55 protein-coding genes and 1 other annotated feature are annotated in these 57,671 nt (G+C 46.9%); of the genes, 28 read left to right on the plus strand and 27 right to left on the minus strand.

Going from position 1 to position 57,671, the window contains the following annotated elements; translation table 11 throughout:
- Positions 1–345 precede the first annotated feature (345 nt).
- Positions 346–1,074: a class I SAM-dependent methyltransferase gene (locus EKM92_RS10285; protein ID WP_125710485.1), complete on the plus strand. Its 729-nt coding sequence runs from the start codon at positions 346–348 to the stop codon at positions 1,072–1,074.
- A gap of 41 nt (positions 1,075–1,115) precedes the next feature.
- On the opposite strand, the gene EKM92_RS10290 is transcribed toward EKM92_RS10285, so the two are convergent.
- Positions 1,116–2,660, minus strand: coding sequence for an ABC-F family ATP-binding cassette domain-containing protein (locus tag EKM92_RS10290; RefSeq protein ID WP_125710487.1), 1,545 nt, complete (start codon positions 2,658–2,660; stop codon positions 1,116–1,118).
- Positions 2,661–2,846: 186 nt separating this feature from the next.
- Here EKM92_RS10290 and lepB point away from each other — a divergent pair, with 186 nt between their 5' ends.
- Positions 2,847–3,446: a signal peptidase I gene (gene lepB, locus EKM92_RS10295; protein ID WP_225420785.1), complete on the plus strand. Its 600-nt coding sequence runs from the start codon at positions 2,847–2,849 to the stop codon at positions 3,444–3,446.
- A 519-nt stretch (positions 3,447–3,965) separates the two neighbouring features.
- Here the strand turns inward: lepB and EKM92_RS10300 are convergent.
- The 5 genes from EKM92_RS10300 to EKM92_RS10320 all read right to left on the minus strand — a co-directional run bounded on the left by EKM92_RS10300 (position 3,966) and on the right by EKM92_RS10320 (position 8,292).
- Positions 3,966–4,556, minus strand: a complete 591-nt coding sequence (locus tag EKM92_RS10300) for a hypothetical protein (RefSeq protein WP_125710489.1) — start codon at positions 4,554–4,556, stop codon at positions 3,966–3,968.
- A gap of 165 nt (positions 4,557–4,721) precedes the next feature.
- Positions 4,722–5,465 (minus strand): DUF975 family protein, encoded by a 744-nt coding sequence (locus EKM92_RS10305; protein WP_125710491.1) that lies wholly within the window; start codon positions 5,463–5,465, stop codon positions 4,722–4,724.
- The gene (locus EKM92_RS10310; protein WP_125710493.1) at positions 5,465–6,256 is read right to left on the minus strand and encodes a glycosyltransferase family 2 protein; all 792 of its coding nucleotides are present in this window, start codon (positions 6,254–6,256) and stop codon (positions 5,465–5,467) included. Before EKM92_RS10310 ends, EKM92_RS10305 begins: the two co-directional genes overlap by 1 nt.
- A 113-nt stretch (positions 6,257–6,369) precedes the next feature.
- Positions 6,370–7,131 (minus strand): DeoR family transcriptional regulator, encoded by a 762-nt coding sequence (locus tag EKM92_RS10315; protein WP_125710495.1) that lies wholly within the window; start codon positions 7,129–7,131, stop codon positions 6,370–6,372.
- 465 nt (positions 7,132–7,596) lie between these two features.
- Positions 7,597–8,292 (minus strand): hydrolase, encoded by a 696-nt coding sequence (locus tag EKM92_RS10320; protein WP_338035121.1) that lies wholly within the window; start codon positions 8,290–8,292, stop codon positions 7,597–7,599.
- Positions 8,293–8,586: 294 nt separating this feature from the next.
- Positions 8,587–8,827: a binding site (T-box leader), on the plus strand.
- Positions 8,828–8,879: 52 nt separating this feature from the next.
- On the opposite strand from EKM92_RS10320, the gene EKM92_RS10325 reads away from it, so the two are divergent.
- From EKM92_RS10325 to brnQ, 5 genes are all read left to right on the plus strand, one after another.
- Positions 8,880–9,677 (plus strand): homoserine O-acetyltransferase/O-succinyltransferase family protein, encoded by a 798-nt coding sequence (locus EKM92_RS10325; RefSeq protein ID WP_125710496.1) that lies wholly within the window; start codon positions 8,880–8,882, stop codon positions 9,675–9,677.
- Positions 9,670–10,785, plus strand: a complete 1,116-nt coding sequence (locus EKM92_RS10330) for a trans-sulfuration enzyme family protein (protein WP_125710498.1) — start codon at positions 9,670–9,672, stop codon at positions 10,783–10,785. The genes EKM92_RS10325 and EKM92_RS10330 overlap by 8 nt, the downstream gene beginning before the upstream one ends.
- A 5-nt stretch (positions 10,786–10,790) precedes the next feature.
- Positions 10,791–11,933, plus strand: coding sequence for a trans-sulfuration enzyme family protein (locus tag EKM92_RS10335; RefSeq protein ID WP_125710500.1), 1,143 nt, complete (start codon positions 10,791–10,793; stop codon positions 11,931–11,933).
- Between the two features lie 312 nt (positions 11,934–12,245).
- The gene (locus tag EKM92_RS10340; protein WP_164509973.1) at positions 12,246–13,538 is read left to right on the plus strand and encodes a homoserine dehydrogenase; all 1,293 of its coding nucleotides are present in this window, start codon (positions 12,246–12,248) and stop codon (positions 13,536–13,538) included.
- A gap of 391 nt (positions 13,539–13,929) precedes the next feature.
- A complete protein-coding gene (gene brnQ / locus EKM92_RS10345; protein ID WP_420812582.1) occupies positions 13,930–15,318 on the plus strand; it encodes a branched-chain amino acid transport system II carrier protein in 1,389 nt (462 codons plus the stop codon).
- A 144-nt stretch (positions 15,319–15,462) separates the two neighbouring features.
- Here brnQ and EKM92_RS10350 read toward each other — a convergent pair whose 3' ends face one another.
- Entirely contained in the window at positions 15,463–15,780 is a 318-nt protein-coding gene (locus EKM92_RS10350) for a transposase (protein WP_125710506.1), read from the minus strand.
- 213 nt (positions 15,781–15,993) lie between these two features.
- On the opposite strand from EKM92_RS10350, the gene EKM92_RS10355 reads away from it, so the two are divergent.
- Complete coding sequence (locus tag EKM92_RS10355) at positions 15,994–18,699, plus strand: cation-translocating P-type ATPase (protein WP_125710508.1); 2,706 nt, start codon at positions 15,994–15,996, stop codon at positions 18,697–18,699.
- A 57-nt stretch (positions 18,700–18,756) separates the two neighbouring features.
- On the opposite strand, the gene EKM92_RS10360 is transcribed toward EKM92_RS10355, so the two are convergent.
- The 5 genes from EKM92_RS10360 to EKM92_RS10380 are packed head-to-tail and all read right to left on the minus strand — an operon-like array spanning position 18,757 to position 21,794.
- Positions 18,757–19,083: a DUF202 domain-containing protein gene (locus EKM92_RS10360; protein ID WP_125710510.1), complete on the minus strand. Its 327-nt coding sequence runs from the start codon at positions 19,081–19,083 to the stop codon at positions 18,757–18,759.
- Positions 19,084–19,107: 24 nt separating this feature from the next.
- Entirely contained in the window at positions 19,108–19,953 is an 846-nt protein-coding gene (locus EKM92_RS10365; protein ID WP_125710512.1) for a PTS system mannose/fructose/sorbose family transporter subunit IID, read from the minus strand.
- 2 nt (positions 19,954–19,955) lie between these two features.
- Entirely contained in the window at positions 19,956–20,825 is an 870-nt protein-coding gene (locus EKM92_RS10370; protein ID WP_125710514.1) for a PTS mannose/fructose/sorbose/N-acetylgalactosamine transporter subunit IIC, read from the minus strand.
- A gap of 25 nt (positions 20,826–20,850) precedes the next feature.
- Positions 20,851–21,348 carry a PTS sugar transporter subunit IIB gene (locus tag EKM92_RS10375; RefSeq protein ID WP_125710515.1) on the minus strand — a complete coding sequence of 166 codons (498 nt, stop codon included), beginning with the start codon at positions 21,346–21,348 and terminating at the stop codon, positions 20,851–20,853.
- Positions 21,349–21,362: 14 nt separating this feature from the next.
- A complete protein-coding gene (locus tag EKM92_RS10380; protein ID WP_125710517.1) occupies positions 21,363–21,794 on the minus strand; it encodes a PTS sugar transporter subunit IIA in 432 nt (143 codons plus the stop codon).
- Positions 21,795–22,053: 259 nt separating this feature from the next.
- Between EKM92_RS10380 and EKM92_RS10385 the strand changes: the two genes are divergently transcribed.
- Complete coding sequence (locus tag EKM92_RS10385; protein ID WP_125710519.1) at positions 22,054–24,795, plus strand: sigma 54-interacting transcriptional regulator; 2,742 nt, start codon at positions 22,054–22,056, stop codon at positions 24,793–24,795.
- Between the two features lie 40 nt (positions 24,796–24,835).
- On the opposite strand, the gene hxlB is transcribed toward EKM92_RS10385, so the two are convergent.
- Both hxlB and hxlA read right to left on the minus strand, forming a co-directional pair.
- Positions 24,836–25,402, minus strand: coding sequence for a 6-phospho-3-hexuloisomerase (gene hxlB / locus EKM92_RS10390; protein WP_125710521.1), 567 nt, complete (start codon positions 25,400–25,402; stop codon positions 24,836–24,838).
- Between the two features lie 15 nt (positions 25,403–25,417).
- The gene (gene hxlA, locus EKM92_RS10395; RefSeq protein WP_125710523.1) at positions 25,418–26,053 is read right to left on the minus strand and encodes a 3-hexulose-6-phosphate synthase; all 636 of its coding nucleotides are present in this window, start codon (positions 26,051–26,053) and stop codon (positions 25,418–25,420) included.
- Positions 26,054–26,193: 140 nt separating this feature from the next.
- Here hxlA and EKM92_RS10400 point away from each other — a divergent pair, with 140 nt between their 5' ends.
- Entirely contained in the window at positions 26,194–26,967 is a 774-nt protein-coding gene (locus EKM92_RS10400; protein ID WP_125710525.1) for a DeoR/GlpR family DNA-binding transcription regulator, read from the plus strand.
- 150 nt (positions 26,968–27,117) lie between these two features.
- On the plus strand, positions 27,118–28,401 hold the full coding sequence (rpoN, locus tag EKM92_RS10405; RefSeq protein WP_164509974.1) for an RNA polymerase factor sigma-54: 1,284 nt from the start codon (positions 27,118–27,120) through the stop codon (positions 28,399–28,401).
- Positions 28,402–28,485: 84 nt separating this feature from the next.
- On the opposite strand, the gene EKM92_RS10410 is transcribed toward rpoN, so the two are convergent.
- Entirely contained in the window at positions 28,486–28,986 is a 501-nt protein-coding gene (locus tag EKM92_RS10410) for an NAD(+) diphosphatase (RefSeq protein ID WP_225420786.1), read from the minus strand.
- A 56-nt stretch (positions 28,987–29,042) separates the two neighbouring features.
- Complete coding sequence (locus EKM92_RS10415) at positions 29,043–29,774, minus strand: MIP/aquaporin family protein (RefSeq protein ID WP_056962452.1); 732 nt, start codon at positions 29,772–29,774, stop codon at positions 29,043–29,045.
- 187 nt (positions 29,775–29,961) lie between these two features.
- Here EKM92_RS10415 and EKM92_RS10420 point away from each other — a divergent pair, with 187 nt between their 5' ends.
- The 10 genes from EKM92_RS10420 to EKM92_RS10465 all read left to right on the plus strand — a co-directional run bounded on the left by EKM92_RS10420 (position 29,962) and on the right by EKM92_RS10465 (position 39,383).
- Positions 29,962–31,299 carry an MFS transporter gene (locus EKM92_RS10420; protein WP_125710530.1) on the plus strand — a complete coding sequence of 446 codons (1,338 nt, stop codon included), beginning with the start codon at positions 29,962–29,964 and terminating at the stop codon, positions 31,297–31,299.
- Positions 31,300–31,364: 65 nt separating this feature from the next.
- Complete coding sequence (locus tag EKM92_RS10425; protein ID WP_125710532.1) at positions 31,365–31,688, plus strand: hypothetical protein; 324 nt, start codon at positions 31,365–31,367, stop codon at positions 31,686–31,688.
- 123 nt (positions 31,689–31,811) lie between these two features.
- Complete coding sequence (locus tag EKM92_RS10430; RefSeq protein ID WP_125710534.1) at positions 31,812–32,276, plus strand: PH domain-containing protein; 465 nt, start codon at positions 31,812–31,814, stop codon at positions 32,274–32,276.
- The gene (locus EKM92_RS10435; protein WP_164509975.1) at positions 32,266–33,732 is read left to right on the plus strand and encodes a PH domain-containing protein; all 1,467 of its coding nucleotides are present in this window, start codon (positions 32,266–32,268) and stop codon (positions 33,730–33,732) included. The genes EKM92_RS10430 and EKM92_RS10435 overlap by 11 nt, the downstream gene beginning before the upstream one ends.
- 158 nt (positions 33,733–33,890) lie before the next feature.
- Complete coding sequence (locus EKM92_RS10440) at positions 33,891–34,376, plus strand: DUF2798 domain-containing protein (protein ID WP_056962446.1); 486 nt, start codon at positions 33,891–33,893, stop codon at positions 34,374–34,376.
- Between the two features lie 371 nt (positions 34,377–34,747).
- Positions 34,748–36,151 (plus strand): DHA2 family efflux MFS transporter permease subunit, encoded by a 1,404-nt coding sequence (locus tag EKM92_RS10445; RefSeq protein ID WP_125710538.1) that lies wholly within the window; start codon positions 34,748–34,750, stop codon positions 36,149–36,151.
- Between the two features lie 368 nt (positions 36,152–36,519).
- Positions 36,520–37,233, plus strand: a complete 714-nt coding sequence (locus tag EKM92_RS10450; protein WP_125710540.1) for an amino acid ABC transporter permease — start codon at positions 36,520–36,522, stop codon at positions 37,231–37,233.
- A complete protein-coding gene (locus EKM92_RS10455) occupies positions 37,230–37,970 on the plus strand; it encodes an amino acid ABC transporter ATP-binding protein (RefSeq protein ID WP_125710542.1) in 741 nt (246 codons plus the stop codon). The genes EKM92_RS10450 and EKM92_RS10455 overlap by 4 nt, the downstream gene beginning before the upstream one ends.
- Before the next feature lie 10 nt (positions 37,971–37,980).
- Positions 37,981–38,787, plus strand: coding sequence for a transporter substrate-binding domain-containing protein (locus EKM92_RS10460; RefSeq protein ID WP_125710544.1), 807 nt, complete (start codon positions 37,981–37,983; stop codon positions 38,785–38,787).
- 80 nt (positions 38,788–38,867) lie between these two features.
- Positions 38,868–39,383 carry a GNAT family N-acetyltransferase gene (locus EKM92_RS10465; protein WP_125710546.1) on the plus strand — a complete coding sequence of 172 codons (516 nt, stop codon included), beginning with the start codon at positions 38,868–38,870 and terminating at the stop codon, positions 39,381–39,383.
- Between the two features lie 38 nt (positions 39,384–39,421).
- On the opposite strand, the gene EKM92_RS10470 is transcribed toward EKM92_RS10465, so the two are convergent.
- From EKM92_RS10470 to EKM92_RS10500, 7 genes are all read right to left on the minus strand, one after another.
- Positions 39,422–40,072, minus strand: a complete 651-nt coding sequence (locus EKM92_RS10470) for a TetR/AcrR family transcriptional regulator (protein ID WP_125710548.1) — start codon at positions 40,070–40,072, stop codon at positions 39,422–39,424.
- A 3-nt stretch (positions 40,073–40,075) separates the two neighbouring features.
- Positions 40,076–41,227, minus strand: coding sequence for an ABC transporter permease (locus EKM92_RS10475; RefSeq protein ID WP_125710550.1), 1,152 nt, complete (start codon positions 41,225–41,227; stop codon positions 40,076–40,078).
- A gap of 1 nt (position 41,228) precedes the next feature.
- On the minus strand, positions 41,229–41,951 hold the full coding sequence (locus EKM92_RS10480) for an ABC transporter ATP-binding protein (RefSeq protein WP_125710552.1): 723 nt from the start codon (positions 41,949–41,951) through the stop codon (positions 41,229–41,231).
- A 122-nt stretch (positions 41,952–42,073) separates the two neighbouring features.
- Positions 42,074–42,745, minus strand: coding sequence for a hypothetical protein (locus EKM92_RS10485; RefSeq protein ID WP_125710554.1), 672 nt, complete (start codon positions 42,743–42,745; stop codon positions 42,074–42,076).
- Positions 42,745–43,443 (minus strand): hypothetical protein, encoded by a 699-nt coding sequence (locus tag EKM92_RS10490; protein ID WP_125710556.1) that lies wholly within the window; start codon positions 43,441–43,443, stop codon positions 42,745–42,747. The genes EKM92_RS10485 and EKM92_RS10490 overlap by 1 nt, the downstream gene beginning before the upstream one ends.
- Entirely contained in the window at positions 43,433–44,305 is an 873-nt protein-coding gene (locus tag EKM92_RS10495) for an ATP-binding cassette domain-containing protein (protein WP_125710557.1), read from the minus strand. The genes EKM92_RS10490 and EKM92_RS10495 overlap by 11 nt, the downstream gene beginning before the upstream one ends.
- Entirely contained in the window at positions 44,302–44,667 is a 366-nt protein-coding gene (locus EKM92_RS10500; protein WP_125710559.1) for a GntR family transcriptional regulator, read from the minus strand. The genes EKM92_RS10495 and EKM92_RS10500 overlap by 4 nt, the downstream gene beginning before the upstream one ends.
- Positions 44,668–44,812: 145 nt before the next feature.
- On the opposite strand from EKM92_RS10500, the gene deoC reads away from it, so the two are divergent.
- The 3 genes from deoC (at position 44,813) to EKM92_RS10515 (ending at position 47,202) form a co-directional block, all read left to right on the plus strand.
- Positions 44,813–45,529 (plus strand): deoxyribose-phosphate aldolase, encoded by a 717-nt coding sequence (deoC, locus tag EKM92_RS10505; RefSeq protein ID WP_125710561.1) that lies wholly within the window; start codon positions 44,813–44,815, stop codon positions 45,527–45,529.
- Positions 45,530–45,542: 13 nt separating this feature from the next.
- Positions 45,543–46,403 carry an aldo/keto reductase gene (locus EKM92_RS10510; protein WP_125710562.1) on the plus strand — a complete coding sequence of 287 codons (861 nt, stop codon included), beginning with the start codon at positions 45,543–45,545 and terminating at the stop codon, positions 46,401–46,403.
- An 88-nt stretch (positions 46,404–46,491) separates the two neighbouring features.
- The gene (locus tag EKM92_RS10515; RefSeq protein ID WP_125710564.1) at positions 46,492–47,202 is read left to right on the plus strand and encodes a GntR family transcriptional regulator; all 711 of its coding nucleotides are present in this window, start codon (positions 46,492–46,494) and stop codon (positions 47,200–47,202) included.
- On the opposite strand, the gene EKM92_RS10520 is transcribed toward EKM92_RS10515, so the two are convergent.
- Positions 47,180–47,686, minus strand: coding sequence for a methylated-DNA--[protein]-cysteine S-methyltransferase (locus EKM92_RS10520; RefSeq protein ID WP_125710566.1), 507 nt, complete (start codon positions 47,684–47,686; stop codon positions 47,180–47,182). The two genes, EKM92_RS10515 and EKM92_RS10520, sit on opposite strands and share 23 nt — an antisense overlap.
- 62 nt (positions 47,687–47,748) lie before the next feature.
- Between EKM92_RS10520 and EKM92_RS10525 the strand changes: the two genes are divergently transcribed.
- Both EKM92_RS10525 and EKM92_RS10530 read left to right on the plus strand, forming a co-directional pair.
- Entirely contained in the window at positions 47,749–48,609 is an 861-nt protein-coding gene (locus tag EKM92_RS10525) for a fructosamine kinase family protein (protein WP_125710568.1), read from the plus strand.
- A gap of 227 nt (positions 48,610–48,836) precedes the next feature.
- The gene (locus EKM92_RS10530) at positions 48,837–50,483 is read left to right on the plus strand and encodes a peptide ABC transporter substrate-binding protein (RefSeq protein ID WP_125710570.1); all 1,647 of its coding nucleotides are present in this window, start codon (positions 48,837–48,839) and stop codon (positions 50,481–50,483) included.
- Positions 50,484–51,536: 1,053 nt separating this feature from the next.
- Here the strand turns inward: EKM92_RS10530 and EKM92_RS10540 are convergent.
- On the minus strand, positions 51,537–52,895 hold the full coding sequence (locus tag EKM92_RS10540; protein ID WP_125710574.1) for an RNA-guided endonuclease TnpB family protein: 1,359 nt from the start codon (positions 52,893–52,895) through the stop codon (positions 51,537–51,539).
- 373 nt (positions 52,896–53,268) lie between these two features.
- Here EKM92_RS10540 and EKM92_RS10545 point away from each other — a divergent pair, with 373 nt between their 5' ends.
- Both EKM92_RS10545 and EKM92_RS10550 read left to right on the plus strand, forming a co-directional pair.
- Complete coding sequence (locus tag EKM92_RS10545; protein ID WP_125710576.1) at positions 53,269–53,910, plus strand: DNA alkylation repair protein; 642 nt, start codon at positions 53,269–53,271, stop codon at positions 53,908–53,910.
- Between the two features lie 144 nt (positions 53,911–54,054).
- On the plus strand, positions 54,055–55,341 hold the full coding sequence (locus EKM92_RS10550; RefSeq protein WP_125710603.1) for a metallophosphoesterase: 1,287 nt from the start codon (positions 54,055–54,057) through the stop codon (positions 55,339–55,341).
- 508 nt (positions 55,342–55,849) lie between these two features.
- Here EKM92_RS10550 and EKM92_RS10555 read toward each other — a convergent pair.
- Positions 55,850–56,239, minus strand: a complete 390-nt coding sequence (locus EKM92_RS10555) for a DUF1093 domain-containing protein (RefSeq protein WP_125710578.1) — start codon at positions 56,237–56,239, stop codon at positions 55,850–55,852.
- A gap of 90 nt (positions 56,240–56,329) precedes the next feature.
- Positions 56,330–57,493, minus strand: a complete 1,164-nt coding sequence (locus EKM92_RS10560; protein ID WP_125710580.1) for a GGDEF domain-containing protein — start codon at positions 57,491–57,493, stop codon at positions 56,330–56,332.
- Between the last annotated feature and the right edge of the window lie 178 nt (positions 57,494–57,671).

Genomic DNA, 57,671 nt, shown 5'->3' on the forward strand with positions numbered 1-57,671 from the left:
TCATGTTTAATTCTTTTCAATTAAGAAAAGCCCTATCACATTTACGAAACTTTGTTCAGTTTTCAAAGGACTACCTTGTTGATAGTTGCAATCAACTTCATAAGTTTATCATAACCATCAGTTTGTTGTCAAGAAGAAGTTTTAAAAGTTTTTTTGGTTGATTGCTCATTCGCAATCGCGACAACTTTTATATCTTACCAGCTTTTTCAGAAAGTGTCAACAACTATTTTTGATGACCTTTTGGAAATGCCGGTGTTATCAAAAAGACAACTTTGATATCATACCAAGTAGAGATGCTTGCGTCAAGGACTTTTCACTAAAACTTTTTTAGGAGGTTGAACCTCAATGGATGAATCACAATGGGATGAATTTGCTGAAACCTACGCTGCGATCCAACGCGAATCGACATTGCCGATTGAACAAGATGTGATCAATGCATTAGCAAAACGTTATTCACTTGCTAATCTTACAGTGGCAGACGTCGCCGCAGGTTCTGGGCGCTATGCGCTACCTTTAAGCCAACATGGCGCTCAAGTGACCTTATACGATTGGTCAGCGGCAATGCTCATTCAAGCTCAGCAGTGGCTGCTAGAACACCACCAACAAGCGCATTACCAACAGGCAAATTGGAAGACGCTACAAGGACCACTTGCTGATGTCGTATTTGTCAGTCAATTGCCCACCCTCAAGCCCACACAACTGCTTCAATTAGAAGGTCTTGCTCGAAAAGCCGTGGTGATCAACACGCAAAGCCAACAAAGTGACAGTGTCCAACAACAACTCGCGGAACAATTGGATTGGCCGATCCCACCGGTTTATCAAGCTGACCCACGACACGCGAAAAGCTACTTCACCCAACTGGCACAACTTCATCGAAAGGTCTATCACCAAAGCTTCACGTATCAGCGACAAGTGACCACCACGATCAATGACGAACTTCAAAGCTTTGAACGGCCATTTTCGCTTAAACTAGCGACACAAATGGCGACGCAATTTCACGTCGCGCATCCCCAAGCACCACTCACCACCACGATCACTTATCAATTTGAATTGATCGATTGGCGCAAACCTTAATCACCAACAAAACCCACCAGCCGCAGCTGATGGGTTTTGTGTTAGTGATGACGTAAGTTTTCGATATTGATACGGGTATCCACCCATGAATCATCGTAAAAACCAGCTTCATGTGATACCAGCAATACAGCACCTGGGTAATTGATCAACGCGGTGCGCAACGCATTTTTAGTATCGTCATCTAAATGGTTGGTCGGTTCATCCATTACTAAGATATTGGTGTCTTGCAACATCAAATCGGCAATTTTCACTTTGCTTTGTTCCCCACCAGATAATAACTGCAGTGGTTTGTCCGCTTCTTCACGCGTTAACGCCGTCCGTGACAACACTTGTCGCAACGGCCGCTGCGACAACGCCGGGTATTCGCCTAACAGAAACTGCAAGGGGCTTTGCTTTGGGATCGCCCAACGCAATTCTTGTTCGAAGTAGCCAAACACGACGTTTTCAGCGATCGATACGGAACCGTCAAGAGCTGGGATCTGACCGAGGATCGTTTTCAACAAGGTCGATTTCCCGATCCCGTTGAACCCTTCTAAGGCGATCACTTCATTTTTCCCGACAGAAAAGTTGATCGGTGCTAGCAGCGGCTTTTCATACCCCACCACCAAGTTGTTCACATCCACTAAGATCTGACGTTGAACCGGCGTATATGGAAATTCAATATGTGCCTTAGCGCGGTTGCCAGGTGGCGTGAGGCGATCAATATGGGCGAGTTGCTTTTCACGGGAGCGCGCCATGGTCGATCGGGTGCCGGCTTTAAACTTGGCAATAAAGGCTTCAGACTTTTTGATTTGGGCTTGTTGTTTGTTATAAGCCTTCAAATAAGTCTCGTGGTCTTTTTCTTTTTGCTTCATCGCTTGGTTCAAAGAGCCAGTGTATTTGGTGATTTGGGCAAATTCAATGTCCAATACCGCATTGGTGACGTTTTGCAAAAAGTCGAAATCATGGGAAATGACGATAAAGGCGCCTTCGAAGTTTTGCAGCCACTCAGTCAACCATTCAATATGGCCAACGTCTAAGTAGTTGGTCGGTTCATCCAGCAACAACATGTCTGGCTTTTCTAATAGAAGCTTTGCTAAAATGATCTTTGACCGTTGGCCACCAGATAATGCATCAACTGGGTGATCAAAGCCAATGGCATCAAGGCCTAAGCCAGTGCCGACGGTTTCAATTTCGGTTTCTAGATCATAGAAGTTGCCAGCTTCTAAAGCTTGTTGCAATTCCCCAGCTTTAGCTAACAACTCGTCGTCTGGGTTTTCAGCATAATCGGCATAGATCTGGTTCATTTTCGCTTCTTTGGCATACAAGTCCGCAAAAGCGGTTTTTAAAAAGTCCATGATCGATTGGCCAGGCTGTAAGTTGGCATACTGATCCAAATAGCCGACGCGAACATGTTTTTGCCAAATAATCGTGCCTTCGTCTGGTTCCAAAGTCCCAGTCAGGATCTTAATGAGGGTCGATTTTCCGACCCCATTTTGACCCACGATGCCTAAGTGGTCTTCCTTATTGACTTGAAAGCTGGCATCTTGGTAGAGCTGCTTATCGATAAAACGTTGTGACAGATGCGTGACGGTCAAGACACTCATGGGTCGGATCCTCCTCTGATGGGTTTTCTGAAAATTCTTCTATAATAGGCTAGCACAACTTGAAAGCCGTGGCAAACACACCAGGCACTTATGAAACTAAAATTCTCCCATTGTCTCGGGACATTTCTTTGTATTGATGCTTGCCTGTGTTAAACTTAACGCAAATAATCCTTCGAGGTGGCTTCGTTGAAAAAACAAAAATCCAGTGCCTTCCGCTCGGCAGTCGAGTTGATCGTGTTGTTCCTGGTCGTGATCTTAGGCACACAGCTTTTGATGCATTACGTCTTAAGCAAAGATATCGTCCAAGGCACTTCGATGCAGCCGACTCTTGAAGATGGCGACCGCTTGTACAGCGTCCGCAACAAGGCGGTACGCCGCAACAATATCGTGGTGATCGACGCCCCTGACAAACCGGGGCAGCTATACATCAAGCGAGTCATCGGTATGCCAGGAGACACTGTCGCGGTGAAAAGCGGCACCCTTTACATCAATGGTAAAAAGCAAAACCAACCTTATCTCAAAACCAAGTTCATGCAATCCGAACTCAACGCTTACGCCGCCCAACAAGGCGTCGCAGTTGGCAGCTTACAATTCACCACTGATTTCAATATTGCCACGTTAGCGTCCACCCAATCCAAAACTGTGCCTAAAGGCGAGTACTTTGTGATGGGGGATAACCGCTTAGTTTCTCACGATGGCCGCGACTTCGGTTTCATCGCCAAAGATAAAATTCAATCTGTTGTGGTTTGGCGCTACTGGCCATTGAACAAAATGAAAATCTATTGATCTGGTTAGCCTCGGCCTCGTGCCGAGGCTTTTTTGATGCGTTGCCTCAGGCATGAAAAGTTGTGGGCTGCGACGATTTGGTTTTGCTACGGTGAATGGGACAAGTTGCCAGTGCGGCCGGTTTCAGAAATCGGCAAAATGCGCCGATGTTCTTGCACCTAGATTTTGAGCCAAAGAAAATCACTTTGTCTCAAAATCTGCCGGTGAAATCTGCGCGAACCGCCACAAACCGGCGTTTCACTTGATTTCACTCCCACAGGCAATTGTCCCATTCACCTCCGCTTCACCAAATCATCTCCGCCCACAGCTTTTCTTCATTGGTGTCATAAGATCACAAATCAAATACACGGCATTCATCAAACTAAATGCGGTAACGCAGTTCGTAGCCTTCAAGCGGCACTCTGCTTGAGCAACGGCAGTGATTTGAAATTGGGACGGAAGCTGGCCAGCTGGAGTCCCAATTTCAAATCACCGCCATTCAAAAAACAGGCAAGCCGTGTGGCCTTGCCTGTTTAAACGTTAATGTGGTGTGACTGACGCTAAATGATAACCTTCAGCGATATTGTCTTGGCCCAGAAATTCAACTTCAGTGCCTGCCACTAGTTTTTCATAACCATAGTGATCGATGGCTTGGGCGAGATCCATTTCAGTTTCGCCAGTGTCGATTGCCTTAAGCCCTAACACATCATGCACTGGTAGCTGTTGCGGCTGTTCGATCAGTTGCTTAGCGGCGCGTCCGCCTGACACCCGCACGTAAAAGTCGAAGTCGGCACCGACCAAATGCAAAAAGGTCAAATAAATCGGCGCGATTTGCATCAGGCTGTATTCATTGGCTTTGATCTCTGCAACGAACACATCCACTGTCGTCGGGGTCAACGTTAATTCGCGGTTGGCCCGCCCTTTCAACGTGATGTGATCGCCATCAACCGTCAACGTCACCCCAGTTGATACGGCTCCGATCACATGGGTGAAGCTACCACGCGATGGTAACTTCGACTTGCCATTGATCAATTGCACCACAAACAATGTCCGGTCATTCAACAACGCCAACCCATCTTCTGGAATCGCGCGGATTGCCGGCTTCTTCAGTGCCTCTAATACATTTTCCATCAACCCATCTCCTCCAAGAATGTTGATCGATAAAACATTCTTTGCCTTAAATATACCCCTCTTGAAATCGATTTCAAGGTTTTGATTGACAAATCGCCATCGACTGCCATTTAGGTAATAGGCCCAAACAAAAAGTCGAATCCTTTCAGGATTCGACTACATCGTTTATTGTAAATCAGCTAATTTTTGGGCGTATTGGGTTTGGACATTTTGATAAAAGCCGGCATCCACCAACTGCAAGTAAGGATCGATCATAAAGTCAAACAAATGCCAAGTGATTGCTTTAAGGATCGTCCAGCCTAACAAACTCAACTTCAACACGAAGTAATCAAGCTTGTTGCCACGCATCATTTGCCACGAGTGACCGACTGCTTGCATCGCACTGAAGCGACCATTTTCTGAGTGAGTCTTGCCATCGTAGTAAATGTAAAAGCTCATCGACGTTCCAAAAACGATCGGGATCGCCGGAATGATAAACGCCATCATCCCGATCAAATACAAGACGACGGTGAACACCCACACAAACAAGATCCCAAAGAAAAATTGGCCGTTGAACAACCGCATCACCGCATGACCTGGTCGCACGCGATCAGCGCCACGATAAACATCTAACGCCGTAAAGGCAACGCCTTGAGTGAACCACAACAACACCAGCGGCTTCAACAACGGCATAGAGGTGTCTGAATGTTGTTGGTAATAAGTGGCAAATTGTTCCGGCTGCACGGCCAGGCGCGCCACGCCAAATTTGGTCATCACTGCCACCATGCCGAGTACCGTCACCAACGTGAAAAATACAGTGATCAGCCAAGGCAACAGGTTCGCGATCATCATTTGCCCCCAAACACCGTGTTGTCGCAGTTGGGCTTTGGCGCGTTGTTTGATCTGTTGTCGCGTTAAGTTAGGTTGCATTAGTGGTTGGACTCCTCCTTAGGTAAGTTCGGTGCCGCAACACCAACGGCGCGTTTTTCATTCATGGCAATTTGGCTGATGCGCCACAATGCCCACAATTGTTGTGGGATCGCGCCGATCACCCCAAGCGATTGCGTCGCAGAATCTGAGCGCACCACATGGTGATAACCAGGGGTCCCATAATAATAAAAGCGACTCGTCGCCATGATATAAGCGGTGTTGAATAATTCATCTTCCATGATCGCAACGTTTTCGTCAAAGGTCAAATTCAACGCTTCGATCACTGAACGGCGGTAAAACTTGTTCCATAAATAACCGCGCACTTGCCCGACTGGTGCAAGCATCCCGCGCATCAACTGCGCTTTGGTCAACTCGCGATCACCGAGTAATTTCTCAGGTACCGGTTGCGGTTCAGGATTATCGGTATAAAAGGGACTGATGAGCAAATCGTAAGGCCCAGCTTCTAACGTCGACACAAAGTTCTGGATGTACGTTGGTGACACCCAGTCGTCACCATCCATAAACGCGATATATAACCCGCGCGCTTTGGCTAAGCCAGCATTGCGCGCCGCAGACACCCCGCGATTCTCCGCCAAATAAATTGGCTCGACGCGGCGGTCGAGTTTGGCCGCTTGGGCGATCACTGCAGCCGAATCATCAGTCGAGCAATCGTCGATCAAAATGATCTGCAAATTCAAATAAGTCTGCGCCATCAGACTTTGCACACTACGTTTGAGATACTGTTCCACGTTATAAACCGGAACGATCACCGACACTAACGGTTCTGCCACACACTCACCTACTTTTTAATATGCCTTTCAGTATAACCGTCAGGCAGGATTCAAACAAATTCTAACAACTTCTGGGTCGCAATAACATGAAAGCTGAGAAGCTTAAGCACAGATTAAGGAATCGCCACGATCAAATCAGTGTTTTCGTCAAACCAATTTTTTTGTTCGGGTAAAATCGCCGTATCTGAGATCAAGGTATCAATGGCATTGAGTTCAAAGCCGCGATAAGTGGCATCAGTCCCGAATTTCTGGGCTTCAGCGACAACCACCACTTTTTTGGCGGTTTTGGCGACAGTGCCTTTGATCTGCGCATCATTTTCATAAGCAAAGAACAACCCGTCAGCATTGACTGCAGTGGCACCAATAAACGCCGCGTCAAAATGGACCTGACTCAACGCTTGCAGTCCCGCCACTGAATAAAAGAACCGCGCATGATGGTTCAAGTTGCCACCAAGTAGCCGCAACGTCACCTCAGGCCGCACCGCCAAAGCGATCGCATTATCTAGCGAATGGGTGTAGATCGTCACTGGCACGGTGATACTTTGCGATAACTTCAACAAGGTCGTGGAGTCATCGATAAAATACACCCCACCTGGTTGGATCAACTTCAAAGCTTCTCGGGCCATGGCCGCTTTTTCCGCTGAGAACAGCTTTTGACGTTCGGAGTAACTCGGGATCGTGTGGCCAAAGGTCAAACTCACGATCCCACCGCGGGTGCGGCGCCCGGCACCCGCTGCATCTAAGGCCACAATGTCGCGGCGGGCAGTATCCCGCGATACCCCAACGGCTTGCATGATATCTTCGATGCTCAATTCTTGTTTTTCATCTAACAGTTTTTTGATTTGTTCAAACCGTTTTTCCCGATACATGGCCATAGCAAAACCTCCGCCGACATAATTACTTCTATTATAACCGAAACCCTAGACTTCTGCCTAACGGTTCAGTGGTGGTGATTTGAAATGGGGACTCCAGCTGGCTCTTCGGTGCATAGTGAGGGTCCTCGGCCGAGCTAGCCGAGCTGTGTCGCTGCGCTCCCCACTCGCCGGATCTCGACCTGCGGAACGGATTGAGCGAAATTACCGAACGTGGCAGAAATATTGGCTGAGACAGCGGGTTTTACTGGCTCAACCAATATTTCAGGTAAATTTGAATACAAGTGATCTTCTTGGCTTCAAATTTAGGCAAAAGAGCATTGGCCTGGGTTTTGGCCAATCTCTGACGCCGGCCGGCCACGAGAGGTAATTTCGCTCAAGCCGCGGAACCAGTCCTCTGGCGCCAGATGACGGCATCGAAGCGCAAAAAAATCACCAAGACGGTGAGGTCTTGGTGATTAAAAGCGTTTAGCCGACCACTTCAACAGTGGCATATAAAATACCGGCAGATGGAATTTGTGAACTTGGCATTGCCACGTCAAGTTGGTTAGGATTGCCCGCGGCAAAAGAGCCGGTATCATTGACAGTACGGTACCATACTGTGCCATCAGATAACGTGATCTTTAACTTAGTCCCACGTGGGAAGGTGGACAAGTTGGCAGCCACACCACTGTAGCCCATGTTAGAGCCCATGACAGCAGGATCATAGAAACTTAATTTGAAAGTTCCTTTGTTGGTCGTGGTGGTTGCAGCGGCTGTGCTTTGGCTAGCAGCCGCTTGTTGTTGGGCTGCGGCTTGTTGTTGCGCGGCAGCTTGCTGAGCAGCAGCTTCTTGGGCCGCTTTTTCTTGAGCAGCCTTTTGAGCAGCGGCTTCTTGGGCGGCTTTTAACGCAGCAGCCTTGGCTTCAGCAGCTTTTTGGGCCGCGATGCGTTCGTTTTCTTCGGCGATCAAGTTGCGGCCTGGTTTGATGACGATTTTTTTCACTGGGTGTAAGACGCGGTTGGTCTTCACCACAGTTTTAGCAGAATCTTCTGCTGTGGCTTGGTTATCGTTTGATTGTGCCTGATGTTGGGCACTCGTGTTGGTGTCGATCGCTTCGACCGACTTGGTGGCGGTATTGATGGCAAACATGCTACCTAAAACTGTAACGGCAGCTGCTGCCATAACGTGTAGTCGTTGACTTAAAATAAGCTTCACTCCTAATAATTTGTGTTCCGTTCCCCTTAACACCATGCAGTATAGGCAATGGGTATGTCACCTTAATACCAGAGAGATGTCAAATTCCATCAAAATCGTCATATTGTTACCTTCCTGTTACACAAGGAACCTGAAATATTTTTGTTACAAAATGACTTATCCGCTTACAAATTCCAACTAAGCCTGTTCTCATCGGATTCTGTGGGAAAAATGGCAAAAAGCCTTGACGGCCATGAGAATTTGCCGTAAGCTGACAATAATCAAAACACGTTGACGAGATAAGTAAAAGTTACAGTTTCCAAAGAGAGCCGGTGGTTGGTGTAAATCGGTGAAACCAGACTTCGAAAATGGTCTCTGAGTATTGTGGTCGTGAGCTCTTGCAAGCGACTACCGGGTACGCCCGTTATTGCGTTACCGTATCGCGCCTAGGCGCCGTACGCATAAGTGTTTATTGGTAACAATAAACAAAATTCGGGTGGTACCACGCAAACGCGTCCCGTGATCAAATTTGATCACGAGGCGCGTTTTTTTATTTCAAAAAGGAGGATCTGCATATGGCAACTGTTTCGATTTTAACCGGCTTAACCCAAAATACCATTGTTCCAAACGCTGATGCACTGCGTTTGTTGGTGTTGAACTTAATGCCGAACCGCGCGGTCACTGAACGCCAGCTCGCTGCAGTGTTTGCCCAAGGTCAACAAGACGTTGCGTTGACCTTTTGCTTGCCGAATACTCATCACATCAACAAACATGCCGCGCAGATCCGCCAAGCTTATGCGACATTTGATCAAGTTGAAGCCCAATACTTTGATGGGTTGATCATCACTGGGGCGCCGCTTGATCAACTCGAATTTTCGCAAATCGACTTTTGGCCAGAGTTTCGGCGGATCTTGACTTGGCGCAAAGCCCATACCAAAGGCGCGTTATTCATTTGCTGGGGCGCATATGCCGCTGGTGAACTCGATGGGGTGTTTCATGGGAAACAATTAAGCGAGAAGATCTCTGGGATTTACACCACTGATGGGTTGACGATGCCACATTCGCGTTACTTCACCATTCCGCTAGATGCTGTGTTACGCGGCAACGTCTTAGCTGGCTCGCAAGCGTTAGGCGCCACGTTGATCGAAGATGCGCGCAGCAACTCTTGGTATCTCGCGGGACATTTGGAATATCAAACTGGGACCTTACGCGCAGAATATTATCGCGATTTACACAAAGATCCCCAAACGCCGCTGCCAGCACATTATTTCGACCGCGACTTACAACCACAAAACACATGGCATGATCAAGCCACTCAAGTTTACACATCTTGGTTACACACATTAAATGCACGGAGGCAAGCACATGGTTAAACTCGCAACGCAATTAGTTCAAGGCACTAACGGCACAGATGATCAAAATACAGGCGCAGTAGTGCCGCCGTTATATTTATCGACTGCCTTTCGTCATCCCGGCCTCGGCCAATCAACTGGCTATGACTATTCGCGGTTGACCACGCCGACGCGAGCACTCCTTGAAAAGCAACTGGCTGCCATTGAACACGGGAGTCATGCATTTGCCGTCAGCTCTGGGATGGCCGCCATTGATTTAGTTTTCTCCACCTTCACCAAAACTGGTGATCACTTCATCGCTTCCGATGATTTATACGGCGGCAGTTTCCGCTACTTCGACGAACGCGCAGAACGCTATCAAATTCCATATGAAACTTGGGACGGTATTGATGTTGACGCGTTGTTGCTCGCCATCAAACCAAACACGCGGTTGATTTGGTTAGAAACGCCTTCTAATCCGACGATGAAAGTGATCGATATTGAAGCTGTCACAACCGCTGTGCATGCGGTGCGGCCAGATATTTTGATCGCAGTGGACAACACCTTCTTAACGCCAGTGTATCAACAACCGTTAACCCTAGGCGCAGACATTGTCGTTCACTCCGCCACCAAATACCTCGGCGGCCATAATGATATTTTAGCAGGCGCCGTGATCACCGCTGATGACGACTTAGGCGAACAGTTGAGTCAACAGCTCACCACCACCGGCCAAAACCTTGATCCTTTCGACGCTTGGTTGTTGATCCGCTCGCTGAAAACTTTAACCATTCGCATGCATGCCCACACCGACAACGCCCGCATTCTCGCCAAACACCTCGAAAGCTTGACCGGCGTGGATCGCGTCTTGTACGCTGGGGTCGGTGGGATGATCAGCTTCTATTTAAACGACCAATATTCTGTTGATCAATTCTTGCAAAACTTAAAAGTCGGCTCGTTTGCTGAAAGCCTTGGCTCAGTTGAAACTTTGATCACCATTCCTGCCATTCAAACTCACCATGATATGCCTCAAGCACAACGCGAAGCGCTTGGCATTTTCAACAATTTGATCCGCGTTTCCGTTGGCTTAGAAGACGCCCAAGACATTACCGACGACTTCGATCAAGCCATCGCCAACGCCAAAAAGGAGTAATTCACATGCATGACAACACTAAAATCATCAAAGCCACCACGGTTAAAGATCCCCTCAGCGGTGCCGTCAACACCCCCATCGCATTAAGCTCGACGTTTTATCAAAATGATTTCGATCACTTCGGGGAGTTCGACTACTCACGCTCTGGCAATCCCACCCGCAAAGCTGGCGAACAAGCTGTCGCTGCGCTTGAAGGCGGTCAATTCGGTTACTTATATAGTACTGGGATGGCGGCGATCTCCAGTGTGTTAAGCATTTTCTCTCAAGGCGACCACTTATTAGTCACGAAATTTGTTTACGGCGGAACTTTCCGAATCTTAGAAGAAGTGTTGTCACGCTTTGGCATCACCCACACTTTCGTCGATCCCACGAATTTAGCCGAAGTTGAAGCTGCGATCCAACCGAACACCAAAGCCATTTACATCGAATCGCCTTCAAATCCTGTGTTGAAAGTCACCGACATCCCCGCGATCGTTAAAGTCGCTAAAGCGCATGACCTCATCACCATCGCCGACAACACCTTCATGTCCCCAGTACTGCAAAAGCCATTAAGCTTAGGCGTCGACATCGTGGTGCATTCCGCAACGAAATTCTTATCTGGCCATTCTGATATTTTAGCTGGCGCTGCCGTTACCAACGATCCCGGTTTAGCCAGTCGCATTTACTTCATTCAAAATGCTTTCGGCGCGACACTCGGCGTCACTGATACTTTCTTGTTAGTTCGCGGGATCAAAACCTTAGGCGTGCGGATGGCCCAATCTAGCAAATCCGCGCAACAAATCGCGGAATGGTTGGACGCTCAACCACAAGTCACTCGTGTCTGTTACCCCGGTTTAAAATCTGACCCAGGCTACGCGATCCAACAAAAACAAGCTGTCAACGGCGGTGCCGTGTTGAGTTTTGATGTCGGTAGCGCTGAAAACGCAAAGATTTTAGCAGAAAGCTTAAGCATTCCAGAATTTTCCGTCAGCTTAGGTGGCGTGGAAACGATCCTTTCTTATCCACCAAAAATGAGTCACGCAGAAATGAGTCCAGAAGAACAATTAGCATGCGGCATCACGCCAGGCCTATTGCGCTTCTCTGTCGGCTTGGAAGATCCTGAAGATTTGATCGCGGACTTGCAACAAGGCTTAGCGAAGTGCAAGTAACTGCAGGTAGCTTGCTTCACTGCGAAGCATTGGACAAGTTATCGTGCGGCCGACTACAGAAATCGGCACAAACCGCCGATGTTCTTTCGTCTAAAAATCAAGCCAAGAAAACCACTTGTCTTGATTTTTGCCGGTGAAATCTGCACGAGCCACCAAAGTTCGGTGTCTCATTTGATTTCACTTTCACGATAATTGTCAAATACTTCTCCGTTTCGCTTCTTGGCCACCGGCGACACACAAGCCGTCACGCGACTTTGCATGAGAGATAAACAAACGTCATTTGAAACACGGCACACAGAAAGGAAGACTCAGATGAGCACACTGAACGTTGGGCTGTTAGGCCTAGGTACAGTCGGTCGTGGCGTCGCCAATATTATCGCGCGACAAACGCCGCAACTGGCGCCATTAAATCTTAAAATCACCCGCGCAGCAGTGCGCAATCTAACGCCTGAGCGCCAGGCAAGCTTCCCTGATATTGCTTTGACCACTGACGCCTTGAGCATCGTCAACGATCCTGACATTGACATCATCATCGAAGTCCTCGGCGGCATCGATTTGCCTTTTGCATTGCTACAACAAGCGTTGAAAAACGGCAAACAAGTGATCACTGCCAACAAAGACTTGATCGCAACTCATGGCGCTGAACTCACAGCCTTAGCGCAACAACATCATGTGGCGTTGAATTACGAAGCTGCCGTGATGGGCAGTATTCCGATCCTGCGGACACTGAACACGAACTTTGCTGGCGACGACATCACGGCGTTAGCAGGTATTGCCAATGGGACGTCGAATTTCATTTTGTCTGCGATGCAAGCAGGTTCTAGCTATACTGAAGCGTTGCAGCTTGCACAACAAAAAGGCTTTGCCGAAGCTGACCCCACCAATGACGTTGAAGGCTTAGACGCAAGTTACAAATTGTTGATTTTAAGTCGCTTGGCCTTCAATCTCGATCCCAAGCTTTCGAGCATTCATCGCTTAGGGATCACCACTTTGCGTCGCGCAGATTTTGCGGCAGCAGATTTCTTCGGCTACACCATTAAGCCTTTGGTCCAAGCCATTCGCCATAATGAACAATTACATTTATCAGTAGCGCCGACGTTAGTCCCAAAAAGTCACGCTTTAGCTGGTGTCGCCAATGAATTCAACGCCATTCAACTCGTCTCCAACAACACCAACTCCCTCACTTTATCAGGCCCTGGTGCTGGTTCATTGCCAACAGCCAACGCTGTGGTCGCAGATTTACAAGCCGTCGCACTGAACTTGCAAGCACATTTGACCCCAGTCAACGCAGCAACGCATTTGCAAGCGGCCACTGCCTTAGACCTCCCAACACAACAAGCCATCAGCTTAACCACCAATGGTGTCGTCACCGGCTTAGACGTGGCCACACAGCTCGGGATCCATGGCCAGATCTATGCGGCAGGTGATCAGTTGCACTTATTGACGCAAGCCGTCGATCGTCGCACGGTGGCACAATGGCAAGATGCCTTGAGTCATTTTGTCGGGATCCAATTGCACCATATTTTACCGGTGTACGACCCGTCAATTCGCGGTTCCGTCGAAAAATTTCAAAGTGATGAGAAAAAAATGAACATTACTGCTTGACTTTGGGAAAACTTTAATCTATTCTAGTCACAACATCAATTAAGAAGACGTTGAGTAGCGAAGTAAACTAGAGTCTTGCTTGTCAGTGAGCCGCGTAAAGTGCGAAGCGGCCTTGCATTTCTAGTTGAAAGTAGGCTACGAGTCGTGACTGCGACTGAAACACTCTGGAAGTGGTCACTGGGATTGCGCCCATTACAGCAATGACGTATCGTCGGTTTTCGGCCGTACGTTTGGAGGTTTAGTCGGTGACGGCTAAACGAAACAAGGTGGTAACGCGCATTGGCGCCCTTGACAAATTCAATATTTGTCAAGGGCGTTTTTGTTTGGGTTAGGCCGACTCAAACAAACCCCTTCTTAAGGACATACACTTTTGGAGGTCATCACAATGGAAATCAAATCAGATCACAAACTCACTAAGAAGCAGTACTTGATTTTAGGTTCAATGTTATTCGGGTTATTCTTCGGGGCTGGGAATTTAATTTTCCCGATTCACTTAGGGCAGATCTCTGGGGGCAACTGGTTACCTGCAACATTAGGCTTTTTACTTTCCGCCGTGTTATTGCCATTGATGGCGATCTTAGCCATTGCGATGACCGAATCTGACAGTATGTATCACTTGGCTCGTCCCGTCGGCCACGGCTTTGCCTTATTCTTTCTGATCTGCACCCACGCTAGTTTGGGGCTGTTGATCGCAACGCCACGTACCGCAACCGTTACTTTTGAAATGGCGATCCAACCGTTTATTTCTAAAGGCAACACCCAAATGGCTTTATTGATTTTCTCCGCCATTTACTTCTTGATCACTTACTTGCTTTCTCGTCACCCACAAAAAATCACCGATTATGTTGGGAAGTTGCTTAACCCAGCTTTACTGTTATTATTAGCCGCTGCTTTCTTCGCAGCTTTCTTGATCAAAGGTGATGGCAGCACCTTAATGGCCAGCACCCATGCCACTAAAGCCATTTCCAACTTATCCAACGGCTTCTTACAAGGTTACAACACCATGGATGCGTTAGCTGGCTTAGGCTTTGGGGTCACCATTGTTTCTGCGTTGAAGTTCTTCGGCGTTACTACCGCCAAACATCGTTCTCAAGACGTTGCCAAAGTTGGTGCGATGTCGATGGGGCTTGAAGCTTTCGTTTATATTTTCTTGATCGCATTAGGTGTTTTATCTTTACACTTCACTAAAACCACTGCAAACGGCGGCCCAGCTTTCAACGCCATCATGACGCACTACACTGGCATGATCGGGACATCATTGCTTGGGGCCATGACCTTCTTAGCTTGCTTAACCAGTTGTATCGGCTTAGTTTCTAGCTTATCTCAAGACCTCGGCACGCGTTTTCCAAAAATCGGCTTCGGGAAATTTTTGATCGCCACTTGCACAGGTAGTTTCTTAATTTCAAACTTCGGGTTAAACCAAATCATCGCTTTATCTAGCCCGATCCTGATGTTGCTTTACCCATTAGCCATCGCGTTAATCTTATTAGGTTTGTTGCACCCATTCATCGGCAAGCAACAAACGATTTATCGCACGACCATTATCTTAACCATGATCCCTGCGATCTTAGATGCGATCCACTCTTTGCCACCTTACTTGGCGAACAACGCCTTCATCCAAGCCATTGATAACTTCGGTATGAAGTACATCCCAATGTTCTCGATTTCCATGGACTTCTTACCATTCATGCTTGTTGGTTTGATCGGCGGGACCTTGTTGGCAAAAATCACCGGCCAATCTTTCAATACGGAAGCCACAGGTGAATTATCTGAAAACTGATCGTCACCCAAAAGCATGTGATCACAGTCAGTCACATGGACGATCTTTCCTCCTTTAAGTCATACAGCAAAAGCCTCACGCAAAATGCGTGGGGCTTTTGTGATGATTTAATCATTTACCTGCTTAACGTCACAACAGTTCAACTCACTGCACCGCTTTGACCCATTTGGCACACAGGCCAGGATTAGAAATATTATATTTGACGCAAAGTTTGCGCAATGAGGTCCCGCCAGTTTGATACTCAGCGACAACTTGAGCCTTCAATTCTGCAGGATAACGGCGATTGCGACGATAAGGCACCAAAGCTTGCTCACCGTCTTGTTTAAACGCCCGCACCCAACCGGCTAATAAATGATGGTCGATACCAGTGGCTTTCTCCACGGCGCGCGCGGTTTGACCGTTGATGATCGCCATCACGGCTGAACGCTTTTCTTCTATTGTATAGTGGGACCATTGACGCATGTTTATCACCTCATGATTAAGTGTCGCATCTGTAACGCGTTACAGGTCAAGAATAATTCGTCGACCCTTGAAACTTGACAAGCATAGCGGCAATTCGTTACGCTTAAAGTAATCAAAAAACATTCGGTTGGGCGCAAGCTTCAAGTTCGTTTTCCTGGGGAGGAAGACACTTGTTGCTTGCGCTTTTTGCCGTTGTTTAAAGGAGGCCCCACCATGAAAGACCCCTACTTACATCCCAAAGCTGATGTTCTCAGCACTTTGAAAACTGATCGCCAACATGGCTTGACGCAAGCTGAAGCTGATCAACGCCTGGTAGCAAACGGCTTGAATCAATTGGAAAAAGCCAAAACCATCCCTGCTTGGCAACAATTACTTCACAGCCTCAAAGAACCGCTGATGATCATTTTATTTATCGCCGTCGGTTTAGGTGCTTTGAGCGCGTGGTACGACTTTGCCGTCACCAAAGACCACGCCCATGCCATGGCGTCAGTGTATGAAGCCATCGCCATTTTATTGTTGATCATGGTCAATGCTGGGTTATCGTTTTGGCAAGCGCGCGCCGCGCAGAAATCAATGGCCGCACTGCAGTCGATGGCCGCCCACCACGCTTTAGTGTTGCGCGATGACGAGTGGCAAGAAATTCCTGCCAAAGATCTTGTCGCCGGTGATATTTTGAAAGTCCACACTGGCGACTTCATCGAGGCAGACGTGCGGTGGCTGCATGTCGCGGAACTCACCACCAACGAATCACATCTCACTGGCGAAAGTGAACCCGTGACGAAACAAACGCACTCTTTAATAGAAGAAACAGGACTCGGTGATCGCTCAAACATGGGGTATTCTGGTGCCACCGTCACCCATGGCAACGGCATCGGTGTGGTGGTGGCGACTGGTATGGATACCGAATTAGGGCAAATCGCGCAACTGCTTGCCGCCGAAAAGCCTGGTAAAACCCCACTTGCTAAAAGCGTTGAACGTTTATCCAAACGCCTCATGATCGTCGCGTTGTTTGTGGTGATCCTCACACTTGGGTTAGAGCTGGTCAAATCAGTCACCGCCACTGGCTGGTCGTTTGCTGCAATTGCCGAAGCACTATCGACAGCAATTGCTTTAGCCGTCGCCGCGATCCCTGACGCGATGCCGGCAGTGCTTGCGATCGTGTTGACGATCGGTGCCAATCAGCTCGCGCAACACCAAGGGTTGATCAAATCGTTGAATGCCGTGGAAACCTTGGGTGCCACCAGCTTTATCGCCAGTGATAAAACTGGGACCTTAACGCAAAATCAAATGACGGTCACCGACTTTTGGGTTGCTGGAAAATACTATCATGTTGAAGGTAGCGGCTTAGAAGCTAGCGGGGAAATTTTCCCTGAAGGTGATTACCACGACTTCATTCAAGCCGCAGTGTTGAACAACGAAGCAGAAGTCCGCGTCGACGCTGACAACGAGTTGCAAGCATACGGCAATCCCACTGATGTCGCCTTAGTGGTTCTCGGTCAAAAAGCCGGGATCTTGCGCGGTGATCAACCTGTCGACATTTTGCGGGTGTTACCTTTTGATTCCACTCGTAAAATGATGTCAGTGGTGATCAAAGCAAATGATCACTATTATGTGCTGACCAAAGGCGCCCCAGATGTGATCCAACAACACCTCGCGCAAGCTTCTGAAGACTTGCCTGACGTGGTGATACATTTTGCCACCCAAGCTTTGCGTACCATCGCCGTGACCAGCCGCTTAATCGATGAAAATCTAGCGCGCCATGGTAGTGTTGCAGAGCTTGAGCAACAACTCAAGTTACTCGGCATTGCTGGTATCATCGACCCACCGCGTCCAGAAGTGAAGAAATCGGTCGCCACTTTGCATCAAGCTGGCGTGGCAGTGGTGATGATCACTGGCGATCACGCCGCAACCGCCCGCGCGATCGCGTTAAAACTCGGCATTGTGTCGGATCCTGATGCTTCAGTGATCGAAGGGGCTGCGTTAGATAGCATGGATGATCAAGCATTGTTTGACTTAGTGCCAAGTATTCGCATTTACGCGCGGGTGACGCCTGCGCATAAACAACGCATCATCAAAGCCTTGCAACAACATGATCAAATCGTCGCCATGACTGGTGACGGCATCAATGATGCCCCAGCGTTGAAAGCCGCAGACATCGGCATCGCCATGGGTATCAACGGGACGGAAGTCACCAAAGATGCCGCAGACTTAATTTTGCTTGATGACCGCTTCACCACCATTGAACATTCTGTGGAAGCTGGGCGGACGATTTTTGCCAATATCAAAAATTTCATGCGCCATGAACTCACCACTAACGTTGCCGAAGTGTTAGCCCTACTGCTCGGTGTCGCTTTGATGACGCAGCCAGTCGGACACGTCCCTGCCACCACTCCAGTGTTATCCGCCTTGATGGTGTTGTGGGTGAACATGGTGTCTGACGCGCTACCGAGTTTTGCCTTAGGCTACGACGTCCCAGAAGCCGACTTAATGAAACAACCCCCGCGCAATGTGCATCAATCGATTTTGCACGGGATGCTCGGCCGCATCGCGTTGCGCGGTATCGTCATGGGCGGTGTCGTTTATCTGGCGTTCTTATGGGCAGCGCATGCTGGCATGCGCCCCGCTGAAGCGCAAACGGTTGCCTTTTTAACCTTAGTCTTCGGCCAGCTGTGGCATGTCTTTGATGCCCGTAGCACGCGCACCCTGTTTCACCGCAACCCTTTTGAAAATGGTAAGTTGTTGATCGCCGTCGCCTTTGCCGCCGTCGCGTCATTATTAGTGACGGTGATGCCATTTTTCAACCTGGTGATGGGCACGGCACCGTTATCCAATGGGCTGTACTTGGCCGTGGTAGTGTTGCCGGCGATTCCGACGCTTTTGATTTCTGGGATCAAGGCGTTGTGGCTGAAAGGCAAATAAATCAAAAGAACCTGATCGCGCAAACGCGATCAGGTTCTTTTTCAGTATGGCGTCACCTTAACGCGTCGGTACTTTAAACCGATTGGTATGATGGGTATGCAGATAATTCACTTTGGCTTCATAGTCGTTGACGAGTTTCTTGAGATTCTGTTGTCCACGCCAACCTGTATAACCGAATAAGAACATCCCTAAAGCACCGATCCCAAAGATCACGCCACCAATGATGGCAACAACTGGATGCGTACTGTGATATAGTGCGAGCAATACAATCCCCACACCACTTAAGACAACACATAATTGGAACCAGTACCCAAGATTCTTCATCATGTGTTTTTGATACGCAACTTCTTGTTCATAGCCTTTACGCATTTCTGTAATGGTCATGGCTTCGTACTGCTCCTTTCTGAGTTAGTAAGTCAAACCAGGGTTGAAGAAACCAAGCAATACCCCGACTAATGAAACGACAACTAAGATCAACATCGTCCAAATTGCAGAGACATGCTTTTTAGACATTAACCACCAGCAGAACAAGGTCACAGCAACCGTTAAGATACCAGGGAAGATGCTGTCGAGTTTGTCTTGCAAATTCAAGAAGACTTTGCCATTGCTACCAACTAATTTCAAGGAAGTGGTGACGTTGACCCAAGAAGCCAAAACCCCACCAACAACCATACTACCGATAACACCGATCGCGTGACGAATCGCAGCGCCTTGCTTCCCAACTAAGAAGCTGACCGCTTTATCACCGAATTGATAACCGCGGAAGTATAAGAACCGTTGACCAAAGTAAGCGATCAAAACCCAAGCAATAATGTAGAAGATCGCCCCAACTGGTGAGCCACCGGAAGACATCCCCAAAGAGATCCCTAACAGAATTGGAATTAAGGTCCCATCGATCAATGAATCCCCGATCCCAGCAATTGGGCCCATTAAGCCGGCACGCATATCGTTGATAGTTTCACCGTCGATATCTTGGCCGTTAGCACGGGCTTCTTCCATACTTGCTGTGACCCCAACAATCACCGTCCCAAGCATTGGGTTGGTGTTGAAGAACGCAGTGTAAGCTTTGATGGCTTTGACTTGGTCATCATGATCAGGATACAGTTTTTTGATGATCGGCAACATGGAAGCCATGTAACCGAAAGTCTGCATATGTTCCTGTGAAAAGCAGGTCAACGCGCCCCAAAACCACAGATGAAATGAATGACTCAGGGTTTTATGGTCAATTTTTTTAACTTCTTGTGCTTTTTGCATGATCAAATATCCTCCTCTTCATCATCGTCTGCTCCTGCACTCGCAGTTGCGGTTTGGGAACCATCAGATGGCCCATGAGTTGAGCCAATGGCCATTTCGATTTCGTAGAAAATCACAGCGAACAGCAAGGAAACAACTGTGACAGAAACCAAGTTCAAGTGCAGAGAAGCAGCCAACGTAAACCCAACGAAGAATGGCACGAAATCAATTGGCTTGGAAACGATTTGACGCAGTAAGATCGCGATCCCGACACATGGTAACATGCCACCAACCGTAAATAGGGTCTTCATGGCGATCCCGTCCATTGGCAAAGCATCACGCAAAGCAGTAACGGCAGTAGAACCGTAGTAAGTCAACAACATGGTTGGGATGAATGAGAATAATGCATGTGAGAGCCAAGGCCAGCCAAAGTTGACCCCGTATAAACGATCCAATTTACCTTGATGAACATCTTTCCAACCGAATGATTGCCAAACCAGGTTCAACGTTGCAACGGCATAGTATAAAACCGTCCCAACAGTCCCGACTAAAGTCCCAACAGATTTTGCTAAGTCAGCAGCAGATGTGCCTAATGGGTTCATCCCTTTAGAGGCAATAGCAACCATTGCCAGTGGGATCCCAATATAAGAAATGGCACGAACATCCGCTGAAACTGTACCGCCTGGCGTAACTAACGCGATGTAAACCAACTGCATCGCGACCCCACAGGCGATCCCGAGCTTTAAGTCACCTAAAACCAAACCACATACCAAACCACCAACTAATGGACGGCCGATCGTGTAATTACCCACGGCTTGACCAGCCATACACGAATTAGAGCACAAGCAGGCAAATAATCCTAAAATCGCAGCTTGTAGCCAACTGATTGTCATAGTATTACCTCCTATTGATTAATCCCTAGTAACCAAACTTGGACTTAAACTTATCCCAACTGCCGATACGTTGATCTGGAAGTAAGGCGAAGTCCACTTTGTAGCCTGCCTTTTGCAGTGCTTCAAACGCATCCCCTTCAGCTTGGGTGAAGGATTGGTTATCCCCGAGCTTCACAGTGTTTTCACGGTCATTACCCGGGCCGACATTTACCGTTTTAATGTCGCTTGGGACAAAGCCCCAATCCACTAAAATCGTCTTCATGTCTAATGGACTCTTGGTGATCAAGAAGTACTTGGTATCAGAGTTGATCACTTTATCTTTGACATCATTGAAATGTTTCATGGTCCAAACAAAGACCTTCTTATCCGGAACCGCGGCTTTATAAGCTTCTTTCAAAATGGGATTCGTTGCCGCTTTATCATTTACGGCAATAATGCCATCACAAGGTAATTCTTTACCCCAACGGGTAGTGATCAAGCCATGGATCATCCGATCATCGATCCGCACAAATGATACTGACATTGTCATTCACTCCTTTAAATTTCGTCATCATCGGCGTCATCAGTTGGTACTTTAAAAACTTTGACGGCATTGCTGGCTTCTGAAAGCACTTTGACTTCCAACTCTGAATTATCACTGCTATCCTTAGCCATCAACGCGGTCAAGGCCATCGGGAAATTCATCCCTCCAAAAATCAAGGTATCGGCGAGTTTGCCTCGCTCCCCTAAGATATTGCTGATCGTTGTCAGTGGACTGCCGCCAATAATGTCGGCTAACACCACAAACTGACTATCATTAGGCAATTGATCGAGGGTTTGTTCGAATCGCTTGCCTAAAGTGCCGGCCGCTTCCCCTGGTAATAAACCAACTGCGATCACACTATCCATATTATCTGCGGCAAACATCGACAACGATTGCTTTAATCCTTGGGAGAATTCCCCGTGACTCACAAGAATCAGATATTTCACTGCCAAGCCTCCTTTCATGATTTGATGTGCTACTAAGATGGTACTTTGACGGAAATACTCATCGCTTAGTAGCCTACACTTGGGTATAAGCAATTTGCATGCCAGTTTTTGTCGAAAAATAAAAAACGCTAGTGAGCCGCGTCACAATAGCGTTTTCTTGGTGTAGACCAATTCATTCACTTGTAGATTCAAGGGAACATGTTATCATTTAGTCGACGGAAATACGACAGTCCCATATTGTGTCGAAAGGATTCCTGAGATGAGAATAGAAGACGTCAAATCTGTGGTTCAAAGTGCCACTACCACTGCATCAACCTTACCTGATTTAAAAAACATCACCACCGAGGCGATTGCCTCAGCCTTAGAGTTAAGTCGCAACACGACCAGCCAATATCTCAACGAGCTATTGAAACAACACAGCGTCATTCAAGTGAAATCACGTCCCACTTATTTTGCCGATCGCGAAGCCTTTAGCAATCAGTTCTTCACGCCGCGATTAGATGTTTACGCCTCATTAGATGAATTAATGGCTGAGCAAGCCAGCAAAGATAATGTGTTTCGTTCCTTTATTGGTAGCGATCAAAGTATGAAAGAAGACATTGATCATATTAAAACTGCGCTTGCCTACCCACCAGCGGGTTTGCCGTTTATTTTATCTGGGAGCACCGGTGTTGGGAAAAGTTATTTAGCAGAATTATCCTACAAGTACTGTGTTCAATCTGGAATTTTAAAACCGAATGCACCGTTTTTGACATTGAATTGTGCCCAGTACTACCATAACCCAGAGCTGCTTTCGAGTAATTTGTTTGGCTATACCAAAGGGGCTTTTACTGGCGCAACCACTGATATGCCAGGGTTGCTGGAATCTGCAGATGGTGGGATCTTGTTTCTCGACGAATGTCATCGTCTCGACCCTGAAAGCCAAGAAAAGCTGTTTGCTTTCATGGATACCGGCACCTTCATGCGCATGGGCGATACCCAAAAACCGCGCAAAGCAACGGTACGCCTAGTCTTTGCCACCACTGAGAATCTGCAAGAAACTTTTTTGCAAACCTTCATGCGGCGGATCCCGATTGCGGTTAAAATTCCTGATTTAAACGATCGCTCAAAGATCGAATTGCGCTGCCATATTTATATGGCCTTTCTCAACGAAGCGCAGCGTTTGAATCGCACTTTATCAGTCAGCCCTTGGATCATCAATCGATTGTACAATCTGCGCTACAAAGCTAACATCGGGGAACTGCGTACCAGTGTCCGGATCATCTGCGCCCATGTTTTCAGTGAAGATCGCCAAGATCAAACATTGACGGTTTCGACAGAAAATATCGGCAATGGCTTATTGACTAATTTGCTCGCAGTCAACGAACAAGAAACCATCGTCCAAGAAGATGTCGTCTTTACGCCGACGAGTCAACTCAGCGATTATTTGCGGACTTGGCATGACGATAATTCGCAAATCAACACTTTGATCCAAAAGTTCATTCAGCTTGATCTCGACCTCGAACGCAATCGCCTCAGTGCCGATTTGGTCCAACAAAAATTAGCCCGCGAAACTGCTGCGTTGATGGATCAAATGGTACATCAAGACCAACGTTACGAAAACGAATCGCTGAAATATATGACCGCCGTGATTCAACGACTATTCGACTATCTGAACTCTAGCTTTTTTGTCAAAATCAAAGGCAACGCAGTGGTTGCCATCGCCAATTTCATGTATCGCAAACACGACTTTGACGTCACTTTGACCCCGGCTAACGAAGAAAAAATCAACCACTTATTGAAGTTCATGCAAGAACATGCCACGGTTGAAAACCAAGTTCTCAAAGCATTCTTAGACCTCGTTCGTACCAAGCTTGATTTTCGCTTAGATGCAATGAACCGCTTATTGCTGCTGGGCTATTTATTCAGTTTGCAATTAAACGCTGAAGAACTCGGCCAACACGCTTTGATCTTAGCCCATGGTTTTTCAACTGCAAGCTCCATTGCAGATGTTGCCAATCAATTGCTCAACCGGAAAATCTTTGATGCTTATGATATGCCGCTGACGGTATCTGTCGATCAAGTCAAAGAATTTTTGATTTCTTATGTCACCAAATATGATTGCAGCAAAGGGTTGGTCGTCTTGGTCGACATGGGTTCATTGATGATCTTGCCTGAAACATTAGGCGAATTACAAACTGGTCCTTTGTTGTTAATGAGTAATGTGTCCACACAAGAAGCGTTGTTTGTCGGCGATATGATTCAAAACGGCGCCAGCTTAGATGAAATTGGTCAACGGACGCAAAAGGAACTGTTGCCACAGTTTAAGTTGACTTATCCGGTGATCGAAAAGAAACCGATGATCATTACCACTTGTCATACTGGTGTGGGTTCAGCCCGTCAAATTCAAGCCTTCTTGGAACAAAGTATCCCTGAATCACTGGATTACAAAGTTGAATCTGTCGACTTCGCCTTTTTACGTGACCATGGTGAAGAAGCGCAAATGTTTAAGCAATATAACGTGATTGCTGTGGTTGGGACCAATGATCCGAAACTCAAGCATGTGCCTTATATTTCATTAGAGACTTTGGTTTCTTCAGAAGGTATGGATGTGCTTAACACGTTGTTCCCTGATGTCAAAGACCCAGATGTCTTATCCACCATCAATGACAAGCTGATTCAAAACTTATCATTGGAGCGCCTATTGTCTGCTGTCACGATTCTTGATGCCCATAAAGTGATCATCACCGTCGGCAAAATGATCGAAAATTTGGAAGATCGTGCGCAAATTCATCTTTCCAACAGCCAACGTTCAACACTTTATGTGCATATCTCTGCATTGATCGAGCGTTTGATCCGCAACGATGAACCTTTGATGTATGTGCCTGAAGATCTCAACTCGCGTTCACGCGGTTTGGCTCAAATCAAACGTTCACTCAGCGATATCGAACAAACTTACTCAGTCGTTGTCCCTGATGGCGAAATTAATTATCTGTATGATATCGTCTTTGGCGATGACTAATCGCTGAATCAACCAATCACCTCACTGGTGGTTGGCTTTTTTATTCGAGATCGGCATGACGTTCGAACATTTGCGCTGAGGTTTCGTTCATTTGTTTCATCAACATCAGCACCAACGCATCATAAGTCAAAAAACTCAGTTGCTCAAAAGAGCTCCCCATCGGCTGAATCGATGTCATGCGTTGGTTATCATGTTGGACTTTAGGCGAGTCGCCAGGTAACACCAAGGTGATATCTGCTAATTGTGCAATCGTTGACTCAGAATCAATGGTGATCAAACCAATTTGTACGGCACTACGTTTTGCTTTTTGGGCTAACGCGACCAAACTCGCAGTTTCACCGGACCCAGAACCGATGATCAACAAGTCGTTGGGATGGGTATGTGGCGTGGTGACATCGCCGATCACATAAACATGTTTACCAAGATGCATCAACCGACTGGCAAAGGCTCTGATTGCAACTCCAGATCGTCCGGCTCCTGCTAAGTAAACCGTCGGTGCGGTCACGATGGCATCAACTAATACTCCAGCATTTGCAACTTTAATCATAGGAATCGAAGCTTGAAGTTCACGTAAAATGGCCATGAGATTTTGTTGTAATTCATTCATCGCGATCCCCTCCGATCATGCCTCTTGATGAACTGCACGACCTAAAGCCAGTGCCGTTGCAACAGGGTCTGTTGCATGTAAAATACCACCGCCAACAATGATGACATCGGCATCAGCCTTTTGATAAGCAGTCACCGTATTCAACTTGATACCACCAGCAACGGAAATTACAGCAAGATCACTTGCTGCTTTTACTGTTTTTAACGCCGTGATCGGGGTTTGACCTAATGCTTGTTGATCGACGCCGACATGAACACTGATATGATCGACACCTAACGCTTCAAGTTGTGGGACTTGGTGCGTTAGATCTGGCATGCAGATGGTATCCACATACAATTTTTTGTGGTAGTCCTTTGCCGCACGCAGGCACTCTTTGATGGTTTGTTGATCAGTGATCCCACACACCGTACAGTCATCCGCCCCTGCCTCAAAGGCGATTTGCGCTTCATAATATCCAGCATCCATGATCTTGGTATCTGCTAATATTTCATGATTCGGAAATCGTTCTTTAAAAATCCGCACCACTTCCATCCCTGATCGTAGGATAAATGGCGTCCCGATTTCAAAAATATCGATCGCATCTTGAACTTGTTGTGCCAGTGTCAGTGCTTCTTGTAACGACAAATCATCCAAAGCTAACTGTAGTTTCATCAGCAACCTCCTGTGAAATTCGTTTCATCACGTTCAAATTAGCACACCATGTGTAATCCAGCAACAATAAATGTGTACACTTGCACATTTATTGAGTTTAATGGCACTTTCTGTTAGAGTCAAAATGATAGGAGTTGATCATGTTGAAAAAAAGTGCCGGAAGTACCCGTCAGCAACAGATCTTAGACTTATTGGCCCAGCAAGGCGCTGTCAAAACCAGCGTACTGGCCACACACTTCGGAGTTTCCCGTGAAACAATTCGGCGTGACTTGATTGATTTGAACGCCCAAGGTCGCATTAAAAAATCCTTCGGGACCATTTTACCGACTAATGATTTTGCAATTCCGCCTGTGGCTAATCGACTAAATGCGCATCAAGTGACCAAAAACGCAATTTGTTCAACTGCCTTCAACCAGTTCAAAGAGCGACGTGTCATCTATATCGATGCAGGCAGTACCGCTTTAACTTATGCCCGCCTTTATCGCACATTATCTGACTACACGATCATCACCAATTCCATTCCTGTGGTTCAAGAACTCGCTACTAGTCAAAATCGAATCATCAGTGTCGGTGGAGTGATCGACGGGATGACGCTAGCCACAACTGGCGATCAAGCAGAACACTTTCTTCAAAAAATTAAAGTCGATGTCGCCATTCTCGGTAGTTCAGGTTTTGCTGGACACGTCGGCCCAACCAGCAACAGTTTAGAAGACGAACAAATCAAAAAAACAGTGATTGCTAATGCTCAAGTCTCTGTTGTATTAGCTGACAGTAGCAAAGCCACCACTGCAGCGCTGATTGCATACACTAATTGGCAAGATATTGATTATCTGATTACCGATAATGGCATTGCGGATGCCGACTTAAATAAGTTGAGCCCCTTAACTGACGTGATTGCTGCGCCAACAAATTAATCTCAAAATCAAGCCAAGCAACCTCAACTTCAATGGGCGCTCGGCTTTTTCATTATCGTGTCTTGATATTCGACACATTTTGGCATCTTTCTTGCTTGTATCTAATTGAAGGAAGTTTTGGTTTAATCATTAAATGAAAGGATGAATGGCATGAGTGAATCTCAAGGTTTCCAACTGAATCAAGCACAAAGTCAAAGCTTAAGTCTTTCACAAGGCATGCGCCAATCAATCCTGATCCTTCAACTCGATGCGATCGATTTAACCACTTATCTTGAAGATATCAGTATGACCAACCCGTTGATCACGGTGCACACCACTTTGGATCGTCGATTGCCGGACAGTCAAGATGCCCAACTCGAATCAGAACATCAATCGCTATTTACTTACTTGTTAGAACAAGTGCAGTTGACGATGCGTGATACGCATTTACGCAAAATCGTGATTTATTTGATTCAACAACTCGATCCACGCGGCTACCTCAGCTTATCCAACGAGGACATTGCAACTGAATTGAATTTATCAACCACTGAAGCGCTTGATGCCATCACTTTGTTGCAACGCCTTGACCCACCTGGTGTGGGCGCCAGAGACCTACAAGAATGTCTTTATTTGCAAGCAGAACAAGATCCAGATCAAATTCCTGAAGGGATCTTAGCGCTACTACAAGATTGCTTTGAAGATCTCGTCAAACACCGCTGGCATGATATCGAAGTTAAGTTAAAGCTTTCACGCAAACAAATCGACGCTTGTGTGGCGTATATTCAAACCTTAACGGCTAATCCCGGTATCGCATACGGGCGACCACAAGTCGAATACATTGTTCCAGAATTAAAGTTATCTATGCAGAACAACGAGGCTTCTTTATCTTTGAATCGTCACAGTCAGCCTGAATTGATTTTTGCCCAAGCGACCTACGATCAGCTCAATGCCACTGATGATGCTGAGGTTCGCCGCTATCTCCGCGAGAAAAAAGATCAATATCAATCGCTTGAATATGCTATGCAACGCCGTCAAGAAACATTGGTCATGATCGGCCGCGAAATTATTCGTGCTCAATTCGATTATTTCAAAGATCCAAGTTTGCCTTTGGCCCCACTTTTATTGCGTGACATTGCCCAACGACTTCAGTTATCAGAATCCACGGTTTCACGTACTATCAACAACAAGTATCTGCAAACTGAATCTGGCGTCTACCCTTTGAAAATGTTCTTTTCTCGCTACAGTCCTGCCGCTGGCGGTGAATCACGTTCAACGGCACAACTTATCGCCACGCTTAAGCAAATCGTCGCAAAAGAAGATCCTACAAAACCTTTTAGTGATTCAGCATTGGCCAAGTTACTTTCTGATCAAGGCTTTGTAGTCGCACGGCGCACCGTTGCCAAGTATCGACAAGTTGCTGGGATCGCCTCTGCTAGAGATCGGAAAATCCGTTAATAGCTAGCCAAATAAAAATAACACACTGATCAGAACTCGTGATCAGTGTGTTATTTTTATTCATCGGCATGTTCTTGTTCAACGTTATTGAATTTGTTCTGAATACTGCGCCAGCACTTTCAGCGCCGCATTCTCCGGACTCGCTGGCCACATTTTCTCCGGTGCATCTGCGACTGCCACCCATTCAGCACTAGCTAATTCATCAGACAGCGTCAATTGCTCATCATTAACTGCTACGATGAACCCATGCATCATCATTTGGTGTTTGGGCAACCAATACGTTCCGGAATAGGCAATGCTTTCCCCCGAGAGTCCGAGTTCTTCTTTCACTTCACGCAAAGCTGCTGTTTCAGCATTTTCACCCGGTTTAATATATCCCGAGATCAACGATTCATATTGTGTCGACAAATACGGCATTTTTGCTAAAACCACTTGATGATCGGCATTCGCCACTAACACGATCACGCAGTCAGCAAACATCGGAAACCAAAATTTTTCACAATGCAGACAATAAGGCACGTCGCCGTCATCGCCTGCTGGTTTGAGTAAAAGCTTCGTCCCACAAGTCGGGCAATACTGAAACATCACGGCACTTCCTTTTTTTAAATAAAAAACTGCCTATCGCTAGGCAGTCAGTGATTTTACATGAAGACGTTCTTGTATAACGCGATGGCACAGATCCCGGCGAGGATCGGCGCAACCACTGGCACCCAAGCATAACCCCAATCGGAGCTACCTTTGTGCTTCAATGGCAACAATGCGTGCAAGATCCGAGGGCCTAAGTCACGCGCTGGGTTCAACGCAGGTCCTGTTGGGCCACCGAAAGATGCGACCAACGTCCCAACTAAGAAACCTAATGCCATGTGGGCAGTCCCTAAGTTATTCGCGAAGAACGGCGCTTTGGTGATCCCTAACGCCCCAAAGAATAAAATAAATGAACCGATGAATTCGTTGATAAACCCATTCAATTGACTCTTAGTGGCATTGATGGTGCTGAACGTCCCTAAGATATGTTGTGGGTTGGTAGTCAAATCGTAATGAGGTTCATAAGCGGCATAAACCATCAATTGACCAAACATTGCCCCAGCCATTTGCACCAGGATATAAGGTAAGACTTCTTTCCATGGGAACAACCCAGATACTGCTAAGCCGATCGTGAAGGCTGGGTTGATATGGTTACCAGAGATCCCCCCGATGATCATCGCAGGGATCATGACCCCTGCGCCATACCCGCAAGCGATCAACATCCAGTCAGAGCCGTTACCTTTAGTCCCTTTTAAGTCTACGTTGGCAACTGAGCCGTTACCAAGCGCAACCATAATTGCTGTGCCAATGAATTCAGCGGCCAGGCGCACGCCAAGATCATACGTCATTATTCTTTGTTTTCCTCCGGTTTAGTTTTCTGAAATAAGCATATGATGACATACTATCAATTTATGGAAGCATAGTAAATAACTTATGAACGGCTGGAAAAATTTTATTTGAAAATTTTCAAAAGGCACCGCTTACACCAACCCAAAATCCGAACATTACGGCTATACTGGAACTGGAGGTAGCCAAATGTTATCTGAAAAATCAAGACGTGCCTTTGTCGCAACGTTGTTGACAGGAACCTTTTCCATGTCGATTTCCCAATCAGCGTTAAGCACCGCATACCCTGCTTTCATGCAGGCGTTTCATTTAGGGGCTAGCACAGTCGCATGGTTGACCACTGGTTTCATGTTAGTGATGAGTTTGATGATCCCAGTATCCCCTTGGCTGTTGAACAATGTCGGTTTTAAACATTTGTTTCAAGCCGTGGTCGCCACCTTTGCGATCGGCACTGCTTTATGTATTTGGGCGCCGAGCTTTGCGGTGTTGATGATCGGCAGATTGTTAGAAGCTTTAGCCGTCGGGATCATTTTTCCCAGTTTTCAAACCGTCTTGTTAACGATCACCCCACCAGCTAAGCGCGGCGCGGTGATGGGGATCGCTGGCCTCGTCATGGGTTCAGCGTTAGCCGTTGGGCCGATCATCTCTGGGGTGTTATTGACTTGGTTTTCTTGGCGGGCATTATTTGGGTTATTTTTGATCGTCAGTTTATTGGTGTTACTTGCCTCAACGCGCACGATCCAAGATGTGATGCCCCAAAACTTCAGTCGCTTAGATTGGTTAAGCGTGGTGCTGGCGGCAAGCTTCCCAGCATTACTTTATGTGGTATCTCAAGCTAGCAACCAAGGCTTCAATGCCACGTTATTGATTATTTTGATCATTGCAGGACTTTCGGCAGTTTGGTTTGTCACGCGATTATGGCATCAACCCAAGCCTTTACTGCAATTGCGTGTGTTACAAACGCCGCAGTTTCGCTTGGCTTGTTTATTAACTGGGATCTCATATATTGCCTTGATCGTCACCACTGTGGTCATGCCGTTGTATTTTCAAACAGTCCTTAAAGTCACGCCTTTGATCTCTGGTTTGTCGTTAGTCCCTGCTGCAGTTTGCTTAGCGCTGCTCAATCCGCGGACTGGCCGCTTGCTTGATGCCGTGGGTCCTAAGCGCGTGGTGTTGATCGGCATGAGCTTGATCACTGGCGGCTTTCTTCTATTAACATTACTGGCAGGACATTTGCCATTGATCGTCGCGATTCTGCTCGCTTGTGTCACTGAATCTGGCAACGCGTTTGTGATGATGCCAGCAGTGACCACTGGTGCCAACGCCTTACCGAAAAAATGGCTCGCTGACGGCACCGCAGTCACTACCACTGCGCGGCAATTGCTCGGAGCTTTAGGTGTTGCGTTAGCGACTGCGATTTTAACGCAAGTCGGTGGGATCGCAGGATTTCGCGCAACGTTTCTCACTTTTGCGGTGATCGGTATCATCGGCTTGGGCCTGGGTTTACGGTTGCGACAGAACCAGTAAAATTTTACAACGCGATCAACGCATTGTGCTAAAATTGAGGCAACAAAACCACAAGGAGAATCGCTATGAATGTCTTCAACGCCTTGAAACTGATCCAATTCGACCACCAGCCGCTGAATCATCAACAAGTTGTGATCACCGATGCCAGCGGGAAGCCTGACGCCCAGTTGTCTGAATTGCTGGCGGATTGCCTCAGCAAAGTGGACATTTTCATCGATTTTAACACGACTAACTCAGTCGCTGACGTGATCGACGACTTACATTTATTGACGCCGCTGCCTTATGACGTCTTAGAAGAATATCAAAAAGTCCTTGAACAACGCATCGTCAGCGTCAACTTCGCGAGTCACAAAGAACTGGTTGAGTTAGTATACGAACCTCTCGTTTAAGCATTTGCAATCGACAGTCTTCAATTATGAAGCCTGTCGATTTTTTATATTCTGATTTATTTGTTTACAATTGCACATGCCCTTAACAGTTGGTACACTGAAAGCAAATTGGAGGGGTACAACATGCAAACACAACTTCCGGCTCAAATCAAAACCGTTTGGCGCCTGCGTGCTTTGATCGATGGGCTATTATGGGTGATTTTAGCTGTCGGATTCTTCGTCGCACACATACTGTGGTCTTGGCCTTGGTGGTTGATCGCCATTGCCTTAGGGCTTGGTGTCCTACACGTCGGCAGCCACTTGATTTTGATCCCTTATCGCTATGCCTTTTGGCGTTATCAAATTTCTTCAGACGATGTCGTCTTGCAAAGTGGCTTCATTTTCCGTAAAACTGAAGCCATCCCCATCGCTCGCATTCAAAATGTGACGCTAGAACAAGGCCCACTATTGCGCGGTCAACACCTCCAAAGCGTCAAAGTGCAAACGGCTGCCACGACCCATGAAATTGCCGGGGTCGAAGAAGCTGTCGCTGACGCTTTGCGGGAACAGATCATGCAACTGGCCAAGGAGGCACGCGATGACGCCTAAACGCCTGCCGTTGCTGGCGCTGCCGGTGATGATCGGCCAAGAATTTAAATCTTGGTGGTATTTGCTGATCGTCGCAGGCTCCAGCATTTTCAAACAAGGGTTTAATTGGTGGGCAGTGCTTGGGATCGCCGCCGCCTTGTTATTTATTATCGGGTTGGCTGCAGTGCGCTATTGGCGTTTTTCTTATTTAATCGACGATCAAGCAGTCACCATTAATTCCGGCTTATTCGTCAAAAAAGTGCGCCACATCCCTTATCCCAACATTCAAACCCTCAGCCATCAACAGTGGTTTTTCTTACAGCCATTCGGTTTGGAAACCTTAAATATTGAAACCTCGAGTAAAGACGGCAAAGAAGGCGCTGGGACGCTGTTTGCCGTATCCACTTCAGTCGGGCAAGAAATCGAAGCTCATCGCCATCATCAACCAGTGCTGACAACAGAAGCTTCAGAAACTGAGCCTCAAGAACCGACGACGCCGACTTTTGATGCGAAATATCAAATCTCTGCACGGGACCTTAATTTATACGCCGCGACAAGTATGGGATTTTTAGCGATTTTAGCGGCATTAGGGTGGTTGTGGAACAAGCTTGATGACGTGATCCCGAAGACTTGGCAAGAGAATGCCTTTGATCAACTCGCCCATCTCGCAGTGTTCGTTTTAGTTTTCTTCATCATTTTATTTTTAGCAGTTGCGGTGTTGATCTCTTATTTAAACTTGTTGCAACGCTACTATCACTTCACCTTGACCAAACAAGCCCATACGTTGACGGCGACTCGCGGCTTTTTCAAGCGATTGGAAGTGTCGGTGCGGATCAGTCGCATTCAAGCGGTGCGCATGCGGCAAAGCTTACTGCGGCATTGGCTGCACCTCACTACGATTCAAGCGTTGCTCGCCAGCAATGCCGCTGATGAAGAAAAAGATAACGACTTGGTGTTGTTGCCAGTGATCAAAGCAGACCTTGCGTTGTCGATGATGCACAATTTCATCGATTGGGTGCCAACGACAACGCCTGAATTCACCCCTGTTTCCAAAGCTAATCATTGGTACTTTGTGCGCAACTGGGCGTTATGGAATCTGGGACTGGTTGCGATCATTGCGTTAGTGGTCGGTCACTTTTGGCGACAATGGTTATTGTGGACGCTCATCGTCGGGGTATTATGGGTGTTGATCCAAAGTTTTCAAGGGTTATCTGCGGCAAGATTCACCGGGGTGGCGATCATCGACGCTCACACGTTATTGATCCGCAACGGTAGTCTGTGGCATCAAACGCAATATGTCGTTCGCCGCCAAAACATTCAAGCGATGTCTTTGAAGCAAAGTATTTGGATGACACGCAAACACGTCGCCCATCTCGTCTTAAGCATTCGCCGTGGTGATGGCAATGAACCGGTCGAAGCCCGCTATCTCGAAGCTGAATCCGTTGAAAAAATCATGACTTGGTATCGCCGACACTAATTTCTCAAATTTTCTGAAAATAATCCTTACGCGCCGTGAAAATTTCTGGTAACGTTAATTCTTGTTGTGGGTGACATTTTTGTCGCTTGGTTCCGTATAGGTGGTTCGCCACTGACTCTACCTCCCAAAATTCTATGCCCACTGATAAGGAGTTACACGTGCCTAAGAATTTTAAAGAAGAAATCTTTTTCAGCTTGATCATGGCTGGTTTAATGGTGTTTGTCATGGCAGGCTACAACGTTGCGATGGCTGATGGCTTTTCTAGTGGTTACATCTTAGAAGTCCTCAAAGGTTACCCATTAGCATTAATCGTCGCTTTGATCTTAGATCTCGGCGTCGTTGGCCCAACTGCCAAGAAGATCTTCTTCAATCATATTTTCAAACCTGAAATGGAAAAAAAGCCGATCATCATCGGCATCTCAATTTCGATTTTAATGGTTGCCGGGATGGTGACGTTGATGTCAGCCTTCGGGATGATCGTCACTCAAAACTTTGCTGGTAACATCGTCTTAACTTACTTGCACACTTGGATCTTCAACTTGTTTATGGCGCTGCCATTGCAATTGTTGATCGTCGGCCCGATTGCACGCAAAGCCTTAAGTGCTTTCCAAAATCGCGGTGCCGAAGCTGTCGAAGCTGAATAATCATGAAACGACCAAGGCTGAATTCAGTCTTGGTTTTTTTATCTAATTAATATCCGCATACTGCGTTCCGCAGGTGGAGATCCGGCGAGTGGGGAGCGTAGCGACACATCTCGACTAGCTCGGATTCGGACCCTCACTATGTCGCGGCGAGCCAGCTGGAGTCCCAATTTCAAATCACTTCCTCGTTGTCAGTCTGTTTTCTTGAAAATTTTCTGGAAAAGTCGCTTACGAAAAACGTTATTTTCTGCTAAGATGACCGACGTAATTAAAATCGATCGCAACGTTTGGCGACTATCCAAGCGCCGCAACACCTTTTAGCCGTTAACGGCTATTTTTTTGCACTGGTGCAGACGATCAAAGGAGTGAAAGTCATGGAATTATCTCAAGCAATGCCGAAAGCACGAGTTGAAATCGCGCATCCAGCATTGGCGATGGTCGGCTTAATGATCGGATCGTTCGTCGGTATGTTTTCAGAAACAGCGTTAAATATTGCGTTGCCTTCATTAATGACGGCGTTAAACGTCAGCCAAGGTACCATTCAATGGTTGGTCACCGGTTATATGTTAGTGATCGGGATCTGCATGCCATTATCCAGTTTATTAACGAAATGGTTCACCACCAAAAAAATCGTCTTATTTGCTTTAGGCGCCTTTATCGTCGGAGCCGTCATTTCAGCATTAGGCACCGCCTTTCCAGTGGTGTTATTAGGTCGAATGATTCAAGGCATCGGGACTGGCTTAGTGTTACCGTTGATGTTTAGTGTCGCGTTGCAGATCTTTCCACCGCATAAACTTGGTGCGGTGATGGGTATGGCAGCGTTAGTGATTATGTTTGCGCCTGCGATCGGTCCTACCATCACAGGCTTACTCCTCGCAAAATTCTCTTGGCACTTTATTTTCTGGTTATTTGTCCCATTTTTGGTGATCGCATTTACCTTTACCGCTGGTAATTTGGACAACGTTTATCAACAAACCCATACCCCAGTGGATTGGATCTCGATCCTTGAATCCACTGTCGGGTTCGCAGGGATCGTCATCGGCGCCACCTTTGCTTCTGACAAAGGTTGGTTATCGCTACCAGTGCTCGCCGCCTTGATCATCGGGGTCGTATCACTTTATTTATATGCCCATCGACAATTACACTTAGCCAAGCCAATGTTGAACCTCCATGTGTTCAACACCCGCCGCTTCACTGTTGGGACTTTACTGGTGATGCTCGACTTCGGGGTGATCTTAGCTTCTATGTACTTGTTGCCAATGTTTTTGCAACGGGTGATGCACTTACCGGTTGCGATGACTGGCATCGCGATGTTACCTGGTGGCATCGTCAATGCATTAGTCTCTGCTGCTGCAGGGCGTGCTTATGATAACCACGGCGCCAAGTGGTTATCGCGTAGCGGTTTTGTGATCGCGATCATCGGCGTTGCCATTTTGTTATCTGCGAACGCTCATTCCAGTTTAGCTTGGGTGATCTTCGGTCATGTGGTGTTAATGATCGGGGCGCCACTGGCAATGTCACCTGCTCAAACTTACGGGTTGAACAGCTTGTCTGGGGCGTTAAGTGCTGACGGCAGTGCGATTTTGAACACCTTACAACAAATCGTCGGCGCCGTTGCCACTGCGATCGCTACGAGTTTGATCGCCTTTGGGAGTAGTCAACAAGCCGGCGTCGGTGGCTTAACCGTTGGCACTCACGCAGGATTTATCTTTGTGTTGATCCTCGCGATCGTCGCTTTACTCGTGTCCACACAAGTTGAAAGTATTAATAAAAAATGAGAATTTGTTGACTTATTAATGATGTAACGCTAATATTGGGTAACAATATTAGACATCGTGAAGATGAGTAATGCGAGTCGGCGGTACAGAAAGACCTTGGTCGTTGAAAAAGGTCACGCCAAACGCATGAAGATGGTCTTCAATCGTCATTGTCGGTGAGGTTGCAAGCCGACAACGGGGACTTCCCGTTATCAAGGATAAGCAAATTTTTGCTTCATGAGGTCATTGATGTGAATCAATGATAAAACAAGGTGGTAACGCGAAGAAATCCGTCCTTGACCAATTCGTTTGGTCTCGGGCGGTTTTTTTTACTGTCTAAACAAGGTACAATTAAACAAAAGATAAGTGTTTTTAGGAGGAAGTCGACTATGTGGAAAATCATCACCGAAGCCTTACCACAGCTGATCGTCGCTGGATTGAAATACACCATCCCGATCGCGGTGATCTCGTTTATCATCGGCTTGGCGCTGGCGTTAGTGGTGGCATTGACGCGCATCAGCACTAAGCGCGGTGCGTTTAGCATTTTACGGTGGATCGCAGGCTTTTATGTGTGGCTGTTTCGTAGCACCCCACTGTTAGTGCAATTATTCATCGTCTACTTCGGCTTGCCTTACTTGATCATTCCAGGGCTAGCGCCGACAGGGATCAAACTCGATCCTTACACTGCTGGGATCATCACCTTCTCACTGAACACTGGTGCTTATTGCGCGGAAACTGTGCGCGCGGCGTTGTTATCAGTGCCTGAAGGCCAATGGGAAGCGGCTTATGCCATTGGGATGAACCGTTCGTTAGTGTTGCGGCGGATCATTATCCCCCAAGCGTTGCGGACGGCGTTGCCACCATTGTCTAACTCGTTTATCGGGTTGGTGAAAGATACCAGCTTGGCGGCATCAATCACGATCGTGGAAATGTTTGAAGTCAGTCAACAAATTGCCGCTGCCAACTACCAACCACTGTTGATGTATAGCCTGGTCGCTTTGATCTACGCAGTATTTTGTACCGTATTATCATGGCTGCAGAAATGGCTAGAAGCAAAATCGAGTGCATACCTACAAACCACGCAAGGAGGGGCAAATTCATGATCTCAGTTGACAATCTCACCAAAAGCTTCGGCAATAACGTCGTGTTAGATCATATCTCCACCGCCTTTCCTGCAGAAGAAACCACGGTGATCTTAGGGCCTTCAGGTTCTGGGAAATCGACGTTTTTGCGGAGTTTGAACTTATTGGAACGCCCTGAATCTGGGGTGTTGCATTTAGAAGATCTCACCATCGACTACGCGCAACCGATCACATCCAAAACCACGTTAGCCGCACGGCAAGTCACTGAAATGGTGTTTCAAAGCTTTAACTTGTTCCCACATTTGACGGTGTTGAAAAATATCATCGAAGGCCCGGTCCATGTGTTGAAAACGCCGAAAGCTGACGCCGAAAAAGAAGCCCGCGAGTTGTTGCAACAAGTCGGCCTCGCAGATAAAGCTGACAGTTATCCGGCGCAATTGTCTGGTGGACAAGCGCAACGGGTGGCGATCGCGCGAAGTTTGGCGATGCATCCACGGTACATTTTGCTGGATGAGCCGACCTCAGCTTTAGATCCAGAGCTGGAACTAGAAGTGTTGAAAGTCTTGCTCAAGATCCATGACGAGAACCAATCGATGATCATCGTCACCCACAATATGTCATTTGCCAAGCAAGTCGCCAATAAGATCTTGTTTTTGGAACATGGCAAAATGCGTTACGACGGGCCAACGGCAGGCTTTTTCAATTCAGACGACGAACGGATCCAATCATTTTTAGCTTCAATGACTTTTACGCTGTAGGAGGCGTTTTATGAAAAAACTTCAGGGATTACTTTTAGGGGCAGCAGTTTTACTCAGCACGGTAGCTTTGGCTGCTTGCGGCAGTAGCAAAACCACCACCAAATCAAACACTTATCAATCAGAATTGATCACCAAAAAGACGTTAACTGTCGGCACTGAAGGCGAATATAAACCTTACGCTTACCGTGACAACGGCAAAATGACTGGCTTTGAAGTGGAACTGGCCAAAGCCATCGGCAAAAAGCTTGATTTGAAAGTGAAGATCGTCCCAACCAAGTGGGATTCGTTGATCGCCGGCGTTGGCTCTAGCCGCTTTGATCTAGCCATGGATAACATCACCGCCACTGCGGCGCGCAAGAAGCAATATAACTTCTCCAGTACTTATGTGTACTCACCATACACTTTAGTGACCAAGGCCGGCTCTGATGTCACTGCCTCAAACCTCAAAGGCAAGACATTGGCAGAAGGCACCGGGACTGATAACGAAGCCGTGGCTAAGAAGCTCGGCGCCAAAACTGTACCGAACTCTAACTTCACTGCAGTGGTCGGGACAATTTTGAATGGTCGCGTTGATGGGTCGATCAACTCGGTATCGGCATGGACAGATTACAAGAAATCAAACTCGACGAAAGGTTTACAAGCTAAGCAGTTGGATTCCAGCATCGCTGCGCCTGCAGAATCTGCGGCTTTGTTAAGCAAGAAGTCTCCGAAACTCCAAAAAGCGGTAAACAAAGCCCTCGCCCAACTGCGCAAAGATGGGACCTTGAAGAAGCTTTCCGTGAAATATCTCGGTGCTGATGTGACTGAGAAACCATAATCGTTGAAACCGAGTTGCGGCATGCGGCTCGGTTTTTGCGTGTTACAATATAACCATACATTGTAAAGGAGTCTTCTCACATGCGCATTGAACCGATCCAAGCTAAATACATTGACGATAGTATTCAAGTGGTCAAACAAGCTTTTGCCACTGCGGAACACAGCGATGGTGATGAGTTTCAACTGATCTCACGGTTGCGTGATAGCGACGATTATCATTCAGAATACGACGCCATTGCGTTAAATGATGACGATCAAGTGATCGGCCATGCGATGTTGAGCCGTGCCTTTGTCGGTAAAACCCCGATTTTTGTGTTAGCCCCGTTAGCCGTGTTACCAAAATATCAAAAACAAGGCGTCGGCAGTGCCTTGATCACTTATTTAGAAGTCACGGCAGGCGAAGATATGCGACGCGCGATCAGTATTTTAGGTGATCCTGCTTATTACGGCCGCTTCGGCTACACACCTGCAAGTGACTACAACATCACCCCACCAGCTGGCATCCCCGCCGAATACTTCATGATCAAGCCGTTGTTTGATGGCGCCTTAAACAAGGTATCAGGCGAGTTAACATATGCGTCTGAATTTAATCTTTAACTCAAAAGGCATCCCCCATTTTTGGAGGATGCCTATTTTTATGGCGTCAACGTCTTTAACAAACTTGCCACTAATTCATCAGTTGCTTGATCGATGTCAAACGGATAAGTCTCGTCAGGCATCATCACTACTGGGAGGGCATAGCCTACCACTGCGCCAGCGATCGTCCGCAATAATCGCAGTGACGACCAATCGACCAGTTCATGCGTCGCTTGAAAATGTTGGATCGCGCCACCAAAGCCGACTGCAAATTGACCAACAATCGCCTTCACGCCTGCTTGCAATAAATCACTGCGAACAAAGGCTTCTTGGGCAAATACCCGGATCATGGCGCGATTGTTGATGGCAAAGGCTAGGCGGTCATGAATCATAAAGCGTAGCAAATCTTCCAAATGTTCAAAGCGTCCAGGATGCACTTCATGAACAAACTCAGAGGCTGCCAGGGGCACGACACTGTGACTTAAAGGTTCCAACAGCGCATCTAACAATTCAGTTTTTGATTTGAAATGCTTATAAACCGTGCCTTCTGACACGCCTGCGCGCTTAGCGATGGCTGCCGTGGAGGTGCGTTCAAAACCTAGTTCAGAAAACAAACTCAAACATGCGGATAACACCGCTTTTTGCTTCGTCGAGATATCGGCAGTTTCCAAGTATGTCGCAAATAAGGTTTCAACTTGATGCACTGCCATGGCTTAAACCTTGCGATAACGGCGCATGCCGCGGATATTCAAAGCCGTTAGCACTGCCAAGAATAACAGCAAAACGCCGATATCTAACCCTAAACTCGTCAACTTGGTCCCATACATAATGATCTGCGTCATCGCATTGCCAGCATATGTTAATGGCAAAATATAAGAAATGTCTTTGACCCAGCTAGCTAAAGAATCAAGTGGGACGATCCCTGAAAAGAACACTTGGGGAATGACGATGATCGGGATAAACTGCATCATTTGAAATTCTGATTGCGCCATCGTCGACATCAAGATCCCAAAGGCTAACGCCACTAACGCTAACAAGAAGTTGATCGTCATCACCGCGGCTAGCGTCCCAGTGATCTCAACGCCCATGAAGCCGACAGTACATAACACGATGATCACCGTTTGGATCAACGCTAAGATCCCGTAACTCATCATGTAACCTAAAACGATTTCGCCACGACGCACTGGTGTTGCCAACAAACGATCCAGGGTGCCAGTGGTGCGTTCTTTCAGTAAGGCCATGCCCGAAATCAAGAAGACAAAGAAGAACACGAAGAAGCCCATTAAGATTGGGACGATTTTATTGAAGAAGCCAGTATCTTTGTTGCCGTAGTTGTACTTATTGGTGATTTTAGTCGTCGCTTGCTGTTTAGCTTTTGGTAAAGTGAGATTGCCTGCGGCTTGTGGGGCGACTTTTTGAATCGTGGTGGCCATTTGAGTGACGGTTTGACTTAATTTCACCGTTGTTTGCTTCAGTTGCTTGACGCCGACTTGTGCCAGCGCCGCTTTAAACCCGGCTTTCACTAACGTCGTCTTGGTCGCATCAGTGTTGGCGTAAGTCACAGTGTAATGATCATCACTAGTTTGATGGACGATGGCGTCGACTTTTTGATCTTTCAGCGCCTTTTTAGCAGCCGCGTTCGTTGATTTCTTTTCAACTGACACATGCTTCACATCATTTAACGCCGTGCGAATGTTGCCATCGACACCGACTGTCGCCACCGTTACACTGGTGGTGGCACTTTGGGTGAAGATCAACTTCATTAAAAACATGATCAACACCGGTGCCACAAACATCATGGCTAACGTGCGTTTGTCGCGGATCAATTCACTGATGACCCGCCGTGCAATATAAATTGACCGCATATTAAGCCACCCCTTCCGCTTTCAAAAAGACTTGTTCAATGGTTTTGACGTTGTATTGCGCTTCGAGCATCCCTGGTGCGCCGTATGCCATCACTTGACCGCCTAACAACAACGCCACGTTATCAACGAGTTCCGCTTCGTCCATCACATGGGTGGTGATCAATACGCCACGGCCGGCATCGCGCAAACCGTGCAGCTCTTTCCAGATCTTCCGCCGCAATGCTGGGTCGATGCCAACAGTTGGTTCGTCTAAAATCAACAATTCAGGATCGCCGAGCAAAGCGATCGCCAGTGACAGCCGACGCTTCATCCCACCAGAATATCCGGAAACCGTCTTTTTCAAATCAGGCGTTAAATCGACAACTGCTGCCACATGGGCAATTTGTTCCGCTAATTGCGTTTTGTCGACCCCTTTCATGCGACCGAAGAAACGTAAATTCTCTTCAGCGCTTAATGCTTCATATAAGGCATCATCTTGCGCCATATAGCCGATGCGACCGAGTAATTGACGGTTCGGCATTTGGGTATCAAGCACTAACGCTTGGCCACCATCTGCAACTTCCATGCCTAACGCAGTTTTAATGACTGTCGATTTCCCGGCACCACTAGGCCCGATCAATCCTAAGATCTCGCCTTTTGCAACTTGTAAGGTCACGTCTTTTAACACGGTTTCTTTCCCGAATTTTTTCTGCAGATGATTTAAATCGATCAATAAGTCTGCCATTTTGATTGCCGCCTCTCTTAGTGAGTTATTACTCACTTGCAGAACTAAGTGTATGCTGTTTATGGGTGAGTGTCAACTCATTTTATTTTTTCGTCAAAAAAACTAGTTCACCACTTGGCGAACTAGTTTCTCGGTTCGATCACTTGAAATTGATGACGGAGGTAAAGGAGCAAGCCACCCAAAACGACGGCTAAGACTAACGGCCACACCCAATAGATTTGGGCCAACCATTGTGTTGCTTGGGCACTGCGATCAAATAGCGAGAGCCAAATAAAAACCACAACTAATCCCAGCCAAAACCACCAACGATTATCTTCGGAGACTTTCATTGCCGCGATCCGCGCAAGAATACCCACTAACGCCGCCACCATTAAACTCAACCCGACTAAAAACACGTTGGCGATCAATACTGCAAGACTCGCAGAGCCACGATAGCCCAAATCTTGGATAAATAAATGCGGCATCGGCGCGATGAACGACCACAATCCTAAAATCAAAGCAGTCAACAACGTACACCCTGACCAAATCACCATTAAGTCTAAGAATACATGTCGGCGGGATACGCCTGTTTGCATCGCTAAGTCAAAAGCCGATTCGGTATTGAAATAGGACAGACCAGCAAATACTGCCAACCATATTCCGATCGGCATCGACGCTAGACTGCCGTTGACACCTAGAAATTGAAACACCACGAGCCAGATCACGAACCACAAGATCAACGCGCCTGCCCAAAAATATCCTAGGGGCAAGCCGATGCCTTTTAATAAGCGGCGGAAGATCACTTGATTTTTCATCAGTACCTCCTAATTTGCTCTGGGGCATCGAGATATTGGTAAACCAAATAATCTGCCAGTGCCAGTATCGCGGTCAAAACTGTTAAACTCAGTAACCACACCCAAGTATGATCAAGCACCCCAGGCCACAATTGTTGGGCCCCGAACACCCCGATAAAACCGATCACCACAAGCATTGGCATGATCATGATGATCGCCACCAACGTGACCGGTATGATCACCTTAGTGGGCAAGTAGATGAAACTCGCCCCAGCTAAACTCCCGATGGCAACACACACTAAACTGACCAACGTTAAAAAGAAAAATGAACTGATCATCCCGCCAGCTTCCATGAAATGCGGGAAATTCGTCATTTGACTACTCAATTTCAAGGAGCTGCTAACTAATAGCCGTTGGACGATCAAGGCAAAGGCACTAAAGCCTAAGGCAATCAGCGTGCCATGGGTCCACTGGGTCAAAATCATGGTTTTGCGACTGGTCCCAGTGACAAAGCCGATACCTAATACTTGTTGGCACATCATAATGCCAGCGACCCACCCTAACAACATTGAAAGCATCACCCAACTGACCGTGATTTTTTCGGTGGGATCTTCCCATAGTGGCAAGGCAATTTCCACTAACATCAACGCAATGACTGCGGCACCGCAAGACAGCCAAGTTGACGGCGCGGTGACTTTTAATAGGCGGCTATATTTCATCATGGCCACCTGATTTTCTAGTGACTTCAATAAACAACCGTTGTAAGTTCATGCCGTCGAGGCTCACGCCTGCAGGTAGCGGCCGCTCCAATGGTGTTTGCAAACAATAAGCCGTCATCATCCCACCAAGGCGGGTGGTATGTAACACTGGGACACCTTGCAAATAATCTTGCACTAAAGCCGCTGGGCCGGAGATCTGGCGGCCGCGTTGTTGCAGGACTTCCACGTCTTCGTCCAACGACACTTTGCCATCAGCGATCACAAACACGTGATTCAACAAGCCTGATACTTCTTCGATCAAATGCGTCGCGATCACAAAGGTCCGCGGCTTTGACGAAAATGTCTCAGCTAATTCTTGATAAAACAGCTCACGGTGATTGGCATCGAGCCCTAACACTGGTTCATCAAGGAAAATAAAATCGCAAGGCACACACAACGCAATGATCAAATTCGCAATGGTTTGATACCCAGTCGACAACTTCCGCAATTTACGATGAGTATCCAACTCAAAAGCTTCCGCTAAGTGCTTTGCATACGCCTCATCAAAATCACCGTACATGGTTTTGATCAATTTAAACAGCTTGTAGACTTTTTCTTCTTGCGGCAACAATTTAGCGGTACTCATTAAGTAAATGCGATTTTGCGCCTGTTCATTTTCAAACACTGATTCCCCATCTAAAGTCACAGTGCCGACTTTGATGCGCGTGCGGTTGGCAATGATGCGCATCAAAGTGCTTTTCCCGACGCCGTTGCGGCCAAGCAACCCGTAGACTTGATTGGGTTCGATCGTCAAGTTCACAGTTTTTAATACTGGTTTTTGATGATACTTTTTCTGTACCCCAGAAATTGTGATCGTACTCATTGTTCCCACCCCTTATCGATTGCTGCAAGCAGCGCTTGTTTATCCATCCCCAACGCTTTAGCCGCTTGGATCACCGGTTTTAACGTGTCGCCGAAGTCAGCGATGGCGAGTTGCTGCAGTTTCGCCGTCGCCCCGTCACACACAAACATCCCGATCCCGCGCTTTTTTTCGATCAACCCCGCATCCACTAGGACATTCATCCCTTTCAAGACCGTGGCGGGGTTGAGTTGATATTGCCGCGCCATGGCAGTTGTTGACGGCACTTGTTCATTATCTTGGAATGCCCCGCTTAAAATGCCTGCTTGGAGTTGCTCGGCAACTTGTTGAAACAAGGGCACCACACTATCAGCATCAAAATGCATCGGTTCACCTCCACTGGTTAGTTGCTTGACTAACTAACCTCCGACTTCAAGATACCTTGTTGTAAAACAGTTGTCAATTCAAACTTGCATTATTTTTGAAACCGGTTTATATTTTAATATGTAATAACATATAGGAGGATTCGATATGACGGCTTATACTTTAGATGACTTGGCTAGATTTGTCGATCACACCAACTTACACGCTGATGCCAGCGACGCAGATATGATCAAATTATGTGATGAGGCCAAGGCTTATCACTTCAAAATGGTCGCGATCAATCAAGTACAATCCAAGCTTTGCGCGGCGCAACTCAAAGGCACAGATATCGACACCGGTGCGGCGATCGCCTTTCCTTTAGGTCAGACTTCAATTGCGGCGAAAGTTTTTGAAACCCAAGACGCGATCAAAAACGGCGCTAACGAAATCGATTATGTCTTAAACATCGGTCGCCTTAAAGCTGGAGATACCGCATATATCGAATCAGAAATGACGCAAATCGTCGCGGTATGTCATGAACACCACCTGCCATGCAAAGTGATTTTTGAAAACTGCTACTTAGATGACGCTGACATTGTGCGCGCGGCTACGATCGCCAAAAAAGTCCGTCCAGACTTTATTAAAACTGCGACTGGCTTTGGGACTGGTGGCGCAACTATTGAAGACGTACGGTTGATGAAGCAAACCGTTGGCGACACCGTCAAAGTTAAAGCTGCTGGTGGCATTCGCGATGCCGATACCTTTATCGCGATGATCCAAGCAGGCGCTGATCGCATCGGCACCAGCTCTGGGATCAAAATCATCAACGAATTGAAGACGCGGATGCAACAAGCTGGCACTGATCATATCGATATCGATCGCTAACGGAGGAAAAGTCATGACAAAACTAACCAAGCTCACCGATACCTACACTTTAAGCAATGGTGTGAAGATCCCGATCGTAGGCTTCGGCACTTGGCAAACCCCTGATGGTGACGTTGCTGAAGCTTCTGTCAAAGCAGCGCTTGATGCCGGATACCGCCATATCGATACTGCCACCGTGTATGGCAATGAAGTCGGCGTCGGCCTTGGCCTTAAAGCTTCTGGTGTGCCGCGCGAAGATATTTTTCTGACGACCAAGCTTTGGAATACTGATCGCGGGTATCACCAAACCCTAGCTGCAATGGATAAGAGCCTTTTAGCGTTAGGGGTGGATTACGTTGATTTATATTTGATCCACTGGCCAAACCCTGCAGCCCATCGTGACGACTGGCAAACCCTAAATGCTGACACTTGGCGCGCGATGGAAGCTATTTTGAAATCAGGAAAAGCACGCGCCATTGGGGTTTCTAACTTCCGTCAACATCACCTCGACGAATTATTCAAAACCGCTGACGTCAAACCAATGGTCAACCAGATCTTCTTGAACCCTTCTGATCGACAAGCCGAACTCACTGCTTATAACACGGCGCATGGCATGTTGAATGAAGGTTACTCACCACTGGGCACTGGGAAGATCTTCGGCGTCGAAGCCCTGCAACAACTTGCCGAGCGTTATCACAAATCCGTTGCGCAAGTCGTGTTGCGCTGGTCGCTACAACATGGCTTTGTGCCATTACCCAAATCTGTGCATTCTGACCGCATTCAACAAAACGCCGACTTATTTGATTTTGAATTAGATGATGACGCGATGGCCTTGATCGACGGGCTTCATGGCGTTGCTGGCTTGGCCAAAGATCCAGATACCCGCGAATTTTAACTGCCACATGCAAAAGGACCACGAGCAAAATCGTGGTCCTTTTGTGTGGCTATGTTATAATTATGTCATGACCTAATGGAGGCGCATCATGACAAAACCGAAGCATCAACAAATTCAAGCTGAATTACTCGCGCGCATTCAAAATGGCACTTACCCAGAAGGCAGCGTCATTCCTAAAGAACTCGACTTAGCAGACAGTTTTCAAGTCAGCCGCCCTACTGTGCGTCAAGCCATCGAAGCGTTGGTGAATGCCGGTTACTTGGAACGCAAACGTCGCGTGGGGACGCGGGTGCGACAAACTAAGCTCGCCCAAGAATTCACCCATGTGATCCGCAATTTCGATAGTGAAATGGCGCAAAACGGTGTCATCGCCAAAACTGCTGTGTTGTATTTTCATGAAGAAGCAGCCAATGAAGAAGTCCAACAAGCCCTAAAACTTGATGCTGACGCCAAAGTCTACAAACTCTTACGCTTACGTTTTGCCGATGATCAACCTGTGGTGTTGGTGACCACTTATTTAACGCGCGCAGGACTAGACGATTTTGATCAAATCGATTTCACCAAAGCCTCTTTATATGAAGAACTCGCCAAACGCGACTGCGCGATCACCCATGTTGAACGCAAACTTGAAGTGATGTCCGCAGACGAAACCACAGCAAGTTTGTTGAACGTCGACACTGGCGCACCAATTTTTTACTTTCACACTTATGGTCAAACCAAAGACCATCAGTCATTAGAGTATTCGATCGCGAAATATCGTGGCGACAACAACTACTTTACAATTTCACTTGATCGCTAGCGCCTTCGAGTTCAAGCAGCGCTTGCTTGCGCCATAGTCCGCCGGCATAACCAGTCATCGACCCATCGCTACCCACCACGCGATGACAAGGCACGATCACACTGAGGGGATTATGCCCCACCGCACCACCGATGGCGCGGGCTGCGGTTTTGTGACCGAGGAACTTTTCCAAACGGTCAGCGAGTTGTTGATAGGTCGCCACCTGTCCGCGAGGAATATCACACAAAGCCTGTTGGACCGCTTGACGATATGGTGTCCCGCTAAAATGTAGCGCTGGACGCTGGCCTTCATGCCCATTAAAATACGCTGTCATCCAAGCTGTTGCAGCTTGCAACACCGCATTGTCGCCACTTGCGATCGTCGTTAAATCAAACGTACCACCAAAGTATGCTTGGCCATCAAACCATACGCCGTAAAGCCCGGCATCATCGGCTAACAGCGTCATTTGGCCAAGTGGTGAGTCATAAGTTGTTTGTTTTAACATTTTGCCACCTCCAGATACTTTTATTATACCCAAACGTTTGTTCTAGTGAAAGGAAATTTCTCATGGACAAAAAATGGTTATCGAAATTACCGTTACCTGAGATCACTAATATCACCCCAATTGGTGGTGGTGACGTGAATGTCGCTTATCACGTCGAAACCGCAAAACAAGATTATTTCCTATTAGTGCAAGCCGATCAGCCGGCGAGCTTTTACGCTGGGGAAGTTGCTGGCTTGAAAGCTTTCCAACAAGCTGATATCACCGCACCACATGTGATCGCACATGGTCAAATTTATGGTGATGCGTATTTAGTTTTGGACTTTCTCCCCCAAGGCAGCGGCTCACAAGCTGACCTCGGCCATTTAGTCGCACAACTCCATCAAGTCCAAAGCCCCACCGAACGCTTCGGCTTCAGTCAACCTTACGCTGGCACTAGCGTCAGCTTTGCGAATGCTTGGAGTGATTCATGGACGCAAAGTTTCGTCAATCAACGCTTAGATGTGTTGGATGCGAGTTTATTGAAAAAACAGTTATGGGCAGAAGGACAACGCACGCAGTTCTTAACTGCCCGTGCCAACATCATTGAAACACTCGCCCACCACCACAGCCAACCAGTGTTATTGCACGGCGATCTGTGGTCAGGAAATTTCATATTCTTACAAGATGGCCGTCCAGCGTTGATCGATCCTGCTGCTTGGTATGGCGACCGGGAATTTGACGTCGGCATCACCACCGTATTTGGTGGGTTCACATCAGACTTTTACCGCGGGTATGTCAGTCAATTGCCGTTAGATGACGGCTTTGACCAACGCCAACACTTCTATCGGCTGTATTATTTGATGGTGCACCTCGATAAATTCGGCATCACTTATCAACGTGCCGTCCAAATTGAACTCAATGCGATCAACCAACAGTCTCAGTGATGAGGCTGTTTTTGTTTTATGAGAAACGGAAAAGAATAATTTCTGGAAAAATCCACGATTTGTGTTCCACTTGCATATAATAGCGAGAATAGCTGACACGTGGTTTCGGATTTTAGACGAATATGAATGATTTGTGACATTTTTGTGGGGAAAAATTTGATTTTGCCATTGACTTTCATACAATTTTAATCTAAATTAAGGGGCATAAACATTAGGGGGCACACTTTATGAAGATGAAGAAAGGCATGACGGCCGGCGCCGTATTACTGGCATCCGCCGCCTTACTCGCCGCTTGTGGGGGCAAATCCTCTTCTAGCAGCAAAGATACAAAGAGCGACACTTGGACACGCATGGTTGGGGATGTGATCTCCACCATGGATCCTTCCACCAACACTGATGTTATCGGTGGTCAACAATTAGTTGATACCATGGAAGGTTTGTACCGTTATAACGGCACCAAGCTGGAACCAGCTTTGGCTAAGTCTGTGGCTAAGCCTACCAACAATGGTAAAACATATACTTTCGACTTACGTAAGTCTACTTGGAGCAACGGCAAAGCAGTGACTGCCAAAGATTTCGTTTATGGCTGGCAACGCACTGTTGATCCAAAGACCAAGTCTCAATATGCTTACCTGTTCTCCGGGATCCAAAACGCTGACGCCATTATGGCCGGCAAGAAAGATGCGAAGACTTTAGGCGTTAAAGCCATTGGCGACTACAAGCTGCAAGTTACTTTGGAAAAGGCTTTGCCTTACTTCAACACGATGATGGTCAACCCGGTCTTCTTCCCACAATCTAAGACCATGGTCGACAAAGCTGGTAAGAAGTACGGGACGCAAGCTAAGTACATTTTGACTAACGGCCCTTACACGTTGAAGTCTTGGAACGGTACTGGTAACACTTGGACTGAAACTAAGAACCCGAAGTACTGGAACGCCAAGAACGTCAAGCTTAAGAACATCACGACGCAAGTGGTCAAGGATCCTTCCACTGCCAACAACTTGTACAAGTCTGGCAAGCTTGATGATGCTTCCTTGTCTGGTTCCTTAGCTGCCCAAGCGAAGTCCAACAAAGACTACAAAGGCTTGAAGGAATCCGCTACGTTCTATCTTGAATTCAACGAAAAGAAAGTGCCTGCCTTCAAGAACCAAAAGATCCGTCAAGCGCTTTCCATGGCGATCAACCGTAAAGGCTTCATCAAGTCTGTCATCAAAGACTCCTCGATCCCAGGCAAGACTGTAACGCCACAAGGTTTGTACACTGACCCATCTGATACTTCCGTTGACTTTGCTAAAGACGCCGCTAAAGGCGAAACCAGCACTTACACCGATTACAACTTGACCGAAGCCAAGAAGCTTTGGGAAGAAGGTAAGAAGGAAGCCGGGATTACTAGCCTTTCTGTATCGATGAACTGTGATGATACTGATGCTTCTAAGAACACTTCTGAATACCTGCAAAATGCTTTACAAAAACTCGATGGCTTGAAGGTCACGATCAACGCCTTACCATTCAAGACTCGTCTTGCGCGTTCTGCATCTAAGGACTTCGATATGGTTATCACTGGCTGGTCTGCTGACTTCCCAGATGCCATCTCCTTCCTTGACCTGTTCACTACCGGCGGTTCTTACAACGATGGTTCATGGTCTAACGCCGAATACGACAAGCTGATCGAAGCTTCTAAGACGACTGACGCTACTGATCCTGACAAGCGTTACGACGACTTGAAGCAAGCTGAACAAATCCTCATGAAGGACCAAGGGGTTTCACCTCTGTATCAACGTGTCTCCGCTCACCTTGTTAACCCTGCTTTGAAAGGCGCAACTTACAGCCCAGCCGGCATGTACAACTATGTTGGCGCAACTTTGAAGCGTTAATCTAATGTTTCTGCGATCCATCTCTTCAGAGGTGGATCGTTTTTTTGCACTAAATCGTCTTAGTGTCATCACAATTTCGCCACATTTCGCCGGTAGTATAAACAACATAGAAACGAGCTACCCCCTCATTTCTACCCCACTTTTTCATTTTCAAAGTTGAGCCGGTGCCCGCCGGTTCAACATCACTCCTCCAAAGTGATAGTATTAACCCCAACCTTTTTGCCGCCAAGCCCATGGCGGCTTTTTTGATTCCAGTGATGTTCAAAACGGTCTTAGTCGATCGGATAGCCTAGCGTGAGGAGTTGAATCGGGCTTTGATTCAGCTTCTCATGCGTAGCTAGACGCTCGACGTTGTTTTGAACATCACGACGTTGCCAGAGCTTTTTGAAGCGCACTTAGATGACCAGGTAGCCCGATTAAGTGCTTGAGCTTGGTTTTTAGGCTCGAGTGCTTAAGCGTAGCTAGCTGCGTCAGCGTTGTTTCGAAAACCACGACGTTTCCAGAGCTTTTTGAAATACGCTGATTTGAAAATCATTCAATCCCATGTTATCCTAAAAGTGCAAAAAGTTCGATACAATGACATCACCACAGCAACACAAAGGCCGACACCCCTGCATGGGAGCCGGCCTTTTTTCACCATTTTTCAGGCGTGTGGGCTAGTAGCAACCTGTTAATCCTTATCATTTCGACCATCTAGCCAATGTTCGACCACTTCTGTGAGCACCGCAACCACCAACGGCGCAACAATTAAGGCAAAAAGTTCATGCATGAACTACTCGGGAATGAATTCCCGAGTTTCCAAGAACTCTCTTGAAAACATCGTAAACTGCAAGTCACGAGAAGTACTCATGATCCCTACAAGGTCATTAGGGTGGCCCGAACTCTAACCACAACGACCGTGTTTTGCCACAAATGTTTCCATTTGAAGGTCAACGGTATACGCTCGTGATCAGGTCTTCGTTTACTTTACGACCAGCTGATCCCTAATTTCATTGCTGGTTGAAGGAAGTTGTTCTGTTCTCCCTAGCTTAATTCACTGACTATCGATTCTGGCTAAATGATTGAACTGACCATGGCAGCAGTGACTTTCGGAAATTGTTTGACTTTAATATGGTGACTGGGATGTAAACCCCAATCCAAGATGTTTTGCGATGAGTTATGATCTCGGTCGATGGTTTTGCCTGTGAGGGGGCTGACCCATTCACGTTGAGTTAAGGGATGCTTATCGACGAATTCAGTGCCATATTCAACTTGACTAGTTTTATACGCATCGACTTCAACGACAGTGACACCTCGCTTGAAGGCACGATTTTGAATCACTTGCTTAGCTTCGTATGGTTTTAACAAAGCTAACTTTCGGTTTTTAGCTTTACCGGTAGACTTGCGCATATCCTTAGAGCCGAGTTTCTCCATGATCAAAACTTTAACTGGATCGACGATTTCTATGGCAAGTTGACGATAAGCTTCCGTTAAGAGGTGTGCACGCTTGGCTGAGAGTTTCTGAATCTTTTTAGTGACTTTCTTGAGACTGCCATGCTTCAGACTTCGTTGGCGCTTAAATTTGTTGATTTGACGTTCATAAAAGTCAGCTTTGGCAATCACCTGTAGCGGTAACGGATATTGTTTGTTGTTGGAATCATGATAGGCAACATTATTAGTCATGTTCCAATCGATACCGATCGCAGGCTCTGCTTTAACGTTAGATCTGTCCTTTGGTTGAACACGCACGATTTGAAGCTGATAGGTGCTGTCACCTTTACGTTTGAGCTTGATGATTTTAACATCTGAAAAGTCATATTCACCTGCGCCCTTGTGTAAATGTAGAATACCAAAGTTAGGGACTTTGATCACACGCGCTGAAAGAACTTGAATCGGTGTGTTCGTTTGAATTTCGACCGCCCGCGTCCTAGATTTTAGATTGAAACGAAGGTGACCGCGTTTATACCAACTGTTATGATGAGGGTTCTTGTGTTTTCCGTGTTTGTCTTTGATGATGTTTTGCTTGTACTGAAACTTGATTCTATCCGACCACTTGAAGCCTGCGCGTAATACTTTCTGATACTCGGTGAAATTGATGATCAGAGTTTGAAGGAAGAGTTGGGCATTGTGAGAAGACAGGAACAAGATTTTGTGGCTCCAGCGATTAAGCTGATACTTCTCATCTAGAAACAGCTTGATGAGAAGATTGATGAGCTTGTGTCGATTGATGCCCGTCGGAATATTTCTGTCGATATGCTTGCGACCATAAGTCTTGTACATATAATTCAGCGAATAATTAAATAACTGATCTTGAACCGCTCGGGCGCGCTCGTGTTGGAGAATCTGCTCGCATGACAATGTGACTTTCAACTTTTCGGTGAACGCAAACGTCTTGGAACGGCTGCGTTTTTCCTGCACCCAGGACTCAGCCATAATGAAATCTCCTTGAATTTGATGATTTCATTATAGCAAACGAACGTTCGAATTTCAAATTTAAAAAAACAAAATTGGCCTATCTAAGCGCTAATTCTTCCCAGGAATAAATTCCTGGGTTTGCTTAGCTGACAGGCTAGATCAATGACATCACCTTCCTCACAAGCAGGCTGCCAATGTGATCATATTACGATATCAGTCGTGACACCTTATTTGTAATTTTTATAAATACAGTGGAATTTATTTAACTCATTTTTTCGTTAACTCAACAGCACCCTCCTATCACAAGCTTTGACATCATCGTGCTACAATTAGCGAGTAATCAGTAACCGCGCAGCATTCACAGTAGCTCTCAATTTCTTTGGAGGAACCTATGCTAGATTTTCAATTTGTTGGTGATCCACACAATGCCCAAGCCATGAGCGCCTATATGCGCGATCAATTCACGTTTGTGGGGTTGAAGTCTCCTGAACGTAAGCTTCAAGAAAAGCCTTTATTGCAACAAGCCAAAAACTGGGATCAAGGCCAACTCCTCGAGGCATTCGCTGACTTATACGCACGACCTGAGCGCGAATATCAATACGCGGCCTTAGACTTAGCTCGCAAATATGCAACGCGCTTTGATTTTGACGGTATTCAAACTCTCGCCGGCTATATCACAGTGAAGCCTTGGTGGGACACTGTTGATAACTTGCGGCCGATTTTTTGGCTTTACTTAAAGCATCACTACGAAGATATGCCAAAAATTTGGGCGTTGTTCTACGGACAAGATGATTTTTGGTTGCGACGGGTGGCAATCACCTTACAGTTGTCCGCAAAATCAGAAACTGATGTGCAATTGCTCACCCAAGTGATCGACTATGATTTACAAACTGACGAATTCTTTATCCAAAAAGCAATTGGCTGGGCGCTGAGGCAATATGCCAGGACTGATGCGCAATGGGTCAAAGCCTTTATTCACGCCCATCATGAACTTTCTAAACTCGCGGTGCGCGAAGCCACCAAACACCTTTGAAAAAATTGCCTTGTACCCAATGAAACCCGCCGTTTCGTCTAGGCTTGTGGTCGAAACTGCGCTACAATATATAGAAGAAAAGGGATTCGTTAGGGGAGTTCTCACGTGAAACGTTTCGTTGCTATCATCGCCAGCTTAGTGGCCATGTGCGGTTTTGCCGCTGCACTGGCTTTTTGTTATCCGCAAAGCACTGATCACGAACCAGTATTATCGAATGAATCAAAGCCGATTTTGTGGGTCACCAGCGATACCCACTTTATCGCGCCAAGTTTACATGACCAAAAACACGCTTGGCAAGTGATCAACGGCTCCGCTGCTGGCAAAGATCTCACCGATCAACCCGTCGCGATCCACGCGTTTGTTCAAGAAGCGTTGAAGCAAAAGCCCACTGCAGTGATCATTACTGGTGATGTCACCTTGAATGGGGAACTTGCCAGCGCCCAAAGCATCGCAAAGCGCCTGCGTCCCTTGCAAAACGCTGGGATCCATGTGTTGATCATCCCTGGCAACCATGACATTTATGATGGTTGGGCGCGCAAATTCAAAGGCAAAGAACAATACAAAACGACGCAGATATCCCCTGAAGCTTGGCGAAAGATCTTCAGCGACGGCTACCAACATGAAGCTTCTGAAGACGCCGATTCATTGAGTTATGCCGTGAACTTGAACCAAAACTATCAACTGTTGATGCTCGATGACAATATTTACACGGTCCAGCCTTCAAATATTCAACCGATGACTGGCGGTCGCCTGCGTTCAACGACTTTAAATTGGATTCGCCAACGTTTAGAAACAGCCAAAAAACAACACCGTCAAACCTTAGTCTTCATGCATCACAATTTGTATGATCACAATGCGCATTCCGTCGGCTGGACCTTAGATAATGCTGGTGCGTTGCGGAAGTTGTTGGCGGAATATAAAGTCCCCGTCGTTTTCTCAGGACACATTCACGCACAAGATATTTCTGCAGATCCCAGCAAAAAATATCCGACCAAAGAAATCGTCTCGGCTAGTTTCTCAGAAACCCCTGGGATCTATGGCGTCGTAAACTTGACCAAAGACAGTTTCTCTTATCACACGCAAAAACAAAACTTACTGCCTTATCTCACAGCCACGCAGCGCACTTACCCGCGGTTGTTGAGATACCAACATCACTTGGAAAAAGACTTCAAAGAAACGCAAGCCTTGCCGATTGTCTGGCAAGAAGCACGAGATGCGGGGTTGCGCGGGAATGATTTGAAGAATGCGACCACCTTTTTAGCAGAACTGAATTGGCGCTTTTTCTCAGGAACTGATTCAAGCGGGTTAGACACCTTAAAAGAAATGGCCGGCTACAAAGTGGTGATGGGCAACACCAAACTCCGCAAACGCGCCCAAGCGATGTTGATCGATCACAATTTACCTGATCACAAGTTGTATTTGAGATATTAAGGAATTTCAAAATTCACGAGTGAAACGTGATAAGAAAGCGGAAACATGTTATATTAACATCATCAAAGGCCACAAAGTGCCATTGATTTACGCCACCAAGCGCATGGTGGCGTCTTTTTGTGTCCCAGAGTTCTTCAAGGCGTACTTAGCACCAAGGGTAGCCTAGCGTGAGGCTTTAAGCATGGTTTTGGCTTAAAGCCTCATGCGTAGCTATCCGTAGGTGCGTTGCTTTGAATAACTCGAGGTTGTCCCAGCGTTTTGATGCGTGAAGGCTGCCGAGAGCTAGCAGTGCCGACGTTGTTTTGAACATCACGACGTGGCCAGAGCTTTTCGAAATGCACTTAGCTGACCAGATAGCCTAACTCAGTGAATTGAACCCGGGTTCGGTTCAGTTCACTGAGTTAGGCTATCTGTGTCGACGTTGTTTCAAAAAGCTCGACGTATCCCAGTGATGATCATTCTTCCCCAAACAAAAACGCCTCACTATTTTCAGTGAGACGCGTTACGATTATTCAAGTGCAGACAATGCTTTGGCCGGCACTTCTGATTTATCGATATTCTTCATGCCTTTGGTGACCCGCTTAGCAGAAACTTGCGCGGTAACGTAACTGCCTGCTTGCAAAGGTGTTGGATTCGTACTTTCGGCAGATTCCCAAGAAACAGACTTGGTTTTGCCGTCGGCGTTGGCCCACTTGAAGTCATACTTGTAGTAGTAAAATTGTTGACCATTTTGCTTGTAGTCTTTGCCTTTGTCGGTTTTAGACTTGTGCTTCACGGCAGTCGGCACAATGGCGTAGTTTGTGGTGCCGTTGTAAGTGGAATTCCAATAGCTATACACTTTGTAGCCACCTAATGCCACAATGACTAAAACGATGACGCCGATGATTGCTTTGCGCATAAGTATCGCTCCTTGTATTTCGCGGTAACCCGCCGCTTTTAATAAATTAATTATCGCATCTGTGAGCCGGTTTGCCTACGAACAGTTTTGTCACTTCACTAACCGAAACGTACGACCGTGAATATTCAAGCCATCACGACCACTGCGCTTCACCGCATACAAGAACTGATCCACGCGGTTATAAATATCAAGATAATGTTTGTCTTCAGGATCGGCATACTCAGCCCCAACTGACACCGTGATGTGAAAAGGGGTCCCGTCTTCACCATGAAAAATTAAGCTTGCCAGGCGATGTCGCAATTCTTCCCCGATCGCTTTAGCGGCTTGTTCATCATCATGCCCGTCGCGCAGCAATAAGCAAAACTCTTCGCCACCCATGCGATAAACCGCTGTGTTATAAGGAAGACTATGCGCGTAGTCTAACGTGACTTTGGCGACAGTTTCCAATACGGTGTTTCCGACTAAATGACCGTAAGTATCATTGATAGCCTTGAAATGATCCACATCTAATTCAAACAACCAAAAGCTTTGCCCTGTGGCTTGATGTTTTTGATACAGTTGTTGCAACTCGGTGTTAAACGTCCCGAAGTTTTTCAAGCCAGTCATGCGATCGCGCACTGCTTCTTCTTGATAGCGATTGTTGCGTCGTCGCAACTGCACCAACATCCGCGCATATTCATACGTCGCCACCGCTAAAATCACCCAAGCCACGACTTGCCGCGTCCAAAACCAACTATCTTTCGGTGCTGCACCGATCGCCATATCCACCAAAGCGATCCCGCCATAGGTGAATAATAATGGATAGATCACTGCTCGGCGATGCCAAACTTGAGTCCCTTTTATCGTCAAGAAGTACTGGATCGCCACAATGATCGTGGTCAACACCCATCGCATCGGATGAGCAGCGCCTGGCAAATAGATCATATAACCAAATGTTGCCAACGCGCCGCCAAGCCAGTGCACCCGCGACACCATCAAGAGATTAAACACGAAGCTGACAATGATCATTTCGTTGAAGAAGGTCCAATGCCCGCCCCAAAAAGTCCCGGAGCCGTTGCCGTTGACTGCTGACATTAAAAATAAATACAGTGTAAACACCCAACACAGCATGATTTGAATATGATCATGATGTTGGAATACCCAGCCAGACTTTTTCTCGCCGACATAATAAATCAACGCTAAAACGCCGCTGACTAAAATCATATTGGTCAAAATTGACGCGATGAATGACCAAATTATCCAATTCGTTATCATGCTGCTCCCCCAGTCTGATACAAAAAGTGTACCGCTCCCAAGACTGGCGTGCAATCCATTTCACAAGCTTCAAATTCGCTTTTTTGATGTGGTTGGGCGTATGCTTGATACAAGCAACATCCGGCAGCGTCAGTGTGAATTTTCTATTCAAACTAGCTATACCAACTTGCCTCCGGCA

Origin of the sequence: Lacticaseibacillus porcinae, assembly GCF_003946305.1 — a bacterium.
Classification (GTDB): domain Bacteria; phylum Bacillota; class Bacilli; order Lactobacillales; family Lactobacillaceae; genus Lacticaseibacillus; species Lacticaseibacillus porcinae.

Bases quoted from the DNA above. Each gene is read 5' to 3' on its own strand.
- EKM92_RS10285 (WP_125710485.1), top strand. From the start codon at position 346: ATGGATGAATCACAATGGGATGAATTTGCTGAAACCTACGCTGCGATC.
- EKM92_RS10290 (WP_125710487.1), bottom strand. From the start codon at position 2,660: ATGAGTGTCTTGACCGTCACGCATCTGTCACAACGTTTTATCGATAAG.
- EKM92_RS10300 (WP_125710489.1), bottom strand. From the start codon at position 4,556: ATGGAAAATGTATTAGAGGCACTGAAGAAGCCGGCAATCCGCGCGATT.
- EKM92_RS10305 (WP_125710491.1), bottom strand. From the start codon at position 5,465: ATGCAACCTAACTTAACGCGACAACAGATCAAACAACGCGCCAAAGCC.
- EKM92_RS10315 (WP_125710495.1), bottom strand. From the start codon at position 7,131: ATGGCCATGTATCGGGAAAAACGGTTTGAACAAATCAAAAAACTGTTA.
- EKM92_RS10320 (WP_338035121.1), bottom strand. From the start codon at position 8,292: ATGGCAGCAGCTGCCGTTACAGTTTTAGGTAGCATGTTTGCCATCAAT.
- EKM92_RS10325 (WP_125710496.1), top strand. From the start codon at position 8,880: ATGGCAACTGTTTCGATTTTAACCGGCTTAACCCAAAATACCATTGTT.
- EKM92_RS10330 (WP_125710498.1), top strand. From the start codon at position 9,670: ATGGTTAAACTCGCAACGCAATTAGTTCAAGGCACTAACGGCACAGAT.
- EKM92_RS10335 (WP_125710500.1), top strand. From the start codon at position 10,791: ATGCATGACAACACTAAAATCATCAAAGCCACCACGGTTAAAGATCCC.
- EKM92_RS10340 (WP_164509973.1), top strand. From the start codon at position 12,246: ATGAGCACACTGAACGTTGGGCTGTTAGGCCTAGGTACAGTCGGTCGT.
- EKM92_RS10350 (WP_125710506.1), bottom strand. From the start codon at position 15,780: ATGCGTCAATGGTCCCACTATACAATAGAAGAAAAGCGTTCAGCCGTG.
- EKM92_RS10355 (WP_125710508.1), top strand. From the start codon at position 15,994: ATGAAAGACCCCTACTTACATCCCAAAGCTGATGTTCTCAGCACTTTG.
- EKM92_RS10360 (WP_125710510.1), bottom strand. From the start codon at position 19,083: ATGACCATTACAGAAATGCGTAAAGGCTATGAACAAGAAGTTGCGTAT.
- EKM92_RS10365 (WP_125710512.1), bottom strand. From the start codon at position 19,953: ATGCAAAAAGCACAAGAAGTTAAAAAAATTGACCATAAAACCCTGAGT.
- EKM92_RS10370 (WP_125710514.1), bottom strand. From the start codon at position 20,825: ATGACAATCAGTTGGCTACAAGCTGCGATTTTAGGATTATTTGCCTGC.
- EKM92_RS10375 (WP_125710515.1), bottom strand. From the start codon at position 21,348: ATGTCAGTATCATTTGTGCGGATCGATGATCGGATGATCCATGGCTTG.
- EKM92_RS10385 (WP_125710519.1), top strand. From the start codon at position 22,054: ATGAGAATAGAAGACGTCAAATCTGTGGTTCAAAGTGCCACTACCACT.
- hxlB (WP_125710521.1), bottom strand. From the start codon at position 25,402: ATGAATGAATTACAACAAAATCTCATGGCCATTTTACGTGAACTTCAA.
- hxlA (WP_125710523.1), bottom strand. From the start codon at position 26,053: ATGAAACTACAGTTAGCTTTGGATGATTTGTCGTTACAAGAAGCACTG.
- EKM92_RS10400 (WP_125710525.1), top strand. From the start codon at position 26,194: ATGTTGAAAAAAAGTGCCGGAAGTACCCGTCAGCAACAGATCTTAGAC.
- rpoN (WP_164509974.1), top strand. From the start codon at position 27,118: ATGAGTGAATCTCAAGGTTTCCAACTGAATCAAGCACAAAGTCAAAGC.
- EKM92_RS10410 (WP_225420786.1), bottom strand. From the start codon at position 28,986: ATGTTTCAGTATTGCCCGACTTGTGGGACGAAGCTTTTACTCAAACCA.
- EKM92_RS10415 (WP_056962452.1), bottom strand. From the start codon at position 29,774: ATGACGTATGATCTTGGCGTGCGCCTGGCCGCTGAATTCATTGGCACA.
- EKM92_RS10420 (WP_125710530.1), top strand. From the start codon at position 29,962: ATGTTATCTGAAAAATCAAGACGTGCCTTTGTCGCAACGTTGTTGACA.
- EKM92_RS10425 (WP_125710532.1), top strand. From the start codon at position 31,365: ATGAATGTCTTCAACGCCTTGAAACTGATCCAATTCGACCACCAGCCG.
- EKM92_RS10430 (WP_125710534.1), top strand. From the start codon at position 31,812: ATGCAAACACAACTTCCGGCTCAAATCAAAACCGTTTGGCGCCTGCGT.
- EKM92_RS10435 (WP_164509975.1), top strand. From the start codon at position 32,266: ATGACGCCTAAACGCCTGCCGTTGCTGGCGCTGCCGGTGATGATCGGC.
- EKM92_RS10445 (WP_125710538.1), top strand. From the start codon at position 34,748: ATGGAATTATCTCAAGCAATGCCGAAAGCACGAGTTGAAATCGCGCAT.
- EKM92_RS10450 (WP_125710540.1), top strand. From the start codon at position 36,520: ATGTGGAAAATCATCACCGAAGCCTTACCACAGCTGATCGTCGCTGGA.
- EKM92_RS10455 (WP_125710542.1), top strand. From the start codon at position 37,230: ATGATCTCAGTTGACAATCTCACCAAAAGCTTCGGCAATAACGTCGTG.
- EKM92_RS10460 (WP_125710544.1), top strand. From the start codon at position 37,981: ATGAAAAAACTTCAGGGATTACTTTTAGGGGCAGCAGTTTTACTCAGC.
- EKM92_RS10465 (WP_125710546.1), top strand. From the start codon at position 38,868: ATGCGCATTGAACCGATCCAAGCTAAATACATTGACGATAGTATTCAA.
- EKM92_RS10470 (WP_125710548.1), bottom strand. From the start codon at position 40,072: ATGGCAGTGCATCAAGTTGAAACCTTATTTGCGACATACTTGGAAACT.
- EKM92_RS10475 (WP_125710550.1), bottom strand. From the start codon at position 41,227: ATGCGGTCAATTTATATTGCACGGCGGGTCATCAGTGAATTGATCCGC.
- EKM92_RS10480 (WP_125710552.1), bottom strand. From the start codon at position 41,951: ATGGCAGACTTATTGATCGATTTAAATCATCTGCAGAAAAAATTCGGG.
- EKM92_RS10485 (WP_125710554.1), bottom strand. From the start codon at position 42,745: ATGAAAAATCAAGTGATCTTCCGCCGCTTATTAAAAGGCATCGGCTTG.
- EKM92_RS10490 (WP_125710556.1), bottom strand. From the start codon at position 43,443: ATGAAATATAGCCGCCTATTAAAAGTCACCGCGCCGTCAACTTGGCTG.
- EKM92_RS10495 (WP_125710557.1), bottom strand. From the start codon at position 44,305: ATGAGTACGATCACAATTTCTGGGGTACAGAAAAAGTATCATCAAAAA.
- EKM92_RS10500 (WP_125710559.1), bottom strand. From the start codon at position 44,667: ATGCATTTTGATGCTGATAGTGTGGTGCCCTTGTTTCAACAAGTTGCC.
- deoC (WP_125710561.1), top strand. From the start codon at position 44,813: ATGACGGCTTATACTTTAGATGACTTGGCTAGATTTGTCGATCACACC.
- EKM92_RS10510 (WP_125710562.1), top strand. From the start codon at position 45,543: ATGACAAAACTAACCAAGCTCACCGATACCTACACTTTAAGCAATGGT.
- EKM92_RS10515 (WP_125710564.1), top strand. From the start codon at position 46,492: ATGACAAAACCGAAGCATCAACAAATTCAAGCTGAATTACTCGCGCGC.
- EKM92_RS10520 (WP_125710566.1), bottom strand. From the start codon at position 47,686: ATGTTAAAACAAACAACTTATGACTCACCACTTGGCCAAATGACGCTG.
- EKM92_RS10525 (WP_125710568.1), top strand. From the start codon at position 47,749: ATGGACAAAAAATGGTTATCGAAATTACCGTTACCTGAGATCACTAAT.
- EKM92_RS10530 (WP_125710570.1), top strand. From the start codon at position 48,837: ATGAAGATGAAGAAAGGCATGACGGCCGGCGCCGTATTACTGGCATCC.
- EKM92_RS10540 (WP_125710574.1), bottom strand. From the start codon at position 52,895: ATGGCTGAGTCCTGGGTGCAGGAAAAACGCAGCCGTTCCAAGACGTTT.
- EKM92_RS10545 (WP_125710576.1), top strand. From the start codon at position 53,269: ATGCTAGATTTTCAATTTGTTGGTGATCCACACAATGCCCAAGCCATG.
- EKM92_RS10550 (WP_125710603.1), top strand. From the start codon at position 54,055: ATGTGCGGTTTTGCCGCTGCACTGGCTTTTTGTTATCCGCAAAGCACT.
- EKM92_RS10555 (WP_125710578.1), bottom strand. From the start codon at position 56,239: ATGCGCAAAGCAATCATCGGCGTCATCGTTTTAGTCATTGTGGCATTA.
- EKM92_RS10560 (WP_125710580.1), bottom strand. From the start codon at position 57,493: ATGATAACGAATTGGATAATTTGGTCATTCATCGCGTCAATTTTGACC.